Source organism: Brevibacterium sp. Lmc1 (genome assembly GCF_057654315.1).
Genome location: NZ_CM172803.1, coordinates 920,099 through 977,769 on the forward strand (window position 1 = coordinate 920,099; position 57,671 = coordinate 977,769).

The window sequence follows — 57,671 nt, forward strand, 5'->3', positions numbered from 1 at the left end:
CTCGAGGGACGTGATGTGGTCGTCGTCGGTGCCGGCAACTCGGCCATGGACATCGCCGTCGAAGGCTCGCGCCGGGCGAACAACGTCACCCTCTCGATCAGACGCGGCCAATGGGTGATGAAGAAGACGATCATGGGCATGGCGGCCGACCAGATCGTCCTGCCCGGGTGGGCCCCGTGGTGGATGACCTCGGCCCGGCTGCGCCTCGGCGCGATCCTCTCCGGCGGGTTGAAGAAATACGGACTGCCGGTGCCCGGCCACACGCCGGGCCAGTCCCACCCCGTGCAGTCGGATGCCATCCGGGATCGCCTCAAGGCCGGTACCGTGACGGTGCGTCCCGGGATCGAACGCCTCGAGCGCGACCGCGTCGTCTTCACCGACGGAACCTCGGCCCCGGCCGACCTCATCGTCTGGGCCACCGGGTACCGAGTGTCGTTTCCGTTCTTGTCCTCCGACGTCGTCGATGTCGCGAACAACGACCTGCCGCTGTGGAAGCGGATGGTCCACCCCGACCTGCCGGGGCTGTTCTTCATCGGCCTGCTCCAGCCGGTGGGTGCGGTCATGCCGCTGTCCGAAGCCCAGTCGAAGCTGGTGGCGAAGATCCTCACGGGATCCTGCGAACTGCCGAGCAGCCGGGACATGGTCAGACAGATGGCTCGCGATGACCGCCGGAACAAGAAGCAGTTCTACGATTCGCCCCGGCACACGATGGAGGTCGACTTCGACCACTATCTGTGGGAGATCGACCGGGAGATGAAGAAGGGAGCTATCGCCGCATGAAACGCTCCGGCACGACCCGCGGGAAGATCGTCGCCGTCACCGGAGGGGCACGCGGAATCGGCAAGGCGATCGCCGCACAGTTCACCGCGGCCGGCGCTCGAGTCGCCATCGGCGACCGCGACCTCGAAGCGGCCGAGGACACCGCCGCGGAACTGGGAGTGCGCGCCTTCGGCCTCGACGTCACCGACCCGGAATCCTTCGCCGATTTCCTCGAATTCGTCCGCCGCGATCTCGGCCCCGTCGATGTGCTCGTCAACAATGCCGGCATCATGTGGGTCGGTTCCTTCGACGAGGAACCGAACGGAGCGGCTCGCGCTCAGCTCGAGGTCAACCTCCTCGGCGTCATCAACGGAATCAAGACCGCAGCACCTGCCATGCGCGAGGCCGGGCACGGTCACCTCATCACGGTCGCCTCGGCGGCATCGATCCTGCCCACCCCGGGCGAGGCGACATACGCGGCGACCAAACACGGAGTGCTTGGCTACCTCAAGGCTGTGCGCACGGAGATGCGCGGTACCGGGGTGCACTTCACCGCCGTCATGCCCGCCGTCGTCGACACCGTCCTGGCCGCGGGGACCGGCACCGGTGCGGGTCCGCTGCTGCGTCCCGACGATGTCGCGGCCGCCGTCGTCCGTGCGGTCGCCCGGCCCCGTTTCGAGATCACCGTACCCGGCTTCATCGGTCCCGTGACCCGCCTGGCCGATCTCCTGCCGCAGCCGGTCAGGGACCGTATCTTCGGGGCCATGGTGCCCGACCAGGTCGCGCAGGTGAGGGCCGACGCCCGCGCCGGTTACGAGGTCGCGGCGTTCACGACCTCCCGCGCGGGGCGCGGTCAGGGGTGGGCCGCCTCGGCGGAATAGTCCTCCAGATCTATCCGTTGTGCAGAGGTGCGGGCCATCTGAGGCCCGGACATTCTGCGAATGGAGGAAAATTTGACGTCACGGAAGCAGATCCCCGGCACCGACCTGTCCGTCTTCCCGATCAATCTCGGCACGAACACCTTCGGGTGGACGGCCGATGAGGCGCAGTCCCATGCCGTCCTCGACGCCTTCGTGGCAGGCGGCGGCAATTTCCTCGACACCGCCGAGTCCTACCCTGCGTGGGTGCCCGGCAACACCGGCCGCGAATCCGAGACCATCATCGGCACCTGGTTGGACTCGCGGGACAACCGCGATGACGTCGTCATCGCCACGAAGGTCGGCGACCATCCCGAGCACAAGACGCAGGATCCCGAATACATCCGCACCGCCATCGACGCCTCACTGGAGCGTCTGCAGACCGATCACGTCGACCTCTACTACGCCCACCGTGACGATGAGGTGACCCCCATCGCCGAGGTGGCCCGCGCCTTCGATGAGATCGTCCGTTCCGGTAAGGCCAAGCACACCGCGGTGTCGAACTATTCGCCGGCGCGTCTGGCCGGGTGGTTCGCAGCGGCTGAGGACGAAGGGCTGGTCAAGCCGGTCGCGATCCAACCGCAGTACAGCCTCGTCTATCGGCGGGAGTTCGAGACCGATCTGCGCCCAATCGCCGAGCGGCGGGATCTCGCGGTGTTCTCGTACTTCAGCCTTGCCGCCGGCTTCCTCACCGGCAAATACCGCACCGAAGCCGACCTCGAGGGGGCCGATCGGGGTGGCATGGTGCAGGGATATTTCAATGCCGAGGGGCTCAAGGTCGTCGACGATCTCGTCGCGATCGCTGATTCGCACGATGTCGCTCCGACGACTGTGGCGCTGTCCTGGCTGTTGGCGAATGGCGTGACGGCGCCGATCGCCTCGGCCCGCACACCTGAGCAGCTCGAGGCGGTCATGGCCGCGCCCGGGCTCGAGCTCAGCACCGACGAGGTCGACCGTCTCGACCGGGCCTCGACACCGTTCGCTGTAGAAGAACCGTCCTGACTTCCCTCCCAATTACTACCGGACGGCGGCTCAGCAACCTCGCGCGAGGTAGCTGAGCCGCCGTCAGGTAGCTCTAGGGGTGTCTCAGGCGACGATTTCGTCCTTGGGCTCGACGGTGTGGGCAATGGCGGCGCCGATGACCGTGCCGATGGCGATCGTGAAGAACGTGGTCGCAGCCGCCAGCATGCTGCCGGCAACCCCAGCGCCGTCACCGAATTCGATCTGTGAGGCATTGAGGAGCCCGAACGACCCGGGGGCGACGACGAGGAACGCGGGCACGAAGCTGATCCGCCAGATCGGGCCTTTCGGCAGGCGCGAGAGCACGACGGCCACCACCGATGCGGTCAAAGCGCCGGCCAGACCGCCGATGGCCGCACCGAATTCGGCACCGATGCCCAGCTGCGCCAGCGCGGCCGCAGTGATGGTGAGGACGATCGGCACGGTGTGCTCGAGAGGGGTGTGCAGATAGATGATGAGGCCCAGTGTCGCGGCGGCCACGCCCAGGGCGGAGAGCCACCATGTCGAGGCGGTGAGCTGGGAGTTCGCAAGCGCCTCGGCGCCGGTGCCAGTGACGACGGCGGCACCGGCGACTCCGGCGATGAACATCGCCAACTGGACGGTGGCCGAGACGAGCCGGGAACTGCCTGCCGAGAGGGCGCCGGCGGAGATCTCGGTCAGCCCGGTGACCACGGCGCTGCCGGGCAGCAGCAGCGCCAGGGTGGCGACGATCGTGCGCAGGGGACTGTCCAGCCAGTCGAGGCGGAAGCCGATGAGGATGAGCACCGCGACGATGAACGCCGAGGCGACCGGCAGCAGCGGTCCGAGGCTGGGGTGGCGGGCGTTGACGGCGAGCACACCCGCGACGATGAGCGAACCGAGAGCGGCGAAGGCGAGGTTGACCAGTCCCGGTTCGAGCAGCAGGCACAGCCCGACGCCGACGGGCACCGCGCCGAGGCAGGTCACCCATCCGGGCCAGCGCGGGGGAGTGCCGTAGACCTCGGCCTCGATCATGCGGCGAGCGGCGTCGATGCCGAGCCGACGCGACCGCACGGCGTCGACGATGTCGAGCAGCTTCGCTGTCTGGTCGAACCGCAGGTCAGGACCGATGCGTTCGAACCGGGTGGGACTGCCGGGGCCGATGGTGAGGAACAGGCCCTTGGGAAGAGCTGCGACGTTGATGGACTTCAGGCCGACCGCAGGTGCCAGCCCGGTCAGAGCGTCTTCGACATCGACCGAGGAGATCCCACCGGCGAGCAGCCCCGTCCCGATCGTCACCAGCAGCTCCTGTGCGGGGACGGTCTTTTCGCTTGCCTCGTGCACTCCCAATCCCTCTCGTCTGCAGATCGGCCGACGAAGTAGAAGATACCAGCCTCCTACTACCCGACGGGGGCCCAGCAACCTGGCGCCAGGTTGCTGGGCCCCCGTCGGGTAGCAATAAGGGGAATCAGTGGGAGGCGGGAGCGGTGATTCCTTCGGCGGGGGAGCCGACGAGAGCGGCCGCGGCGCGTTCGGCGATCATGATCGTCGGAGCGTTCGTGTTCCCGGTCGGCACGAGCGGCATGATCGACGCATCGGCCAACCGCAGCCGGCTCACGCCCCGGACCTCGAACGTGGCCGGGTCGACGACCGCCTCGGCGTCCGTCCCCATCCGGCAGGTCCCGGCTTGGTGATGATAGGTCACAACCGACCCGCGGACGTAGTCCTCGAGGTCCTCGTCGGCCACCTCGGGGCCCGGGTGAATCTCGGTGGGCTGCCACGATGACAGGGCCTCGGCTCGCCCGATCTCACGGCATTGCCTCACCGAGGCGACGAGAGCATCGACATCGGCCTGTGCCGAGAGCACCTGCGGATCGACGACGAGCGGATCCTGTGGATTCGGCCCGCTGAGCCGCACCTCTCCGCGACTTTCGGGGCGAACCAGGCCGCCCTGCAGAGTGAATGCTCCGCCGGGTCCTGGTCCGGTCTGCCCGGCCGGCGCCGCATCCTGGGCATACATCGGCACGGAGAAGAACAACGGCTGAGTGTCGGGGACCGGCAGATCCGGTCGGGACTTCGCAAAGAAGTGCACCTCGGCGGGCGCCACCTCTCCCATCGACACCTCCCGATCTCCGGTGGAGAAGATGACCGGTGAGAGCCAATGATCCTGGAGATTCTTGCCGACGCCCGGCAGATCGACCACCGAGTCGATGCCGACCTCGGCAAGCTCCTCGGCGGGACCGATGCCCGACCGCAGTAGCAGCTCGGGGGAGGCCAGAGCACCCGCGGAGAGGACGACCTCGTCGGCGGACACGGTGCCGACGCGGCCGCGGAAATCGATCTCGAGACCGGTGATCGCGGTCCCGTCGAGGAGAAGCCGACGGGCGTGCGCGGAGGTGAGAATCGTGAGGTTCTCATCGCCGAGGCGGGGCTTGAGGTAGGCGCGCCATGTGTTGAGTCGTTTGCCGTCGCGTACGTTGAGCTGGATCTTTCCGATGCCTTCGACGGATCCGGAGTTGTAGTCGTCATTGACGGGTATGCCGGTCTGTGCGGCGGCCGTGAACATGTCCTCCTGCAGCGGATTGCGCGCATAGTCGACGCGCACATCCATCGGACCGTCGGTGCCTCGATTCTCAGCGATGTCGCCGTCGAAGTTCTCGATTGCGGCGAAGACCGGCCAGACCTCGTCCCAGGACCATCCCGGACACCCGGATTCGACCCACTGTTCGTAGTCCCAGGCATCGCCGCGGACCCAGATGACGGCGTTGAGGGCATTCGACCCGCCGAGGACCTTGCCGCGGGGGAGGTGGATGCGGCGGTTCATCGCCGCCGGCTGCGGGGGAGTGTAGTAGTCCCAGTCCTGCTGCGAATGCCAGATCAGGCCGAGGTTGTTGAGATGGTCGATGTTCGGATTGGTCTCGTCTCCGCCGGCTTCGACGAGGCAGACTTTCTTTCCGGCATCGAGCAGCCGGCGGGTGAGGACGCACCCGGCCGATCCCGCACCGACGACGATGTAGTCGAATCGCTCGTTCGGGATCTCTGTGGGGAACGTGTCCGGGTGGTCTGAGGTGTTCGAGGCCACGGTGCCTGATTCATGCTCGGTTGTCATGGCCTCAGGCTAGTGATGTCGGTCACCGGTGAGGAATGCCTGCGGACGAGGTGTGCACGATTCGGCAAGCCGTCGGCGACGGTCGTGCGCGCATCGTCAATTCCGGTCCCACCCGACCTCTCCGTGCTACCCGACGGCGGCCCAGCAACCTGGCGCCAGGTTGCTGGGCCGCCGTCGGGTAGCAATTGGGGAGGTTAGGAGTCGCAACAGGGGGAACCGGACTCCGGGGCGGGGACGTCGAGGACGGGGGAGCGGTCGAAGAATCCCTCGGGTCGCAGCTTGAAGCCGACGGTGTCGACGGGCATGATCGGCCAGTCCTCGACCCGTGGGAAGTGGGTGAGGCCGAAGCTGTGCCAGACCACGATGTCCTCCCCGTCGACGCTGCGATCTGCCGCCGTCCACGCCGGCAGCCCCGCGTGACCGGGATGCTGGTTCGGGAAATCCCCGGTCGGGTACCGCTCGTCCTCCTGATACTGCGAGACCCACAGCGACTTCGACGCGAACGTGGCACGGCGATGAATCGACGAATCCTCGGCCGCGAGCAACGTGGGCAGGCCCGTCGGGTGCAGTTTGTACCCGACCGGTTCGCCGAGGCGGTTGGTCGACTCCGGGTTCGTCACCACCCACGTCCGCGCCTTCGACTGATCCGCATCCCGCTGCGCAGTCAGTTCGGTGGCCAGAACGGTCCGGGACCGGCTGAAGGCATTGCCGCGCGGGTTGTCCTGCGAGACCGGCAGACGCACCACGTCCTCCTCCTCGACCCGGCACTTGCCGCCGTCGAGGGCGAAGTCGAGTCGAGCCCCGAAGAGATGCTGGTGGAACGGGGCACCGAGTCCGGGCGCGATCTCCGAGGCGAAATCCGTCGACCCGTTCGGCAGCGCCGAGGTGAAGACGACACCGGTGGCCTTGGCCTCGAACTCGATCGTGCCGTCGAGGTAGAGATACCAGTAGAACCCGTAGTCGTAGTTGCCGACCGTGGTGAAGAACGAGACGACGAAGCGACGGTTGCGCCGGGTGTAGGCGACACCCGACCACAGGTCCGAATGCTTGGCCAGAATCGACGCATCCTCCTCATGCATGCAGATGCCGTTCTTGATCTGCCGAGGTTCGCCGAGGTTGTTCGCCACCCACGGTGACAGATAGGTGATATCGCCGAGGCAGTCACACCCGAGCTCGAGCGAGTTCGCCCATTGCCCGACGAGGTATTCGCCGGTGTCGAAATAGTTCTGCCACGACCGCACCGGTGAGGGGTCACCATAGGGAACGACCATCTCGGCGATCGCCGCCCGATCGAGGATCGTGCGACGGCGCTCACCGTCGTCGAAGGCGATGTTGTGCAGGACGAGGCCTTCGCGCATATCGAAGCCGACATCGAACGACCACTTCTCCCACTCGATGTGGTTGCCCTCGGTGACGGTGAAGCTCGGCCCCTCCGGCTGCGTGATCGAGATCGGCTTCTGCGTGGTCCGCACAGGTCCGGTGAGCTCCGGATCCGTGTAGTTCCCGTGCTCGGCCGGCACCGGAACGTTCTCGAGGTCGAGGACCTGGTCGACGGTTTTGTTCGTGACATCGACATAGGCGACGAGTCCGTCGATCGGGTGCGCCCACGCCGAGTCCGACTCATGCTGCTGATGGAATGCCAGCCCGCGCAGGATCCTCCGTCCCTTCTCCTCCGGGTATTCGAAGACCCCGGCCGACAGCGGCGCCACCCGGACCTCTGCGACGGACAGCCCGCGCCTCTCGAGGCTCGCCCGCCACGTCGGATCGGCGGCGAGGACCTCTTCGACGACCTCGAACTCCTCTTCCATGACGGGGAACTCGCCCTCTTCGGTGGAGTCCACCTCGGCGACGGATTCGACCGTCTCACGGGTGGCCGAGACGACGATATCGCGGGCAGTGCCTGCGGACTTGTCGAGGATGAAGGCACGGAAACGGCGATCCACCTCGGCGATGGCCCGCTCCGTACCGCGCACGGGATCGAGCAGGCCGACGTAGGCCATGCGCGCGGTATCGGGGAAGTGCCCGGCCGCGCGCAGCACCGCGGTGACGGTCGAGATCTCGGCCTCGGTCGGCAGTGTGAAGGGGGTGGCGGTGGTCGCCTCGGCGACGGAGGGGGAGGAATGGCAGGACATTGTGCACCTTTGCAATCTGGGCCTGTGGACTGAGTCACGCTAAAATCTACACTCGTAGGAAATAAAGTCAAGACCCGATCTGCACCGCTGTGGAGGAACCATGCCCAAGATCGTCGACCATGACCAGCGACGACTGGACCTCGTGCAGGCGACGCTGCGCCTGATCGTCCGCCAGGGCCTCAGTGGGGCGACGATGCGCGATATCGCGGCTGAGGCCGGGTTCGCCAATGGGGTCGTCAAAACGTACTTCGGTTCGAAGGCGGACCTGCTCGCGGCCACCTACCTCTACGTCTTCGAGGCCACGAACGCCCGGGTCGCGACCTCGACGACGGGCCTGCGCGGTCTCGACGCTCTGCGCGCCTTTGCGCACGAGGTGCTCCCGGTGACCCCCGCGCTGCACGACGAAGCCCGCGTCGTCCTGTCCTATCTCGCCGAGGTGGCCCAGAACCCCGAACACGCCCGCGCGACCGCAGGGACCATGGAGCTGTGGAGGGCGTGGATCGTCTCCTGGCTCGGCGAGGCCGACGCTGACGGTCATCTGCGTGCCGAGGTCGATATCGAATCCGAGACCGAAGTGCTCCTGACGTATCTGCTCGGGGCGCAGACCGGCGCGATCATCGGAGGGCGCGGATTCGACTTCGCCGGCTTTCGGGCCCAGCTCGACTACGTCATCGCCCGACTCGACTTGCCGAACTGAACCGGTAGGGCCGGGGCGAACCTTGGACGGAGGGAGCCTTGCCGAAGCTAGGTGACCAAATGGTCGGTAATCGGGTTCGGGGTGGTGACTGGCGCGGCGGTTGGGGATAGAGTGACCGGACAACGGGCCTTCGGCGAAGCGGTCGAGGCCGAGTGAACTGAGGACGACGATGTTGCTTGAAGACACCGCGAACGACTTCGACGGCTGGCAGGGCCTGGTCTCGGACTCGTTCGTCCCACTCGATACGGAACCCCAGCGCCGAGGCGGATTCCAAGGTCGCATCAGCGCGCGCGACTACGACTCCGTGGTGATGTCGCAGATCAACGCCAATCCCCATGCCGTCCTGCGCACCCCCGAGCTGATCGCCCGAGCCCGGTCGGAGGCGCACGGCTGCGCGGCCGGCACGAACTACTTCAAGGTCTCTCTGCAGCTCGACGGGCACGGACTGCTCATCCAGGACGGACGTGAGATGGCTCTGGCGCCCGGATCGCTGGCCATCTATGACACGTCACGACCGTATACGCTCAGCTTCGATTCGGACTTCTCGTCCTACGTCATGATGTTCCCGCAGTCACGGGTCAACCTGCCTGCCGGAACCGTCGGCCAACTCACCGCCACCCCGATCGGAGCCGACCACCAACTCGGCGCGGTCGTCGCCCAGGTCATCTCCCAGGCCGGGGCCATGCTGCCGACCCTCAACCGGGCGACCGGTGTGCGGCTGGCCGGCAACGTCGTCGATCTGCTCACCACCGTGATGGCCGACGAGCTCTCTGCCGCGGGCGGCGAGATCGACGAACGGCAGCGACTGTGGGCTGAGATGACCGACTACATCGATGTCCACCTCTCCGACCCGCAGCTCACCCCCTCGACCATCGCCGCCGCCCACTTCATCTCGGTGCGCACCCTGCACCAGATCTTCGAAGGCACCGGGGAGACCGTTGCCGGAGAGATCCGACGACGCCGCATCGAGAAATGTCGAGTCGACCTCGCCGACCCCGGGCAGCGCCAGACCCCGGTGGCCGCCATCGGCGCCCGTTGGGGACTGAGCGATCCCGCACACTTCTCCCGGCTGTTCCGCAGTGCAGTCGGACAGCCGCCCGCCGGGTACCGCCGCAGCATCCACGCCGACTGACGAGGATCGGGCCAACTGATCAGGACCGGATCGGCCGCTTCGGACCGAAGCGCCCCGACGCGGATGCGCGAATCGTCAAGAACTCTGCCTGCAAAGCCAAGACGCGATCTGCAGGCGGCACCCACACTGGCAGTAATCACTTTGACTGTTAGGTGGATCACATGAGCACTCTCAGCTCGGACCCGGCCAAAGGCGGCCTGGGTTCCCCGATCGGCAATGCCGCCGATCGGGCCTCCACGGACGTCGGGCAGGCACCCTCGGCCACGGCCTCACTCGATGCCCGCCGCATCGGAATCCCCGCGCTCGTCTTCATGATCATCGCCGCCTCGGCGCCGTTGACCGTCGTTGCGGGCGGAGTCCCCAGCAATTTCGCTGTCACCGGCCTGGTGGGGATTCCGCTGTCATTCGTCGTCCTCGGGATCATTCTCATCCTCTTCGCCATCGGCTATGCGGCGATGAGCCGCCACGTCCACAACGCCGGGGCCTTCTTCGCCTACATCTCGAAAGGGCTGGGCAAGCCCGCCGGAATGGGAGCGGCGATGACCGCGCTCGTCGCGTACAACGCCATGCAGATCGGCATCGCCGGAATGTTCGGCTTCGTCTTCTCCTCGTTCCTCGACACTCTCTTCGGCATCTCCTGGTCCTGGTGGGTCTGCGCCCTCATCGCCTGGGTCATCGTCGGCATCATGGGAGTGCTGCGCGTCGACTTCTCCGCGAAGGTGCTCGGCATCATCGTCGGCGCGGAGTTCCTCGTCGTCATCGTCTTCGACATCATCGGACTCGCGCACAGCCCCGAGGGCATCACCGGCGACGGGCTCGCTTTCGATCAGCTCTTCGCCCCTGGAGTCGGCGCGGCCCTGGCATTCTCGATCGCGGCTTTCATGGGCTTCGAATCCGGGGCCATCTATAACGAGGAGGTCAAAGATCCTCGTCGCACGGCAGGCCGGGCCACCGTCATCGCCGTGAGCATCATCGCGGTGTTCTACGCGTTTTCAGCTTGGGCGATGGTCGTCGGCGAAGGGGTCTCGAAGGTCATCGGCCGGTCCCAGGAATTCGGGCCCGACCTCATGTTCGTCTTCCTCGGCGAACACGCCCCGGTGTGGTTCGTCGACCTCGGCAACCTGCTGTTCCTCACCTCGCTGCTGGCCGCGCTCGTGGCTTTCCACAACATCGTCGCCCGTTACGTCTTCGCGCTCGGTCGAGACCGGGTTCTGCCGTCGTCGCTGGCCAGGACCTCGCGGCGCACCGGTGCTCCCGTGGCCGGCTCCCTCACCCAGTCGGGACTGGCGCTTGTCATCATCCTCGTCTTCGCCGTGGTCGGCTCCGGCAGCGATGACCCGCTGTTCCCTGTCGTCACGCTCTTCACCTGGCTGACGAACATGGGGGCCTTCGGACTCGTCCTGCTCATGGCGCTGACTGCGCTCGCCGTCGTCGGATTCCTGCGCACGAAGTCGGGGGAGTATTCGCTGTGGACCCGCGCGATCGCCCCGGGCCTGTCAGCCATCGGACTCCTCGTCCTCTTCGTCGCCATCGTCATCAACTTCAACGTTCTCATCGGCGCAGAGGGCACCACGGTCCTGTCCTGGCTGCTGCCGGCCATCGTTCTCGTCCCCGGGCTCATCGGCACGATCTGGGCCATCGTCCTCCGCTCGTCGTCACCGAATCTCTATGCAGGAATCGGTTCGGGTGGTTCCCTGGGATGACGTAGGCGTCCCGACCGCCTGAAACAGCCGTACACACCGCCAGAAAATGACCACACCAACCGCCGCCGACCTACCCGGTCGCCGATCAAAGGAGCACCATGACCGCCGAGGCAACCGCCACCGAAATGACCACCACCGCTGGAATTCTCGCCGCCATCGTCGACCCCTCCGGACGCGAGATCCACGACCCCGCCACCGGTGAGGTCGTCGGCCGCACCCACGAAGGCACACCGGCAGAGATCGACGCTGCGGTGACAGCAGCGCGCCGGGCTCAGCCTGCTTGGGCAGCGCGCAGCTCCCAGGAGCGCAACGACCTGCTCAACCGAGCCGCCGACGCCATCGAAGCCTCCGCCGAGGCGCTGGCTGAGCTGCTCTCACGCGAACAGGGCAAACCCCTCAACGGACCCAACGCCCGCTTCGAAGTCGGTGCCTGCGCGGCCTGGCTGCGTGCGAACGCGTCCTTCGAACTCGAACCCGAGGTCCTCGTCGACGACGGCGAAACGCATGCTGAACTCCATTACAAGCCCGTCGGCGTCGTCGGTGCGGTCGGTCCCTGGAATTGGCCGATGATGATCTCCGTCTGGCAGTTCGCGCCGTCTCTGAAGATGGGAAACACCGTCGTCCTCAAACCCTCGGAGTACACGCCGCTGTCCGTGCAGGCGCTTGTGGCTGTGGTCAACCAGGTGCTGCCGGCCGATGTGCTCTCCGTCGTTCCCGGTGATGGTTCTGTGGGCGCTGCATTGACCAGCCACGAGGATGTCGACAAGATCATGTTCACCGGGTCGACGAAGACCGGACAGGCGATCATGCGCACCGCCGCGGACAACATCGCCCGCATCACCCTCGAGCTCGGCGGCAACGACGCAGGCATCATCCTCGAAGACGCCGATCCGGCCCAGATCGCGGGAGACCTGTTTTGGGGCGCGTTCATCAATACCGGACAGACGTGTGCTGCGATGAAGCGGCTCTATGTCCCCGAATCGCTCTACGATCAGGTCTGCCAGGCCCTCGTCGAGGTGGCCGGACAGTCCCCGATGGGTGTGGGGCTGGAAGAGGAGAACGTGCTGGGGCCGTTGCAGAACAAGCAGCAGTACGACATCGTCGCTCGGCTCGTCGACGCAGCCAAGGACGGGGGAGCGCGCGTGCTCATGGGCGGCGATCCCGTCGCCGAGCAGCCCGGCTACTTCTACCCGACGACCCTCGTCGCCGACATCGACAACGACAACCCGCTGGTGGCCGAGGAGCAGTTCGGGCCGGTCCTGCCGATCATCAAGTACACCGACCTCGACCAGGCCGTCGAATGGGCCAACGAGCTCGAAGTCGGCCTCGGATCCTCGGTGTGGGGCACAGACCTCGACGCCTGCCGACAGGTCGCGGCCCGTCTCGAGGCGGGAACCACGTGGATCAACAAGCACGGCGCGGTCGACCCCCGCGTGCCGTTCGGTGGGGTCAAGAAGTCCGGCTTCGGTCTCGAATTCGGTCTCGAGGGCCTCAAGCACGTGAGCATCCCCCAAGTCATCTCCTGGTAATTGCTACCTGACGGCGGCCCAGCAACCTCGCGCGAGGTTGCTGGGCCGCCGTCAGGTAGTTCTGGGAGGGCTATTCGGGTGGTAATACGTGAATGCCGTCGGGGCCGTCAGCTGTGCGGCGGGTACCTAGGGCCGAATAGACGCTGACCGACCACGGTGAGTCGGAGTCGAATGCGCCGAGGTGCCAGTCTCCATAGCGATGCTCAAGTCTCAGTGATGTTCCGGCCGAGCAGTGATCGAGATCGGCAGGGCCGCCTCGTCGGTGGGTCGTTGTTCCGACAACGAGGCGACCGCCAGGTGCCAGCAGCTCGTCGGCAGTGGCGAATGCCCTTGCGAGCTCCACTCGAGTCAGAAAAGCCGGCACATTGCCTGACATGAGAATGAGATCGAAGCGCTTCGGCAACTGATGATCTGCCATCGTTCCGGCTGACAGGTCTGTCGCTGACAACTGCCGGAACCAAACAGAGTCGAAGAGCTCCCTCGCCACCTGCAGCACCTCGGGATTCGGGTCGATGCCGAATGCCCGGTGTTCGGCTCTGCGCAGTGCCGCGACCGCACTGCCGATGCCGCAGCCGATGTCAAGGACCGTTGATTTGCGAGGCACAATCATGTCGATGAACCGGGCGTCGACTTCGAGGTCGACACCTGAATGAGCCAACCGACGCATCTTTGCGGCGTAGTCCGAAAGATCGGTCGAATGCACCATCCCAATAGTCTCTCACTCATTCCGCACCAACTTCGCGCTCTCAGAACTACCTGACGGGGGCCCGGCAACCTCGCGCCAGGTTGCTAGGCCCCCGTCAGGTAGTAATTGGGGAGGGGAAGAGCTCTCGGACGATGTCGAGGACCCGGGCCAGTGCTTCGGACGGGTTGTTCCGGCGCCAGCCGAGGGCGAGCGTGAACGAATCCCCGCCCTCGGCGAGGCGGACATAGCGCACTCCGTCGATACGGATGTGATCCGAGGACTCGACGACGACGGCCATGCCGACCTGCGCGCCGACGAGCGCCAGAAGACTGTAGGGGTCCGGTGCTTCTTGGACGACCTGCGGCAGGAAACCGGCGTCATCGGCCAGCCGCATCATCACCTCTCTGACCTGCGACCCGTGCGACGGGGCATAGGAGATGAACGGCTGACCGGCGAGCTCACCCATGCTCACCGACTCACGCTCCGCCAGCTCATGCCCCGAGGGCATAGCGATCATCACGCTCTCCTGCCGGATGACGTGGACCTCGACACCGGCCGGCACCGGCGGGCTGATGATCGCGAGATCCGTCTCACCGTCGCGCAGCGCGATCGCGGCCTCCCCGCAGTACATCTGCGGCTGCAGGTCGAGGCTGATGCCAGGGTGCCGTTCGCCGACCTCGCGGGCCAGTCTGGAGAGGATGGAGTAGCCGCTCGTGCCGCCGAATCCGATGCGCACCCGGCCCGCCAGGCCCTGTTGAGCGGCCCGGGCCATGCGCCGGGCACCGTCGACCTGAGTCCCGATTGCCGCAGCGGGTTCGAGCAGCGCCTCACCCGCCGGCGTCAGTCGGACCCGCCGCGTCGTCCGCTCGAACAGATCGACGTCGAGGTCTCGTTCGAGCGCGCGGATCATCTGGCTGAGCGCGGGCTGCGCGATGTGCAGACGTTCCGCAGCTCGCCCGAAATGCAGCTCCTCGGCGACGGCGAGAAACGCAGTGACCTGCCTGAACTCCATGTCATGTCCCCACTGCGCCGATTGATAAGAATATACGCTTAATCACCAAGATATTACCTCTTGGACTCTGAGTAATTCCGATGGCACTGTTGAAGACGAACTCAATGCCCAAGGAGACGCCCATGACTGCCGAAACCACAGACACCACCACCGCCGACCCCTCCGACCTGCTCGACCTCGCCGGACTCCTCACCGACGACGAGCTGGCGCTGCGCGAAAAGGTCCGCAGCTTCGTCGACGAGCGGATCCGCCCGAACATCGCCGAATGGTACGAAGGCGCGATCTTTCCGACCGAGATCGTGCGTGAGATGGGCGAGCTCGGCCTCCTCGGCATGCATCTGCAGGGGTACGGCTGCCCGGGGCGTTCCGCCGTCGAATACGGTCTCGCCGCCCTCGAACTCGAAGCCGGCGACTCCGGACTGCGCACCTTCGTCTCCGTCCAGGGATCGCTGGCGATGTCGGCCATCCACAAGTTCGGCTCCGAGGCGCAGAAGAACCGCTACCTTCCCGGAATGGCCAAAGGTGAGATCATCGGCTGCTTCGGACTGACCGAACCCACCGCCGGGTCCGACCCGGCGTCCATGGCCACCACCGCCACCCAGGGCGCCGACGGATCCTGGACGCTCAACGGTGCCAAACGTTGGATCGGTCTGGCCTCGATCGCCGATATCGCCGTCATCTGGGCCGCCACCGACGACGGCATCCGCGGCTTCCTCGTGCCCACCGACACCCCCGGATTCACCGCCACCCCGATCACGCAGAAGCTGTCGATGCGGGCCTCCATCCAGTGCGATATCAACCTTGCGGACGTGAAATTGCCCGCCGAGGCGGTCCTGCCCGAGGTCACGGGACTGAAGGGGCCGTTCTCCTGCCTCAATGAGGCCCGGTACGGAATCATGTGGGGCGCCATGGGGGCCGCCCGCGACTCCTTCGAAGTCGCCCTCGAGTACGCACAGAATCGCCTCCAGTTCGACAAGCCGCTCACTGCCTACCAGATCACTCAGGAGAAGCTGGTGAACATGGCCCTCGAGATCCAGAAGGGCACCCTCCTGGCCATCCAGACAGGACGACTCAAAGACACCGGGACCCTCGATCCCGTGCAGATCTCCGTCGGCAAGCTGAACAACTGCCGCGAAGCCATCGCCATCTGCCGGGAGGCCCGGACGATGCTCGGCGGCAACGGCATCACCCTCGAATACTCACCGCTGCGGCACGCGAACAACCTCGAATCCGTGCGCACCTACGAAGGCACCGACGAGGTCCACACCCTCATCCTCGGCCGCCACATCACCGGCCAGCAGGCCTTCCGCTGAGCTGATCGGTTCCGCAGTCGGCCGGTACCCCAGGTCAGCTGCTGACCTGCGCCCCGCCGACCCACACCTCGGCGGGGGTGCGCAGACCTTCCAGATCAGCCAGCGGATCGGTCCCGAGGACCAGCAGATCCGCACGGTCGCCTTCGACGATCCGCCCCCGGTCACTCAGCCCGAGCGCATCGGCTGCGCCCGAGGTGGCCGACCGGATCGCCTCGGCGGCAGTCATCCCGGCGTCGATCAGGTAGCCGAGCTCACCGTGCAGCGACGCCCCGTGGGGCACGGGCGCGAACGGCGTCTCGTTCGCATCGGTGCCCGCAATGATCCGCACTCCCGCAGCGTGCAGGGCGCGCACATTCGACAGGGCGAGAGCGAACGCGGAATCGGCATGCTCGCGGAGGCGGGCGTCGGCAATCGCACGCATCATCACCAAGGTGGGGGAGACGATGGTGCCCGTCTCGACGATCCGAGAGATCGTCGCCTCGCTCAGCCGTGCCCCGAAAGGGACATGGGTGAGCACATCGACACCAGCCTCGAGGCCGCGATCGAACGCCCCCGGAGTGACCGCATGGGCGACGGTGAGCAGCCCCCGGCCGCGGGCTCCGTCGACGAGCGCCCGCAGCGTCGGAATATCGAGCGCGGGCACCTCGGTGGCGTCCGGATCCTCGATGATGATCTTGATGAGATCGGCTCCGCCGGCCTCCCGCCAGTCGAGGAACCGCTCGGCATCGTCGGGCCCGGTGACACCGGATCCGACGGGGAATCCCATCAGCTCGATCTGTGAGCTCCCCGGTGCCGAGGCGGCCGATCCGGCGCTGACGATCCCCGGGATTCCGCGGTCGGACCGGAAATCGTCGACAAGCGAGTCCGGATGCGTCCCGAGATCGACGAGCGTCGTCAGCCCCGTGCGAAGAGCACCGACGAGCGGCTCCCGTGATTTCAGGTGCACATGGGTGTCGATGAGCCCGGGCAGGACGAAGCCGTTCGACTCCGCAGACGGGGCCTCGGCAGGACTGATCGTCGTGATCGTATCGGCGAAGTCGATGTCGACGGCATCGCCGATGGCCGCGGTGTCGACATCGATGATGTGCACATTGCGCAGAGTCGTCATGAATCCACCTTAGTCACCGCAGGCATCTGCAATCCTCACAGTTCCGGGAAGCCGACCCCGGTCAGCTCTTCGGACACCGCCCACAGTCGGCGGGCCACCTCGGTGTCGGTGGACTTCGCCGAACGGGATGCGAACCCCGGCTTTCCGCGGATCTCGAACAGGCCGGTCGGGCCGATGTAACTGCCACCGGGCAGATCGGCGACGGCGGCGCAGAGGATCGGCCGTGCCCCGTTCTGCTCGCTCTGAGCGACCACCCGGGTGAACGCACGGCTGACTCGCGCGTCCAAAGAGTTGTCGTCGCTGGAGCCGAAGAGATTCGTCGCCGCCATCCCCGGATGGGCGGCCGTCGCGATCACCGAGCATGTCCGTTCGGACAGCCGGCGCTGGAGTTCATCGGTGAAGAGCAGGTTCGCCAGCTTCGACTGACCATAGGCGGCCATCGGCCGATACGATCGGCCGGTCCACTGGAGATCGTCGAAGTCGATCGTGCCGAACCGGTGGGCGATGGAGGCGACGGTGACGATGCGCTCGCGCACCTGCGGGAGCAGCAGATTCGTCAGGGCGAAATGGCCGAGGTGATTCGTCCCGAACTGCGATTCGAATCCGTCGACGGTCCGGTACAGGGGCGGGATCATGATCCCCGCATTGTTGATGAGGAGATCGACCGGATCGGTGAAGTCCGCAGCGAAGTCGCGCACCGAGGACAGATCGGCGAGGTCGAGGTCGCGCACCTCCGTGCTGCCGGGCATCGTCTTCGCGGCGGCTTCACCCTTCGCGCGGTTGCGGACAGCCAAGATGACGTGGGCACCTCTGCCCGCGAGAACCCGGGCAGTCACCCGGCCGAGTCCGCTGTTCGCGCCGGTGATGAGGGCCGTGCGCCCTGTGAGATCGGGAATGCCGAAGTCGATCGGAGAAGTCATGAGGCCATCCTAGATTTCCGCCCTGGCAGTCAGCTGTCCACCCGAGCCGCCACCGCACCACCGAATTTGTTAGGGTAGCCTTCGTGCCGAAGACCCCTGAAACCGGTGCGCAGATGCTGCGCCGAGCCGCCCGTCGGCGCATCCGTCCCCTGCTCGGCGGAGCTGGTGCCCTGTCGATCTGGCAGGTCTGCGAAGCGCTCGTGCCGGTGGCGATCGGCATCATCGTCGACCGGGCGATCATCCCGCTGTCGATCCCGGCTCTCATCATCTTCATCATCGGACTCGGCCTCCTCTTCACCGTACTCAGCCTCGGCTACCGTTTCGGTGCACGTCTGTGCAACTCCGCCCGCGAGCACGAAGCCCACGCCCTGCGTGCCGAGATCACACACGCGGCGCTGACCGCCCCGAGCCTTCCAGCCGACCGCACCTCGGGCGAGGTTCTGTCCATCGCGTCCGCCGATGCCGACACCGCGGCCACCGCATTTCAACAGGCCGGACGCGGCATCGCCTCGGTGCTGGGCATGATCACCGCCGCGGTCTTCCTCCTCATCGCCGACCCCGTGACCGGACTCGTCGTCCTCATCGCCGTGCCCATCGGCCTGATCGTCGTCGCCCTGCCCGGCCGGTCCGTCTCCGCGCGCGCGACCGCGCAACTCGAAGCCGTCGCCTCCGCCGGACGCTCGGCGTCTGACCTCATGCACGGACTGCGCGTGATCAAAGCGATGGGAGGCGAGCCGTGGGCGGTCCGTCGCTACCGCGCCACCTCCGATGCGGCCGCCGAAGCCGGCGTCGCCACAGGTGAGAAAACCGGACGCCTGGCCGGGCTCGGGGCACTCGTCATGTCCGCGGTGCTGGCGATCGTCCTCATCGTCGCGGGCCTGCGCCTCATCGACGGCCAGATGAGCGTCGGCGCGCTCATCGGCATCCTCGGCATGACCGCCTTCCTCACCGAGCCCATGCGCGCACTCGCCGACATCGTCGGCCTCTTCGCCCAATCCCACGGCGCCGCCGAACGGATCGCCCGCCTGCTGACCAGCATCGATGCTGAATCAGGCACCGGCGATGCGACAGACACCAGCGCCGAGGCGGCCCCCACCACCCGTGATGCCGCCGATATCCGCCCGAGAGTGACCACCACCGAATCCGGAATCACCATCACCGGATGGCCGACGACCGCCGAGTCCCGGGCACTCACCACCGCCGGGGGAGCGCTGACCTGCATCGTCTCCGACGACGCCGAGGATGCAGCCATGCTGCTGGCTGAGCTGACCTCCCACGCCAGGAGCCTCGGCCCCGCCCGGATGCTCGTCGCACCCCACGACGTCGACCTGTTCGAAGGCACCATCGGATCGAACATCACAATGGTCGTCACCGCCGACAGTTCAGACGCCGACGACCGCACTGACGCTGTCGATCACCCGCCGATCTCGGACGAGGTGCTTACCGCCTCGGGCGTCGACGAGCTGCTCGACCTCGTCAATGGGGGACTCGGCTACCGGATCCAGGAACTCGGCGGAAACCTCTCCGGCGGCCAGCGGCAGCGCGTCGCCCTGGCTCGAGCCCTGAACGCCGACCCGCAGATCCTCGTCCTCGCCGAACCCACCACCGCCGTCGACGCGGTCACCGAAGCGAAGATCGCCCACGGGCTCAGCCGACTGCGCCGCAGGAGAGGAGACCAGGCCACGATCATTCTCACCTCATCCCCGGCCTTCCTCGCCGCCGCCGACACCGTCGTCTATCGCCCCACGTCGGGCCCGCTGCTCATCGGCCGCCATGCCGATCTCCTCGAGACGGACACCGACAGTGCCGAGGCCTACAGAGACACGGTGACCCGATGACGCCGCAGACCACCCTGACGATCGCCTCGCGGCGTCGCTCCTTCGCCCACCTGGCCCCGCTGCTGCGGCGCCGCGCCGGCTGGATCGTCCTCCTCGTCGTCGCGGGACTGGCCAATGCCGGGGCAGGCCTCGTCGGGCCGTGGGCGATCGGCCGTCTCGTCGACGAACTCCCCGCCGGAGCAGACCCCGAACTCGTGTGGGTCTGCGCCATCGCCGTCGCGATCGCCGGCATCGTCATGGCCGCCGGCACATGGATCGGCGCCTGGGCGCTCGCCCGCATCGCGATGCCCGTCGTCGCCGAACTGCGCACGGAAGTCGTCGACTCAGCCCTGACACTCGAGTCCCAGCGGATCGAACGCACCGGCACCGGCGACCTCGTCTCCCGCGTCGCCGACGACTCCCGCAAGATCGGCGAGGCCGCCGGCCAAGTGCTGCCGCTCGTCGTCGAATCCCTCCTCGTCGTCGTGGTCTCTGCCTTCGGTCTGGCCGCCATCGATTGGCGTCTCGGCCTCACCGGGCTCGTCGCCGTGCCGATGTACTGGCTCACTCTGCGCTGGTATCTGCCCAGATCAGAACCCATCTACAAAGAAGAACGCGCCGCTTTCGGCAGGCGCGCCGGCCGCCTGCTCGGCGGCCTCACAGGCAGCGCGACCCTGCGCGCCTATCGCGCAGAGGCCGGGGAGATGCGACGCATCGACTCCGCCTCCGCACATGCCCGCGACCTGTCGATCGACGTCTTCCGATTCGTCACCCGCGCCTTCGGCCGCAACAACCGCGCCGAGGCAGTCGTGCTCTCTCTGCTGCTGGCCGCCGGCTTCGTCCTCGTCTGGTTCGGGGAGTCCACCGCCGGCGCCGTGACCACGGCGGCTCTGGTCTTCCACCGCCTCTTCAACCCCATTGGCGCCCTCGTCGGACTCTTCGACCAGGTCCAATCGGCCGGCGCCTCCCTGACCCGGATGGTCGGAGTCATCGACGAAGCCAGAACCGTGCCGAAGCGCTCGGCCCAGGCCGCACCCGCTGCCCCGTGGCTCGTGCTCGAGGACCTGTGGTTCTCCTACGACACCGACCCGGATACGGACAATCACGTGCTGCGCGGGGTGAACCTGAGCATCGCGCCGGGTGAGCACATCGCGGTCGTCGGCACCACCGGTGCCGGGAAGACGACGCTGGCGAAGATTGCCGCGGGACTGTCCGCACCCGGTCACGGACGGGCACAGCTGACGGATGGCGGGGCCGCCTCGGCGAACGGGGTGGACGTGGGATCGATGGACGAATCCGCGCTGCGCCGGCATATCGCCATGGTCGCGCAGGAGGTGCACACCTTCTCCGGCAGCCTGCGCGACAACATCACCCTGCCGCGTCCGGACGCAAGCGACGACGCTGTTCGCAAGGCCGTGGACACGGTCGGCGCCGGGTGGGCGACGTCCCTGCCGAACGGCCTCGACACGCAGATCGGGGAGGGTGGGGTCCGCCTGTCCGCGGTTCAAGAGCAGATGATCGCGCTCGCCCGCCTCGTCCTCGCCGACCCGGACTTCGCGATCCTCGACGAAGCCACCGCCGAGGCGGGATCGGCCGGAGCTCATGTCCTCGAATCTTCCGCCGAGGCGGTCCTTTCCGGCCGTGGTGCGCTCATCGTCGCCCACCGGCTCAGCCAAGCGGAGAAAGCCGACCGGATCCTCGTCATGGAGCACGGACAGGTCATCGAGGAAGGCACCCACCACGACCTCGTCGCTGCAGGCGGCCGCTACGCCGAGCTGTGGGAGGCGTGGTCGGGCTGAGGCCGTCGGACAGGGGGCATCAGCTCAGGCCGAGCACCGTCGTGGCGATCGTGAAGTAGAGGATGAGGCCCGTGGCATCGCAGAACGTGGAGATGAACGGGTTGGAGAACACCGCTGGATCCGCCCCGACCTTCTTCGCGATGATCGGCATCAGCCCTCCCACCGTCGCGGCCATGATGCACACCGACAGCAGCGTCAGCCCGATGACCAGGCCGATCGCCCAACCGTAGACGAGTCCGGCGACGACGAAGCCCAATGTGCCGAGCACGGAACCGAGTACCGCGCCCACGCGCAGCTCTCTCCAGATGACTCGGCCGAGGTCGCGGACGCGCACCTCACCGACGGCCAGGGCTCGGGTGACGGTGGTGGCCGCCTGGTTGCCTGTGTTGCCGCCGGTGCCGGTGAGCAGCGGAATGAAGAGCGCGAGGACGACGACCTGATCGAGTCGGTCCTCATAGACTTCGAGGACCTGGACGGTGAGGATCGCCGATACGGCGAGGACGAGCAGCCACACGATGCGGCTCTTGACCAGACGCATGATCGTCGAGGACAGGTAGGAGCGATCCAGCGGTTCCGTACCGGACCCCCGGGCGAGATCCTCCGCGTCCTCCTCGTCGACGATATCGAGGACGTCGTCCATGGTGAGGATGCCGACGAGCCGCTCCTCCTGATCGGTCACCGGCATCGCGATGAGCCGGTGGGAGAGGAACTCACGCGAGGCTTCCTCACGGTCCGTCAGCGCATGAGTGCTCAGAGAATCACGAACGATGCCCTCGATGATCGTGTCCTCATCGGCGGCAAGCAGATTGCGCAGCGACACCACGCCCCGCAGTACCCGGCCGGGGCCGACGACAGGCAGCAGATAGACGGTCTCGGGTCCGTCGATGCGGGCGCGCACAACCTCCATCGCCTGGGCCGCCGTCCAATCCTCGTGGATGCCGAGGACCTCCGGAGACATGTACCGTCCGATTGCGGACTTCGGGTAGCCGAGCACGGCAGAGGTCATCGATCGCTCGTCCGGGGTCAGCCCCTTCATCAAGCGACTGGCCACGCTGGCGGGCAGTTCGCCGAACAGTTCGGCACGGTCATCGGGGTCGAGGCCCTCGACGATATCGGCGACCTCGGGTTCGCGGAGATTGCCGATGAGCTCGGCCTGGTACGCCGGAGGGAGGTCCTCGAAGACGTCGAGAGCCTCCTCCTTCGTCAGCACGCGGAAGAGCATCGCAGACTGCAGCGGGGTCGAGGTGTGGACGAGGCGTCCGATCTCGGCACGCGGGACCTGTTGGGCCAGACCAGCGATCTCATCGAGCGTACCGGGATCGATTCTGCCGGTGAGTGCGGATTCGAGTCGGTCGGCCGCCTCGGTGCCCTCTGTCGTATCGGCCACGCATGCCCCCTCACCTCGGACGGAAACTTCCGCCCTCAACCTTAGGCCATCTACGAGGCGGCGCCGGGCTCGCCTCGACAGCGCGCAGTCGCGACGTTTCGGGCACCACCGAAACGACACGGGCCTACGATGAGGACATGACGAGGAGATTCCCGGAGTCCGCACCGAACATCGCCGCTCTGGCGTCGGCTATCGCCGACCCGAGGCGCGTGATGATCTGTGCCATCCTCCTCGACGGCCGTGCCTGGACGCTCACTGAGCTCTCCCGCGCTCTGTCGATTCCGATGTCGTCGATGTCCGAACACGCTAACGTCCTCATCGACCACGGCGTCCTCGTCGAGCGACGAGAAGGCCGACACCGCTATGTTCAGATCGCCTCGACCGACGTGGCCGACTGGCTGGAGCACACCGGAGCTCTGGCCGGCGGAGCGATGACCTCAGCACCGACGCTGGCTGCGAAGACCCGTAACCGTCAGCTCATCGAAGCCCGCACCTGCTACCGGCACATCGCAGGCCGGTTCGGCACTCAGCTCTTCTCCGCACTGATGCAGCGAGAATGGATCGATCCGTCTCTCACCATCACCGAATCCGGGAGGGCCGGGCTCGCAGAGGCATTCGGGCTCGAAGTCGGTCAACCGACCGCCTCGTCGCGCCCCCTTGTGCGCCGGTGCCTCGATTGGACGGAACGTCGTTCCCACCTCGGCGGTCGCCTCGGCGACGACATCTGCAGCACGTTCTTCGACCGCGGGTGGATCCTGCGCCGCCCGCACTCGCGAGCTCTGACGATCACCGCGGACGGGCGCGACCGCCTCGACTGGGTGCTCAGCGCACAGAGAGATCATCTCTGACCCCCAACGCACAATCCGACAGCGCACTATCCGACAGCGAACAAAGGAAACCGACGATGACCTCACCCACCGACACCACGCGAGCCTTCCGCGAACTGCACGTTCCCGGCGACCCATTCATCCTGCCCTGCGCCTGGGACGTGGCCAGTGCCCAGTTCTTCGCCGAGGCGGGGCACCGGGCCGTGGGCACGACGAGTCTGGGCGTCGCGGCCGCCATCGGCGCCGCCGATGAGGACCGTGAGACGCTGACCGCCACCGCGGACCTCGTCGCCGCTCTGCGTCGGGCGCTGCCGGAACAGCCGCTGACCTGCGACTTCGAAGACGGGTACGGTGACAGTCCCGAATCCGTCTTCGCGAGCGTGCGCGAGGCTTTCGCTGCCGACCCCGCCGACCCCGCCGGCCGACTCATCATCGACGGCATCAACATCCAGGACTCGCGGCACGCACTGATGAGCGAACCCGTGGTCTTGGCCGCGAAGATGGCGGCCGTCAAGGAAGCGTGTCCGGATCTGTTCGTCAACGCACGGATCGACACATTCTGGCTCGGCCAGGACAGCCTCGGCGAGGTTCTCGAACGCATCGACGCCTATGCGGACGCGGGAGCCGATGGCATCTTCGTCCCCGGCGACCTCGACCTGTCGACGATCGAGACGATCACCGCCCGCAGTCGGGTTCCGGTGAACGTGCTGGCCAGTCCGCGATACTCGCGGACGACGCTCGCCGAGGCGGGGGTGGCCCGGATCAGCACCGGGTCCCTGCTCTACCGTGCGGCGATGTCGGAAGCGCTGCGCTCCCTCGCCGTCCTTGCCGACGACTCCCCGGCGGAGACTGAGAACGTGCTCTCGTACCGGGCTTTCACCGAACTGGGCTGAGTCAGCGTCAGCGCCCGTCCTGCCGGACGGTGAGCACGGGCACGGGGGAGCGGAGGATGAGCCGCTGCGCGACCGACCCGAGGATCATCTTGCCCACGCGCGATCGGGCACGGACACCGAGGACGAGGCGATCGACCTCCGCGTGATCGCTCAGTTCGTCGGTGACGGCGGTGACCGGGTCGCGATCGCCGCGGCCGGACCGATTGATGACGGTGACCTCGAGCCCGGAGGGAATCTCATCCTCGGTGAAGTCATGGAGGGTGAGGTTGATGAGCAGCAGCCCGGTGCCGAGGTTCTGCGCCTCGGCGACGGCCGATTGGAGGGCAAGCCGACCCTCGGGACTGTCGGTGACGGCGACGGCGACTGACATGGAGGCTCCTTATCTGCGTCCGTACTCGGCTTTGAATTCGCGTTCGAACTCCGCGAGGTCCTTGTCCTTCGTCTCCGGCAGCATCAGTGCCAGGAAGACGAAGGCGATCACGGCGAGGCCGGCGAACATGCCGAAGGTCGCCGTCATGCCCAAAGCCTCGATGAGCGGCGGGAAGAACTGGGCGACGATGGCGTTCATGATCCACAGCACGAACACGCAGATGCCCATTGCGAAGCTGCGGATCTTCATCGGGAAGATCTCCGAGAGCATCAGCCAGGTCAGCGGGCCGACCGTTCCCTGCATGGAGAAGACGAAGAGGACGAGGAACGCGAGCACCGTCCACGCCTGTGCCGGTCCGGGAGGAACGATGACCGCGGTCAGGGCGATGAGCGTGTGGAAGACCGCGATGAGGGCGTAGCCGGTGAGGAACATGACCCGGCGCGGCAGCTTATTCAGCAGATACATGCCCAAGGAGATGCCGGCCAGGGAGAACACGCCGTTGGCGATGTTGCCGATGATGGCGACACCGGAATCCAGGCCCGCGCTCGTGAGCAGCTGAGTTCCGTAGTACATGACCGAGTTGATTCCGGTCAGCTGCTGGAAGAAGCCGAGTCCGGCACCGATGATCACCAGTCGCAGCACCCACCGGGTGCCGAGGTCGGAGAGCCCGCCCGTGGCCTCCTTCGCATCCTCGGCTGCGAGGTGGGTGACCTCGTCGATCTCGGCCTCGGCACGTTCGGGGGAGCGGACCTGCTTGAGCACGGCCAGAGCTTCCTCGGTGCGTCCCTGCGAGATCAGCCAGCGCGGGCTCTCGGGTTGGAAGATCATGCCCACGAGGAGGGCGATCGCTGGCACCAGGGCAACGAGCAGCATCCACCGCCAGATCGAGTCGACATGCCCGAAGAAGTTGAAGATCACGGCGTTGATGACGAACGCCGCAAGCTGACCGCCGACGATCATGAGCTCATTGCGGGTGACGTAGCTGCCGCGCTTCTCCGACGGGGCGATCTCACCGAGATAGACGGGCACCGTCGCCGAGGCACCGCCGACTGCGAGTCCGAGGACGAAGCGGGCGCCGATGAGGAACTCCGCCCCGGGCGCGAGCACGCAGCCGAGGGTGCCGATGATGAAGACTCCGGCCAGGAGCAGGATCGTCTTGCGACGGCCCCAGGCATCGGCGACTCGACCGCCGAAGACCGCACCGAAGGCGGCGCCGACCATGAGAGAGGCGACGACGAGGCCTTCGCTCAGCGCGGTCAGGCCGAAGTCCTCGCTTAGGGGTTCGAGGGCTCCGTTGACGACTCCGGTGTCATAGCCGAAGAGCAGCCCGCCGAAGGTGGCGACCGTGGCGATGATGCCGAGGCGGTGGACGGGGCGACCCGTGCCGACGTGGGGGAGTTCGAAGTTCGTGCTGGCGGTGGACGTCGATCGGCGACGCGGGGATCCGGGTGGCATGGGCGGCTCCTTTCCCCTTCAGTCCTAACACATGGGAGCCTGCCGCAAGCGGAGGGGGTGGAGCTCAGTCCTCCTGATACGAGTCGTCGATGACTTCGGGCATCCCGTCGATGACCGAGACCTCTTCGGTTCCGTCGTCGGCCAGGGCATCGACATCGAGGTCGTCGCCATCCAGCTCGGCGACTTCGAATTCGTCATCATCGTCGGAGACCATCTCGTCGCCGACACGATTGCCCTGTTCCGCGGCAGGTGACTGATCGGTGTTGAACTCGTCGGAGAGACCGGGAGCCTCGTTCTCGTCGTCCCAGCCGGCGTCGTCGATGAGAGCATCGTCGGCCCCTTCGATGCCCGTGCCTTCCGGCCCTTCGGCACCGGGCTCGACGGTCGGCTCGGCGGGCTCATCGTCGATGCCGGAGTCGACGTCGACCTGGTCGGCCTCTGCTTCGGCGGCGGTGAGTTCGGGATCATCCAACTCTTCGGCCGTCGGATCGTCGAGTTCGGGATCGTCGAGGATGGGGTCGTCTTCCAGCCGGTCGGCCGCGTCCGAATCGAACTCGCTCATGATCTCTCCTTCGCTCGCAATCAGGTTCGGGCCCTCATTCTTACACGTCGATCCGTCGCAGGCCATGGGGGACAGAATCATTTCCGGTCAAAGCGGTCCTTCCACTCCTGCCAATCCCAGTGCGCCAGAAACTTCTCTCCGGCCATTCGGCCCGACGAGATGAGATCGAGTTTGTCGGCCGTCGTCAAAGCGAAGTCCGTACTGCTGTGGCCGGTCGTGTCGACGAACACCGTCCTTTCGGTCACCGAAGGGTCGTCGATGTGCCGCCGGTCGTGCGCGTTGATCATCGTTGACAACAGGGACTTCGCGTATTGGAAGGTCGTCGCGTTGGGCCGCCATTCCGCGGCCGCCGTCCGCCGGGCCGAGAGCATGACGCCGAAGGTCGGCCACCGTGCTGGCAGCGCATCCTTGCGGTCGAAGACGTCGACGGGGAAGTTCGAGAGCAGTCCGCCGTCGGCACCGAGCACGGAGTCTCCACCGGCCACATTCGGCCGGGCGGGCAGAGCCCGCGGACGGAAGAAGAACGGGCTGGCCGCCGAGGCGCACACCGCCTCGGCGACGGACTGACTGTCCGCATCGACGCCGAGGGCCTCTTCGTAGTCCCAGGGGAGGCGGAGCATGCGGCCGCGGGAGACGTCGGAGACGATGACGACGAGACGATACGATCGCTCCGGCGGAATTGCGCTTCCGGGATCGTCGAGCTTGAGGTCACCCCATGTGCGCACCCCCTGATCAGCCAAAGCCGTGGCGAGGAAATCGTGGAGCGTCTGTCCCGCATACATCCCCTTGTGCAGCAGCAGTCCCTGCACCCGCCCCAACCAGGGGACGAGGCGGAAGGCAGCAGAAAGGTCCTCGAACTCGGTGAAATCCTGTTCGAGGACCTTCTGCTGCAGAGTCTGCGGGCCGATGCCCGCCGCGGTGAGCGCACCGACGATGGCCCCGGCCGAGGTGCCGGCGATCCGGTGGAAGTCGAAGCCGCTGTCGGCGAGAGCTTCGACCGCGCCGACCAGGCCCGGCAGCTTTGCACCGCCGCCCTCGAGAACGAGATCGGTCGTCGTCATGGCGGCTCCTTTCCTTCGCACCCCGATTCCATTGTGGACCAGCGCCGAGGATGTGCCGCCTAGTGACGTGCGACGGTGACCGGCACGTCTCCCTCTGGTGACCGGTGCGTCCGGTTCGGACCGGTGCGACCGGTGAAGTGGTCCATCGTCTGGTTGACGCCGAGGAAGTCCATGACCTTGTCGAAAGCGCGGGTCGGCAGGAGGCGGGCACCCGGAACCAGGCGGACGAGTGAGGGCATGACCAGCTGCTCACGACCGGATTCGACGGAGTCGAGGACCCGCGTGGCCACATCGTTCTCTTCGAGGATCGGGAGCAGGCGGGGGAATTTCGTCTGCACTCCCTTGAACATGCCCGTATTGATATAGAAGGGGCACACGGCAAGCGTATTGACCCGGCTGCCGTCGGCGCGCAGCTCTCCGCGCAGTGACTCGGTGAAGCCCACCGCCGCCCATTTGCTCGCCGAGTAGTCGGTCTGTCGAGCGACTCCGGTCAGGCCGGCAGCGCTGGCGATGGTGACCACCGAACCGCGGTCGCGTTCGATCATTCCGGGTAGGAAGGCCTGGGTCGTCCAGTACAGGGCGAAGGTGTTGACGTCGTAGAGGCGACGGATCGCCGCTTCCTCCATGTCGAGAAGCTTCTTGCCGGAGACGATGCCGGCGCAGTTGACGAGGATGTCGATCTGACCGGTCTGCTCGGCCATGGCGGCAACCTGGTCGGCATCACCGACATTGAGGGTGAAGGATCGGGCCCTGGTTCCAGCGGCCTCCACCTCGGCGCGCACCGCGTCCCCGCGTTCGTCCGAGAGGTCCCAGATGATGACCTCGGCTGCGCCGCGGGCCGCCGCGTCCAGAGCCATGAGTCTGCCGATTCCGCTTCCGGCCCCTGTGATGAGGATGCGGTTGCCGGCGATCTTCGTTCCACGCGTCATGTCTGTGCGTCCTTGCAGTTAGGCGTCAGTGCTGTTCCTCGCGAGCAGAACCCGCCCAAGCGGACCTCACGAGATGTTACTCAACAGTACATCAGTGTGCCGTGGGTCACGCAAGGGCGGGTTAGCCAATCGCCCGTCGCCTGGGAAGGTCAGCTCTCCTTCATGCCTTTCTGGATGAGGTCCATCACCGAGGAGTCCGCGAGGGTCGTGACATCGCCGACCTCGCGATTCTCGGCCACGTCCTTGAGCAGCCGTCGCATGATCTTGCCCGACCGGGTCTTCGGCAGATCGGGCACGATCATGATCGAACGGGGAGTCGCGATCGGTCCGATCGAGGACCGCACATGACTTCGCAGCTCACCCACGACATTGTCCCCGCCGTCGTGCGCGCTCTCCCGGAGGATGACGAAGGCCTCGATCGCCTGCCCTGTCATCTCATCAGCGGCCCCGACCACGGCCGCCTCGGCGACTTTCGGATGAGCGACGAGGGCGGACTCGATCTCCGCGGTCGACATCCGGTGACCGGAGACGTTGAGGACGTCGTCGACGCGGCCGAGGACCCAGAAATCACCGTCGCGGTCGATCTTCGCACCGTCCCCGGCGAAGTACACCTCCGGGTACTGCGACCAGTAGGTCTTCTTGAACCGTTCCTCATCGCCCCATAGGGTGCGCAGCATCGACGGCCACGGCTCCTTGATGACGAGGTAGCCGCCGTTTCCGGGTTCGACGGAATTGCCCTCATCGTCGTAGACGTCGGCGACGATGCCGGGCAGCGGACGCATCGCCGAACCCGGCTTCGTCTCGGTCACGCCCGGCAGAGGGCTGATGAGGATGCTGCCGTTCTCCGTCTGCCACCAGGTGTCGACGACAGGGCAGCGGTTCCCGCCGATGTGCTCGCGGTACCACATCCACGCTTCGGGATTGATCGGCTCACCGACGCTGCCGAGCAGACGCAGGCTGGACAGGTCGTACTGCGCGGGGATGTCGCGGCCCCATTTCATGAACGAGCGGATCGCCGTGGGCGCGCAGTAGAGGATGGAGACCTTGTACTTCTGCACGATCTCCCACCACCGGCCCCGGTGCGGTGTGTCCGGGGTGCCCTCATAGAGCACCGAGGTGGCCCCATTGGCCAGCGGACCGTAGACGATGTACGAATGGCCGGTCACCCAGCCGATGTCTGCGGCCGTCCAGTAGACGTCCGTCTCGGGTTTGATGTCGAAGACCGCCCAATGGGTGAAGGAAGCGCCGACGAGGTAGCCGCCGGTGGTGTGCATGATGCCCTTGGGCTTTCCGGTCGTTCCCGAGGAGTACATGATGTAGAGCGGATGTTCGGAATCGAAGGCGTCTGGAGTGTGCGTCTCCGGCTGCCGATCGACGACCTCGTGCCACCACAGATCACGGTCGCCGTTCCAGTCCACGTCCTGGCCGGTACGGCGGACGACGAGGACATTGCGCACCTCGGGGCAGTCCTCCATCGCCTCATCGACGACGGATTTGAGACCCGAGGGCTTGCCCTTGCGATAGCCGCCGTCTGCGGTGATGACGAATTCGACTCCGCAGTCCTTGACGCGGTCGGCGATCGCCGAAGCGGAGAATCCGCCGAAGATGACGGTGTGCGGGGCACCGAGGCGGGCGCAGGCCAGCATGTCGAACACCGTCTCCGGGATCATCGGCATGTAGATGGCGACGCGGTCGCCGGTCTTGACCCCGAGTTCGGCGAGGGCATTCGCGGTCTTTGAGACCTCGCGCAGAAGATCGGAGTACGTGATGGTGCGGGTATCGCCGGATTCGCCTTCGAAGTAGTAGGCCACACGATCGCCGAGGCCGTTCTCGACATGGCGGTCGACGCAGTTGTAGGAGGCGTTGAGCCTGCCGCCGGTGAACCACTTCGCGAAGGGCTTCTCCGACCAGTCGAGGACCGTGTTGAAGGGAGTCTCCCAGCTGATCCGCTGTGCCTGCTCCTCCCAATAGCCGATGCGGTCGGCGGCCGCCTTCTCGTATTCGACAGCCTGGGCATTGGCTGCGGCGGCGAAGTCCGCTGGGGGTGGGAAAGCCCTGTCCTCGTGGCTGAGTTCCTGAATCGTCGGATTGTTCGTCATCGTGCTCTCCTTTCACCCCGCACCACCACGACGTGGGCGGGTCATCGAACTCACCTTCAACCTACTCCAGTCGGTTGGGATTTCAAGAGGTGCCCGCAGACGCGAAGAAGCCCCGCTTCCCCAGTTTTCACTGGGGAAGCGGGGCTTCCGTGTTGTGGCTCCGACCGGCGTCGATCCGGTGACCTTTCGATTTTCAGTCGAACGCTCTACCAACTGAGCTACAGAGCCGAGTCGCCGACATACTGAAGAAGTATGTCGAGAGAAACAAAGGCTCTTCCGAAGAAGAGCCTTATGCTCCGCGACCCTGACGGGACTCGAACCCGCGACCTCCGCCGTGACAGGGCGGCGCGCTAACCAACTGCGCCACAGGGCCTTGCTGTTGTGATGGAAGACCTTACGATCTTACACCGTACCCCCAACGGGATTCGAACCCGTGTCGCCGCCGTGAAAGGGCGGTGTCCTAGGCCTCTAGACGATGGGGGCCCAGGTTGTCCTCGGATTCCCCGTGGGCAACGACGTTAAGCTTATCCCACCCGATTCGAGGAATGCAAAACGAAAAGGAGTGTCCTCGGTCACACGACGGAAACGGTGTTTGTCGACGTTTCGCAGGGCCGCCTCGGCGAGGGGATCGGAGTCGCTAGAGTGGGAGGCATGGTGGCCCTGAGTGATGAGGAGTTCGACGCGATCCTCGGCGAAGCCCTGGATCTGCTGCCCGCCGGGGTGACCGAACAGCTGGACAATGTCGCCCTGTTCGTCGAGGATCGGCCGGAGAACGGTGATCGACACCTGCTCGGCCTCTATGAGGGCACACCGATCGGGGAGCGGGGAGTCGCCGGGTTCGAGATGCCCGACAATATCTTCATCTATCGTGACAACCTCATCGACTTCGCCGAGGATGTCGATCACCTGCGCGAGGAGATCGTCGTCACCATCGTTCATGAGATCGCCCATTTCTATGGGCTCGATGACGATCGGCTCCACGAACTCGGGTGGGGGTGAGCGTCTCCGGCCGAAGGGGTTGACGGGCTTACCGACGAGTCACTTGACGTCACGGGAATTGGCGTCCGCAAGCCTACTTCGCCTATTGTGGGCGGGTACCTATCAGCACCGATACAACATTCCGTCCGTATCGATGCGGGGACACGGAGCCGTGAAAGCTGCGCCTCCTGGCCCCGCTGACCTGCGGGCAGGAGGCACTACCCCCTTATGACAGTTGCATCCAAGACTTCCAGCGCGGCGACCCCGGCCGTGCGAGTACTCAATCTGGCAGGCATCGACTACAGCCTGCGCAGCTTCGACCACGACCCCGCCACCCGCCGTTACGGTTCGGAGGCCGCCGACAAACTCGGCGTCAGCTCCGACCAGGTGTTCAAGACTCTGATGATCCAGGTCGACGGGCAGCCCGTGACCGCGCTCGTCCCCGTCTCCGGTCAGCTCGACCTCAAGGCGCTGGCCTCCGCGCGCGGAGCGAAGAAGGCCCAGCTGTCCGGCGTCGCCGAGACCGAACGTCGTACTGGCTACCCCGTCGGCGGAGTCTCTCCGTTCGGACAGCGCCATGCCGTGCCGGTCGTCGTCGACCGCACAGCTCTCGACCATTCGACGGTGTTCGTCTCGGCCGGCCGTCGCGGTCTCGAGATCGAGATCCGCCCCGAGGATCTCGTCATGCTCACGAACGCCCAGGTCGCGAAGATCGCCGCGCTCGACTGATCAGCTCTCGCTGATCTGAACGCCGATCCCCGGCCTCACACCCATTCGACCTCACCGACCTCGGGCTCTGCCCGACCGGCGGTGAGGTCGGCGTACATCGCCACGGCGTCGGCCACCTCGGCGAGGGGGACCAGGACATCGAGTCCGACCTCACCGCCGTAGTCGGCCCGCGTCGTCCACCCCCGGTTCCCGGCCGCCCGCTCCAGGGCGTTGGCCTGGGCATAGTCGACGTGTGCGGACACAGGGACACGCTCACGACGGGTGACGATCCTCGCCTCATCCACGGCCGCCGAGGTGGCCTGACCGTAAGCGCGCACGAGCCCGCCCGCGCCCAACAGGGTGCCCCCGAAATACCGGGTGACGACGGCGACGACGAAGGTCAGATCATGACCGGTGACGACATCGAGGATCGGAGCGCCCGCAGTGCCGGCCGGTTCCCCGTCATCGCTGAAGCGCTGAGTGCGCGAATCGGTGTCGAGGACGAACGCCGAACAATGGTGGCGGGCCTTCGGATGCTCGGCGCGCGCCTCGGCGATGACGGACCTGGCCTCGGCCTCATCCGCGGCGGGGGAGAGGCGGGCGAGGAAACGGGATCTCTTGATCTCGATCTCGGCCTCGACGGGGCTGACGATGGTCCGGTAAGACATGCTCGTCACTGTAGTCGAATGTGTTCTACGATGAGCCCACGGGCGCGGATTCCGCGCTCATCCCCGGTACTTCAGTGAAAGGGTGACAATGGTGCACCAACCAGGCGAGATCGGCCTCGCAGCGCTCAAGGACGAATCCGCCCGAGCCCGTGAACTCGACCGCGCGCACGTCTTCCACTCGTGGTCGGCACAGCGACTCATCGACCCGCCGACCGTCGCCCGCGCCCACGGGTCGACAGTCATCGATGGTGAGGGTCGGGAGTTCCTCGACTTCTCCTCGCAGCTGGTGAACACGAACATCGGCCACCAGCATCCGGCCGTCGTGCAGGCGATCAAGGACCAAGCCGATGTGCTGTGCACCATCAGCCCGGCCACCGTCAACGCCGCCCGCTCCGAAGCAGCTCGCCTCATCACCGACCGCACTCCAGCCGGGCTCGATCACGTGTTCTTCACCAACGGCGGAGCGGACGCGAACGAGCACGCCATCCGCATGGCACGTCTGCACACCGGGCGGCGCAAGGTCCTCTCCCGCTACCGGTCCTACCACGGTGGAACCCAGACTGCCGTCAACGTCACCGGTGACCCGCGCCGGTGGGAGAACGAGACCGGAGAATCGGGCGTCGTCCACTTCTTCGGGCCCTTCCTCTACCGTTCGGAGTTCCACGCCACCACGGAGGCTGAAGAGACCGAACGGGCGCTGCAGCACCTGCGTCGGACCATTGAGCTGGAAGGACCGGCGACGATCGCCGCGATCATCCTCGAATCCATTCCCGGCACAGCCGGCATCATGGTACCCAGTCCGGAGTACATGCAGGGTGTGCGGGCGCTGTGCGACGAGCACGGGATCGTGCTCATCGCCGACGAGGTGATGGCAGGGTTCGGACGGTCGGGCAAGTGGTTCGCCTTCGAGCACTTCGACATCGTCCCCGATCTCATCACCTTCGCCAAGGGCGTGAACTCCGGGTACGTGCCTCTGGGCGGAGTCGTCATCAGCGAGGCGATTTTCGAGACCTTCGCCGAACGCGTCTACCCCGGCGGGCTGACCTACTCCGGGCATCCGCTGGCGTGCGCGGCGGCGGTCGCGACGATCAACGCGATGGCCGAGGAGGGCATGATCGAACACGCCGCTCATATCGGGGAGACGGTCATCGGGCCCCGTCTGCGGCAGATCGCTGAGAATTCGAAGCATGTCGGCGAGGTCCGCGGCACCGGAGCGTTCTGGGCGATCGAACTCGTCCGGGACAAGGAGTCCAAGGAACCGCTGGCCCCTTACGGCGGAGGATCACCTGAGGTCGCCTCGGTGGTGGCGGCGCTGAAGGAGCACGGCGTCATCCCGTTCAACAACTACCACCGGCTGCACGTGGTCCCGCCGATCAACATCAGCGAAGAGGACCTCGAACGCGGCCTCGGAGTCTTCGAGAAGGTCCTCACCGACTTAGACTTCCCCCACTAATTACTACCTGACGGCGGCCCAGCAACCTCGCGCGAGGTTGCTGGGCCGCCGTCAGGTAGTAACTAGGGGGTTTGGTGGGTGTAGTTGCCGCCGAGGATTGTCGCGCGGACCGGGATCTGTGCGATCTCGTCGGGGGCCACGTCCCGCGGGTGGGTTTCCAGGGCGACGAAGTCGGCGAGCTTGCCTCGGCTCAGCGTTCCCTTGTCCGCGCCCTGGCCCGAGGCCTTCGCCGCCTCGACCGTGTAGGCCGCGATCGCCTCATCGACGCTCAAGCATTCGGCCGGCGAACCCATGACGTCCCCGTCGCGGGTCTTCCGGGTGACATAGGCTTCGATCCCGCGCAGCACATTCCCGTCGGCGCACGGCCGGTCCGAGCTGCCGGCCATCGGCACACCCGCATCGACGAACGACTTCGCCCGGTAGATCAGGTGCCGGCGGTCCGGCCCGAGCGAAGCGTTCATCCCGTCCCCGATGCCGTCGGCGAACGCCGCCTGCGGGGTGACGACGATACCGTGCTCGGCCAGCGTCGCCAGGTGCTCGTCATGGACCAATGCGGCATGCTCGATCCGGTTCGGCACCGCCCGACGGCCATAGCGCTTCTGCGCCTCGACGATGTTGGCGATCGCAGCATCCACGGCGGCATCACCGATGGCGTGCACTGCCAGCGACCAGCCGGAGGCATAGGTGTCGAGGATCTGCTGACGCAGCACCTCGGCGTCGTCCTGCAGATAGCCGGGGTGATCCTTGCCCGCGTAGTTCTCCCGCAGCGCCGCGGTCTCGCCGGACAGGGCACCGTCCATGAAGAACTTCACAGGCCCGATCGAGATGAGATCATCGCCCAGGCCGGTACGCAGTCCCGCATCCAGACCGATACCGAACCCGTCGGCGGAGTTCGCCGCGATCGGGTGCAGCCCGTCGGCCTGCGGCATGAGCTGCGCTCGCGCCCGCAGCTTCCCCTCCTCCCGAGCCCGCAGATAGCCACTGATCTCAATGGGGGAGTGGCCGATCCAGCCGTAGGCGATACCGCATTCGCCGAAGGACGTGATGCCTTCCTTCGCGTAGTACGCCGTCGCCAGGTCGAGGGCGTCGACGACGGTGTCGAGCGAATACGGGCGGATGAGATCCTGCACCAGAGTCTGCGCGGTCTCTTCGATCAGCCCCGTCGGATGTCCGGCCGCGTCACGCACGACCTTGCCGCCGACCGGCTCCTCGAAGCCGGGGTCCAGAATCCCCGCCCGACGCATCGCCTCGGTGTTGGCGATCGCGGCATGACCGGACGTCTGCCGCATGAACAGCGGCCGGTCCCCGGTGATCTCGTCGAGTCTGGCCAGGTCCGGATACTGCCCGTCGTAGTCACGGTGGGCATACCCCGTGGCTTCGATCCATTCCCCGGACGGAGTCGTCGCCGCGGCCTTCTCGAGTGCGGCATACACATCGGGCAGACCGCCGGGCAGCGCCGTGACATCGACCGAGGCCAGGGTGAGACCGAACCAGGTCGTGTGGCAGTGGACGTCGTTGAAGCCCGGCAGCACAGTCGCCCCGCTCAGGGACTCGACACGATCGGCATCGATGCCGTCGAGCTCCTCGTCGAAGCCGATGATCCGGTTGCCCCACACCCCGATCCTCTGCGCCCGCGGGCGCGCCGGATCAAGGGTGAATGCGTCGAGGTCGGTGAAGATCGCGTCGATTCTCATACCGCCACCTTAGTCAGATTCGTTCGCCATCCGCCCCACCGTTCACGGCAGGCCGCTGCTGAGTTCACGGCAGGCGCGCCCCGCGAACGGTCGGATCCGTGATGCAGTGGACGAGCGAGAGCCCCTTGTGTGCCAGCGCCCGCTCGAACGCGTCGCGGAAGTCTTCGGTCCGCTCGACGCGGATGCCGAGACCGCCGAACGCCGTGGCCATGGCTGCGAAGTCCGGATTCTGCAGTGCGGTGGCCGTGGCCCGGCCCGGATATTCGCGGTCCTGATGACCGCGGATCGTGCCGTAGACCGAATTGTCGTTGAGCACGACGGTGATGTCCGCGCCGTACTGTACGGCCGTGGCCATCTCCTGCCCGTTCATGAGGAAATCCCCGTCGCCGGCGATGCAGAACACCGGCCGTTCCGGATGGACGAGCGCGGCGGCGACCGCAGCAGGCAGGCCGAAACCCATCGATCCGTTGCGCGGACCCAGCGCCGAGGGGAACCCGTGCGTGGGCAGGAACCTGGTCGCCCACCCGGAGAAGTTCCCCGCCCCGTAGGTGATGATCGCGTCGTCCGGCAGCAGGTCCTGCACGTGGACGAATGCTTCGTCCATGTCGACGAATCCCGCCGAGGCGGCCGACCCCGAGTCCGCCACCTGCGGTTTCCGCCACGCCTCGAGCTCGGCCCGGTACTCGGCGACCCAAGCCGGCAGCGGCACGGCGTCCCCTGCCGCTTCGGACAGGGCATCGCCGAGCGGCGGTTCGTCGATCGACCCGTCGGAGGACACCGAATACGTGCGGGTTCCCTCCTCGGTGAACAGGGATTGGGCGAACCGGCCGACCGAGGTGACGATGTGCTGGTCGAGGCGACCGAAATGGCCGTGCGCATCGGCATCGGGGCCGATGACGACAGTGCGCTGGTCGACGCCGTTGCTGAACCCATCGGTGGCCACATCGGTGCGGACACAGCCCAAGAAGATGTGCAGGTCCGCCTCGGCGAGGACCCTCTTCGCCACGGGGGACGCACCGTAGCCCAAGATGCCGAGGAAGTTCGGACTGTCGTGGTCGATGCCGTCATAGGCGCGGAAGGTGCCGAGCACCCCGAGGCCGCGGTCGCGTGACCATTGGGCGATGCGCCGCGAGGTCGACGGCGACCAGTCCTCGCCGCCGATGATGAGCACGGGACGGTCGGCAGCGGTGATGCGGGCACGCAGCTCCGTGACGTCCCCGGCATACGGTGAGGCCGATCCGTGCACGCGAGGGGGCAGCACCGTTCCGGAACTCGAGCGGACGAGGACCTCTTCGGGCAGACCGACGATGACGGGACCGGGCCGCCCGGTCACGGCGGTGTGCATGGCGTCGACGACCACCTCGGCGGCCTTATCGGGATCATCGAGGGTGAGCACCTTCTTCGCGGTCGAAGAGAACCAGCCGTCCAGATCGAACTCCTGGAAGGATTCGCGGCCGCGATGATCGGTGGGGATGAGGCCGACGAAGACGACGAGCGGGGTCGCATCCTGGTAGGCGGTGTGGACTCCGACCTTGACGTTCGCCGCACCGGGACCACGCGTGACCATGGCGATGCCGGGAACCCCGGTCATCCGCCCCTCGGCGACGGCCATGTATGCGGCCCCGCCCTCCTGGCGGCAGACGATCGGGGTGATAGCCGAATCGCGGAGTCCGTCGATGACGTCGAGATACGACTCGCCGGGAACCAGATAAGTGCGAGTGACTCCGTGTGCTTCGAGTTCCTCGACGATGAGATGACCTGCAGAAAGAGACGCGGAGGTGTCCATACCCCATGCTTATCATCATTTCTCCTCCTGTGGGTGTCTCAACTGCCCACCACCCTGCCCATTCGAAACTGTGAGGTCGTATGATCGTGCAACAACGGAATCAGTACGGTCCGCCGACTGAGCCCGTGAGCAGGAATTCCACACCGGACCGGGGTGGGGACTGAGACTGACAGCCAGGAGGCTCTCGCATGACCGGAATCGACTCCGACCAGGCAACGGCGCAGGAGTTTGAGCCCACCGACCTCGGCGGCGGCCGCAGGCACGGTCGCGTCGGAGCCCCCTCGACGCCGCGCCGGGCGCAGCTCGAACGGGATCCGGGAATGCCGGCGAGCACGTGGCGGCTGCGTTCGGACGCGTGGGAGTACCTGAAGTTCGCGATCAAACGCCTGGCCGTCAGCGGCGGGGACTTCTCGATGATCGCCGAAGACGGCGAGGTGTGGCGCTCGCTGCGTTCGCTGAAGACGATCGAGCTCTACTGGGCAGGTTTCGGTCAGCGCTATGTCGAGGAGATCACCGACCTGCTCTCGAACGGCGAATTCGACCGCGCGCACGACATGATCACACGTGCGGTCAATCGGCTCCGGGGCACCACCGTGCCCGACACCGGTGAAGACGACCTCACCGAGGATGAGCGCGCCGAACTCAAGGACCGCCAGGACACCCGTCCCCGATTCGAGGTCCTCATCGTCGATGAGACCACCGAGGGCGGCCGCGATGAGCTGCACACCGACCTGCTCAAACTCCGCAACGCCTCCGACCAGTTCATCTACGACTACGTGATCGTGCCCACCGCCGACGATGCGGTGGCCGCGGCCCTGACGAACCCGAACCTGCTCGCCTGCGTCATCCGCCCCGGATTCACCGACAACACCCGCGAGGTGCTCAGCCGTGACCTGCGCGACTCCATCGAGTTCGCGCACACCTCGACGAAGGAGTCGCCGACGGCGCCGATGAGCCCGCTCAATTCGGTGCGCCGGGTGCTGCGGCTGGCAGACACCCTGGCGAATCTGCGCCCCGAGCTCGACCTCTACCTCATGGCCGGCGCCCATATCGAAAGCCTCGCAGGTGCTCTGACCCACCGGTTCCGTCGCGTCTTCCGCCGCGAGGACCAGTTCGAACTCCACCTGTCCCTGCTGCGCCGCATCCAGCACCTCTACGACACTCCGTTCTTCGACGCGATCCGTGAGCACGCTCGCCGTCCCGCCGGTGTCTTCCACGCACTGCCCGTCTCCCGCGGCGGCTCCGTCGTCGGGTCGAAGTGGATCGGCGACTTCGTCGACTTCTACGGGCTCAACCTGCTGCTCGCCGAATCCAGCGCCACCTCCGGTGAGCTCGATTCCCTGCTCGCGCCGGTGCACACGCTGAAGAAGGCGCAGTCGCTGGCGGCCCGCGCGTACGGCGCCAAGCGCACGTACTTCGTCACGAACGGCACGTCGACGGCGAACAAGATCGTCCACCAGGCAGTCGTCTCACCCGACGAGGTCGTCATGGTCGACCGCAACTGCCACAAGTCTCACCATCATGCGCTCATGCTCACGGGCGCCCGCACCGCCTACCTCGAGGCGTACCCGCTCAACGACGTCGCCTTCTACGGGGCGGTACCGCTGAACAGGATCAAGCAGCTGCTGCTCGACTACCGGGCCGCCGGCCGCCTCGACGAGGTGCGGATGATCACCCTGACCAACTGCACCTTCGACGGAATCGTCTACGACCCCTACAAGGTCATGTCAGAATGCTTGGCGATCAAGCCCGACCTCGTCTTCCTCTGGGACGAAGCCTGGTTCGCCTTCGCCCGGTTCCACCCGGTCACCCGCAAGCGCACCGCAATGGTCGCCGCGGAGACCCTCGAGGAGAACCTCGCCACCAACGCCCATGCCGCGGCGTACCGGGATCAGCAGAAGCGCCTGTTCGATCCCGAGACCGGTGCCCCCGCCCCCGATTCGGTGTGGCTGGAGGAAGACCTGCTGCCGCCGCCGGACGCCACGATCCGCGTGTACGCGACCCAATCAACGCACAAGACGCTGACCGCGCTGCGCCAGGGGTCGATGATCCACGTCTACGATCAGGAATTCTCCACCGGCGCCGAGGAGGCCTTCCACGAGGCGTATATGACCCACACCTCGACGTCGCCGAACTACCAGATCCTCGCGTCCCTCGACCTCGGTCGCAGGCAGGTGGAGATGGAAGGGTTCGCACTCGTGCAGAAGCAGCTCGACCTGGCGATGAGCCTGTCCTCGGCGATCGCGCGTCACCCGCTGCTGAAGAAGACGTTCAAGGTGCTCACCGCCGCCGATCTCATCCCCGAGGAGTACCGGGTCACCGAACGGACGATGCCGCTGCGCGATGGGCTGTCGACGATGTGGGATGCCTGGGTCCGCGACGAATTCGTCGTCGATCCCAGCCGCATCACCGTCGAGATTTCGGGCACGGGAGTCGACGGGGACACGTTCAAGCACGAACACCTCATGGACCGCTACGGCATCCAGGTGAATAAGACGAGCCGGAATACGGTGCTGTTCATGACGAACATCGGCACCTCACGCTCGGCCGTCGCCTACCTCATCGAGGTGCTGGTCAAACTGGCCGGGAAGTTCAACGACCCGCACGAACTCCAGGAACAGGATGCGCTGACCGAACCCGCCGCGGTGATGCCCCCGCTGCCGGACTTCTCGGCCTTCGCCCCCGACTACGCGGCCGAGGTGCCCGCCGACGACCCGTCGAAGCAGCTGCCCGACGGCGACCTACGCACCGCCTACTATGCGGGTCTGCGTCGCCAGAACATCGAACACGTGCTGCCGCATGAGCTGCGACGCCGCGTCGAGAACGGGGAACAGCCGGTCTCGGCCGGATTCGTCACTCCGTATCCGCCCGGATTCCCGGTGCTCGTGCCCGGACAGGTCATCACCGCCGAGGTGCTCGACTTCATGTCCGCGCTCGACACCCGTGAGATCCACGGCTATGACACCCGTCAGGGCTACCGCGTCATCCTCAAAGAGGTCCTGGAGAGCTGAGCGAGATCGGCCGTGCAGACCATCCGTCTCATCCAGACCGTCGAAGCCCACACCGAGGGGCTGCCTGTCCGCGTCGTCACCGGGGGAGTGGGACCATTCCCCGGTGAGTCCATGGCCGAACGCCGGGAGTGGTTCATCGAGAACTCCGACGATCTGCGGACCTTTCTCATGTGTGAACCCCGCGGCCACGGGTGGCTCTCGGGAGCGATCCTGCAGCCGCCGACCCGTGCCGACGCGGACTGGGGAGTGCTCTTCATCGAGGTCACCGGCGTGCTGCCGATGTGCGGGGCCGGCACGATCGCGGTGGCGACCGTGCTCGTCGAGACGGGAATGGTGCCCGTCGTCGAACCCGTGACGACCGTGCGTCTCGACGCCCCGATCGGGCTCATCACCGCCGAGGTGGTCGTCCGGGACGGTCGCGCCGAGTCGGTGACCATCGTCAACGTTCCCTCGTATGCGCATGCCCTCGACCAGACCGTCGAGGTGCCCGGGCGAGGGACGATCGCCTGCGACATCGGCTTCGGCGGGAACTTCTACGCCTTCGTCTCCGCCGCCGACGTCGACATCCCGTTCGAGCGCGACCGGGCTGAGGACTTCATCTCCGCTGGTCGCGAGATCATGGCTGCGGTCAACGAACAGCTCGACCCCGTGCATCCGGTGACCGGATTCCGCGGCTGCGAGCACGTCGTGTTCCTGACGCCGCCGACGGGGCCCGGGCCCGACGGCGAAATCCCGGATGCCCGCCATGTGCTCATCAATTATCCCGGCTGGCTCGATCGGTCGCCCGGCGGCACAGGCACGAGCGCGCTCATGGCCGTCCGGCATGCCCGTGGGCAGTTGGGCCTGAACACGGATTTCGTCAATCAGTGCTTCATCGGCACCTCGTTCACCGGACGGCTGATCGAGGAGACGAGAGTCGGCGAACATGTGGCTGTGGTGCCGACGATCACCGGCAGCGCCTGGCTGACCGCGACCTCGCAGTTCATGCTCGACCCCAGCGACCCATTCCCCGCCGGCTTCACGCTCTGAGCCTGCGGCCCGCGCCTAGCCCAGCTGGCCGGGGTGGAGGACGCGGGAGAGGAAGTCCTTCGTCCGCTGCTCCTGCGGATTGCCGATGACGTCCTTGGCCGGTCCAGCCTCCACGACGACTCCGCCGTCCATGAAGACCACGCGGTCAGCGACCTGCCGGGCGAACTCCATCTCGTGGGTGACGACGACCATCGTCATTCCCGCCTCGGCGAGGTTGCGCATGACCTGGAGGACGTCACCGACGGTCTCCGGGTCCAGCGCCGAAGTCGGCTCGTCGAAGAGCATGACGTCGGGGTCCATGCTCAGTGCACGGGCGATCGCCACACGCTGCTGCTGACCGCCGGAGAGCGAACCGGGCTTGGCCTCCATCTTCTCGGACAGCCCGACCTTCGCGAGGTTCGCCTCGGCGACCTTGTTGGCCTCGGCCTTCGATCGCCTGAGGACCTTCGTCTGCGCGATCGTGAGGTTCTCGCGCACGGTGAGGTGGGCGAAGAGGTTGAAGGACTGGAAGACCATGCCGATGCGGGTGCGGGCGGCATCGATGTCGAGATCGAGGTCGGTCATGTCCATGCCGTCGACGACGATCGAGCCGCCGGTTGGAGTCTCGAGCGTGTTGATGCATCGGAGCATCGTCGACTTGCCTGAGCCCGAGGGGCCGATGACGCAGACGACCTCACCTTTGACGACGTCGAGGTTGATGTCGGTGAGGACCTGGTTCGTGCCGAAGCTCTTCTGGAGGTTGCGGATCGCGATGATCGGCGTCTTTGTCGACGCGTGCGAGGTGGTGGTCATCATTTCACTCCTGAATCGGCGGAACCGTATTTGCGCTCGAGCACCCGCGACAGATACGACAGCGGGATCGTGATGATGAGGTAGCACAGCGCGATGACGATGAACGGGGTGAGGTTCGCGGTGTTGACGATCTCGGCGCGGCCGAGTGCCGCGAGCTCACGGCCGTCGACCGAGGAGCCGAGGATGTAGGCCAGGGACGAGTCCTTCGCGAGCAGGATGAGCTCGTTCGTCAGCGGCGGGAGGATGATGCGCATCGCCTGCGGCAGGACGATCGTGAACATCGCACGTGACGAGGACATGCCGAGTGACCGGGCGGCTTCGATCTGACCTTTCGGCACCGCCTGGATGCCGGCGCGGATCGTCTCGGCCATATACGCCGAGGAGACGAGGCCGAGGGCGATCATGATGATGATGAGCTGCGGCAGATTGAAACCGGGAAAGGCCACAGGCATGCCGAATCCCAAAACGAGGAAGACGACGAGAGCCGGCAGTCCGCGGAAGAACTCGATGTAGATCGTCGCCAGCCAGCGATAGACACCAACGGAGGACAGGCGCATGAGCGCGACGAACAACGCGATGACAAGGCCGAGGGCGAAGCCGAGGAACGTGTAGACCACGGTGTTCTTCAAGGCCATCGTGATGACGTCAGGGAACATGCCCGTGGCGATGTCGATGCGGCCGAAGGAATCGATGAGCGTCGGCCAGTCGGCGAAGACCGCGACGAGGACCGCGATGACGACGAGGATGGCGTATTGGATGCCACGGGAGAGCTTCGCCTTCTGGCGTTTGCTCATCTTGGCCTTCGGAGTGGCGGTGGCGGCCGGGACGGCAGGGCCGGTCTGGCGGCCGTCCTCGCTCGCTGTGGGAACTGACATGGTTGTCCTTCGAAAAGCTGTGGCGGGGGTGTCCGCCGGGGTGCGTGCCGTGAGTGTCGGTTGGGACTCAGGCAGGTTGGTAGAACTCAGCCGAACGGGCGGCCCGCTGCAATGACAGATCGCAGCCGGCCGCCCATTCGCAAGTGGTCACTTCGGTGCGTCGCCGAACCACTTCTTGTAGATCTTGTCGTACTCGCCGTTGCCCTTGATCTCTTTGATCGTGTCGTCCACGGCCTTCTTCATCTCGGTGTTGCCCTTCTTCATCGAGATGCCGTAGTGCTCGTCGGTCTTGATGTCGAAGCCGACCGCGAAGCCCTTGTTCTCGGTGTTGTAGTTGTAGAGCACCCCGTTGTCATTGATCACGGCGTCGACCTGACCGGTCTTGAGCGCTTCAAGTGAGAGCGGCAGATCCTCATAGGTGATGACCTCGGAGTCCTTGAAGTGCTCGGTCGCGTAGTCGAGGCCCGTGGTTCCGGCCTGAGCTGCGATCTTGAAGCCCTTGAGCGCCTTTTCGTCCTTCGCGGTCTTGTCGGCCTTTGTCAGGATCGCCTGGTTTGCATCGAAGTACGGTTCGGAGAAGTCCGTGGCCTCTTCGCGTTCAGGAGTGATCGTCGTTGCCGCTGCCGCGACATCGCACTTGCTTTGGTTGAACTCCGCGCCCGAAGTGATCGTCTCGAACGAGGTGTTGATGATCTCCTGCTCGACGCCGAGCTTCTTCGCCACGGCATCGACGATGTCGACGTCGAAGCCGACGACCTCGCCGTCCTTCTCGAACTGGAACGGCTGGTAGGACAGATGGGTGCAGGTGGTCAGTTTGCCTTCCTTGACCAGGGGGACTCCGCCTTCGGCGGTCGCTGCAGGTTCGGAATCGCCTCCGCCGCCGCAGGCGGACAGGGCGAGCATGGCGCCGGCTGCCACAATGGCCAGGCTCGAGCGTCGTTTCATGGTTCCTCCAGGGGATCGGTGACGGTCTCGTCACGCAAACGGATTGCCCGGACATCCGTGTCTGGGCAATGTCTGAGAGGAATCCTACCGTGAACTGGGTCACACCTATGACGCTTTGATGATCGCCGAGGCGGTTGTGACGAAATCGTAGTCTTGCCGCCTTCGCGGTTGGCTGACCTGCGATGCCGGTGAGTTGTGGTCACAGAGCCGAGGCCCGACCGCCGAAAACGGCGATCGGGCCTCGAATGAGTGACCAGGTTCGGACGGAGGCTCAGCTCAGCTGATCCTCCATATCGAGGTCAGAGGTGTCCTTGGCCAGCCACAGGGCGATGATCGTGACGATGGCTGCGGCGATGATGTAGAGACCGCAGTAGAAGATCGACCCTCCTTCGTGCTGCCACAGAGCGACCATGGCGAATGGTGCGGGACCGGCCCCGATGACGCTGGACATGTTGTAGGAGATCGCCGAACCGGTGTAGCGGACATTGGCGGGGAAGAGCTCGGGCAGGTATGCGGCCATCGGACCGAAGGTCAGCCCCATGAGGATGAAGCCGACGATGAGGCCGATGATGACTCCCGGGGTGCCGGCGTTGAACAGGGCGTTGACGACGAGTCCGTAGGCGGCGATGAGCACGGTCACACCCAGCAGCATCTTCCGGCGTCCCAGCTTCTCTGCCAGGGGGCCGGAGACGACGGTGAAGATGCCGAAGAAGACGACTCCGATGATGAGGTAGGTGAGGAATTCGTTCTTCGTGTAACCCAGCCCCGCGACGAAGCCTGCGGGATCGAAGGACTTCCCGGCCGCCTCGGCGGCGGTTTGGGCCTGCTCCGGGGTGGCCGGGGACGTGCCGTAGGTGAGGGTGAACGCGGTCATGAAGTAGAAGATCACGTAGGTCGCGAGCATGATGAACGTGCCCAGGATGAGCGGCTTCCAGCTCGTGGCGAAGACCCGCCCGAGCGGGGCTTTCGAGATCTGCTGCTTCTGAGCGACGAGCTGGAACGCCGGGGTCTCCATGAGCGACATGCGGACATAGAGGCCGACGGCGACGAGCAGGGCCGATAGCAGGAACGGAATGCGCCAGCCCCAGGCGAGGAACGCCTCGGGGGAGGTCCAGGTGCCGAGGGCGACGAAGAGCAGGTTCGCGATGATGAAGCCGACTGGCGCGCCGAGCTGTGGGAAAGTGCCCCAGATGGCGCGTTTGCCCTTCGGGGCATTCTCGGTGGCCAGCAGTGCCGCGCCCGACCATTCGCCGCCGAGGCCGACGCCCTGGCAGAAGCGCAGAAGAACGAGGAACAGCGGGGCGAGGACGACCCAGCCCGGCGTGCTGGCTGTCGGCAGCAGGCCGATGAGGAAGGTGCCGATGCCCATGATGAGCAGAGAGGCGATGAGCGTCTTCTTCCGGCCGATGCGGTCACCGAAGTGGCCGAAGATGATCGAGCCGAGGGGGCGGGCGACGAAGGCGACGCCGAAGATCGCGAACGAGCTCAGCAGCTGAGTCGTCGACGTCTGGTTGGGGAAGAAGAGGGCCGGGAAGACCAGCGAGGAGGCCGTGGCGTAGGCGTAGAAATCGAAGAATTCGATCGTGGTGCCGACCATCGAGGCGGTCAGGACCTTGCCGCGGGTGTTGTTCTTCCGAGTCGCTGCGATTGCGTCGTCGTCGACTCCGGGTGCCGAAGAGGGATTCTCCGGCTGTGTTTCGGTGGACATGGTGGTGGTGCTCCGCTGTTTCGTGAGTGCAGGCACGGGCGGGTGGTCCGTGCCAATGGAAAAGGCCGTCGGCGCTGTGTCTGGCACAGCGTCGACGGCGACGAATCGAGATTACGCTCGTCTCACAAAACGTGATTTCCGAGTCTCACCGAATGAGATTACTAGGTGGTCGAAGTGTTCTGGACAACTCGGACGGGCGGTCAGTCCGCGGTGGTGACCTCGGTGATCGTCACCTTCTCCTTGGGTGCGCCGTCGCCGGCGCCGGAGTCTGTGCCCTTGGCAGCGAGATCCGCGACGGTCTTCGTGCTCTTCTCATCCAACTGTCCGAACACGGTGTAGTCGGGCGGCAGCGAGCTGTCGTCGTAGACGACGAAGAACTGGGAGCCGTTCGTATCCGGGCCGGAGTTCGCCATGGCCAGAGTGCCGGCCGGGTAGGTCTCGGAGCCGTCGAGCTCATCGGCGAACGAGTAGCCTGGGCCGCCCGACCCGGTGCCCGTGGGATCGCCGCACTGGAGGACGAAGATGCCCTCGGTGGTCAGGCGGTGGCATTCGGTGTCGTCGAAGTACTTCTGCGCGGCCAGCGACAGGAAGCTGTTGACGGTGCACGGGGCGCGGTCGGCATCAAGAGTCACCGCGAGGTCCCCGGCGCTCGTCGCCACGGTGGTGTCGACGCTGCCTTTTGCCTGCGGCTTCTCTTCAGGAGCGTCGACTTCCTTCGCGCCCGGCTGCGAGTCAGCAGGGTAGGAGCAGGTTCCCGCAGCGGCCGAGGAGTCCGAGCTTCCGGAGGACTCGCCGGAGTCCCCTTCGGAATCAGATGATCCGCATCCGCTCAGCAGCAGAAGGGCGAGGACGGCGAAAGCAGCGAGGGTCAGCAGAAGGGCCGATTTCGGGCGACGGTTCGATTCATCAGAGTGGCGGGTCAGGGCATGAGAGCGACTGGGCGCAGGGTGATCCATGCGTTCATCGTATCGGCACTTTCACCGAGAAACGGGCTGAGCGTCGAGACACGGGCGTGCACACCCGTTTCTCGACACGCAGCCCGTTTCTCGGCGGAACTCAGGTCTCGACGGAGGTGCGGGTGCTCGGGTCGGGGGAGCCGCCTCGGCGAAGGAAGATCGCAACGGAGATGACGATGAGCCCGGACACGCACAGGCCCACGCCCACCCACGCCGGTGCACGGTAGCCGAGGCCGGCGGTGATGACGATTCCGCCGAGCCACGCGCCGAGCGCATTGGCGAGGTTGAAGGCGGCATGGTTCATGGCCGCGGACAGGCTCGGGGCGTCATGGGATTCGCGGAACAGACGCATCTGCAGGGCCGTGGTGATCATCGAGCCGGAGATGCCGATGAGGAAGAGGGCGATGATGGCGATGGCCGCAATGTGGGTGAAGGCGCCGAAGGCGGCGAGCACGAGAGCCGAGAGGACCATGCCGCCGGTCGCCGAGCGCTCGATGGACTTGTCGACCAGGGGTCCGGCGATCAGCGATCCGGCGGTCATGCCCAGGCCGTAGACGGCGAGCACCCACGGGATCGCGACGCTGGGGACACCGGCAACGTCGGTCATCGTCGGGGTGATGTAGGTGTAGACAGCGAACATTCCGCCGAAGCCCACGGAACCGGCGACGAGGGTGAGGATGATCTGAACCCGGCCGAGTGCCTTGATCTCACCACGGGCCGAGGGCACCGCGCCGAGCTTCACGCGCGGAACGCCGACGGCGACCATGATGACGGTGAGCACGCCGAGCGCGGCGACGAGGGCGTAGGCGCTGCGCCATCCGAACATATTGCCGAGTGCCGCAGCGAAGGGAACGCCGAAGATGTTCGCGATCGTCAGGCCGAGCATCACTCGTGACATGGCTCGGCCTCGGCGGTTGGCCGGGACGAGGGAGGCGGCGACGACGGCTCCGATGCCCAGGTAGGCTCCGTGCGGCAGACCGGAGACGAAGCGCGCGATGTTGAACAGCCCGGCCGTCGGGGCGAGCATCGAGGCGAGATTGCCCAGAGCGAAGAGACCCATCATGCACAGGAGCAGCAGCTTGCGATCCATATGCGCGGCGATGGTCGTGATCAGTGGTGCGCCGACGACGACGCCGATCGCATAGAACGACACCGCATGCCCGGCCTGGGGGACCGTGATGCCCAGCTCCTCGGCGATCATCGGCAACAGGCCCATAGTCGCGAATTCGGTCACCCCGATGGCGAAGGCGCCGATCGCCAAGGCGAAGACAGCGAACTTGTAGACTCCGCGGGAGACCGGGGCATCACTCATGGGGCTCCTTCAAGGAAACGCGGGATCGGGGAGGCAACCGCACCAGCCTATTGCCCGCAGCGGTTCCTCGGAACCCCTCGAGCGCCCAATGTGACGATTCGAACAGCCTCAGTCGGCGTTCGCTTCCTCAGCGTCGTATTCGGCCAGAGCCTGCGAGGCGACGGAGAAGGCGGTGTTGGCGCTCGGCACGGAGCAGTAGATGGCCGACTGGAGGAGGACCTCCTTGATCTCATCGCGGGTGAGCCCGTTGCGCAGCGCAGCCTTGACGTGCATCGCCAGTTCGGCCTCGTGGCCACCTGCGATCATTGCCGTGAGCGTGATCGCCGAGCGCATCCGCCGCTCGAGTCCCGGACGGGTCCAGATCTCTCCCCAGGCGTAGCGGGTGATGAGGTCCTGGAAGTCGCTCGTGAAGTCGTCGACCTTCGCATTTGCGCGGTCGACATGGGCGTCGGAGAGCACCTGCCGCCGCACGGTCATTCCGGCCTCGCGCACGTCGTCGCGGCTGGCCTCCCGCGGCCCCGAGGCTGTCGGCAGCTCGGGACCGGCTTCCGGGGAAGCGGTTCCGCCGGCCCCTGCGCCGGGTCCCTTGCCCTGCAGGAAGTCAGCGAGCAGACTCGCGGTCACGACCGGAGCCTCGGCTGGCACGAGATGAGCGGCGCCGTCGATGACCTCGAGCAGCGCCCCGGGAACTCCGTTTGCGATCTCGGCGAGCTTCGTCGCCGGAGTCGGCTGATCCTGTGAACCCGCGACTGCGAGCAGGGGACGCGTGATTTCGGGCAGTCGCGCGCGGACATCGAAGTCAGCCAGTGCATAGCAGAGGGAAGCATAGGAGAAGCGGTCGGCGTCCTGCAGCGAATGAAGAAGCGCGGCCGAGGCCTCCGGTTCCCGGTCCATGAACCCTTCCCCGAACCAGCGCTGTGCCGAACCGATGACCTGAGTCGGGGTGCCCGAGGTCGCCACCGTCTGGGCGCGTTCCTCCCAGGCCGAGGCCTCACCGATCTTCGCGCCCGTGCAGAACACGGCGATGCGGCCGAAACGGTCGCCGTGATCGAGCGCCAGCTGCAGGGCCGTTGCTCCGCCGATCGAATCGCCGGCGAGGTCGACGGGAGCGCCGGGGGCGGCCACATCGGGAAGGACCCGATCGAGGGTGCCCAGGACCGCCTCGGCGAGGTCGGACATCGTCACCCGCGGAGTCATGGACGTCCCCGCGGGGACGTCGACCGGTGCCGAACGGCCGTGACCGGGCAGGTCGATGCCGATGACCGTCGTCTCCGGACTGAGTGCGGTCAGTTCGGTGGCGGCCTGCTGCCACAGAGCTGCTACGGAGGTGCCCAGCGAAGGCAGGACGACGAGCACTCGGGCATCGGCAGCGGGGGAAGCTGGTGCGGAAAGAACGGATGCGGTGAGGTCCATGGGTGTCACTTTCTTCGGTTGGTTCTCAAGTCGGGCTGCAGGTCTCAGTCGAAGGATGGCAGGTCGATCTCCTGCGGCCCGGAGCTGTCGATGGTCGCCAGGATGGTGCGGCGAATGTCCTCGGCCTCACCGAGGTAGGACTCGGGGGTGAAGAATTCCTTGATTCCATCCTCGTCGCCGATCTCGGCGCGCAGTGCTGCGACCGGGTCGGAGCCGGGGGCGATGATGGCTGCGCGGGTGTCTTTGTCGATCCGGTCGCCGAAGACGATGCCGAGCTTCTCCCCATAGATCCCGGGGGAGGCGGCGTCGAGGTTCGCGCGCATGGCCTCGGCGTTGACCTGCAGGCCCGCGATCATCTCGTCGAGGATGATGAGCGAGGAGATCGCCAGGGTCATGAGCTCGGACAGGGCCGGCCACTCGGCATGCCAGGCACCGTCGGAGCGTTCTTCGATGGCTTCGGCGGCGGCCGTGGTCAGGGTGGACAGTGATCCGGGGACGCGCATTCCGTTGCGGTGGAGCAGCACCGCCGAGGTGGGATTCGACTTGTGCGGCATCGTCGAGGATCCGCCGGTGGAGGCCAGGGACAGCTCACCGATCTCGGGGCGCACGCCGATGAGGACATCGCGGGCGATGGAGGCCCCGACGGTGACGCATTGGGCGAGGTGGGAGCCCCAAGACAGGATGCGAACGCGATCGGTGTGCCAAGGGACGGGGATCTGGGTGAGTGCCGCGTCGGGACCGACCATCTGCACGTGGAATTCGCGGAGCAGGGATTCGGTAGAATCGCCGGCGAACCAGCGGATCGCGGCGCGGGTGCCGGCGGCCCCGCCGACCTGCACATAGTCGACGTAGGGTGCCTGGCCTTGGACTTCATTGACCTCGGCGGCCCAGGCGGCGGCCTTGAGGCCGAAGGTCGTCGGCAGGGCCGGTTGGGTGAGGGTGCGGGCCAGGCACAAGGTCTTCGCGTGGGCGTCGGAGAGTTCGACGAGGGAGGCACCGATGACTTCGAGCCTGGCCTGCATCTGCCGCACGACGCGGGAGACGAGCAGGCCGATCGCCGTGTCGATGACGTCTTGGCTGGTCAGCCCCCGGTGCAGGCATCGTGAGGCTTCGGGGGAGAGCCGGGAGCGGACGCGGGCGAGAAACGGGATGAGCGGGTTGCCGCCGGATTCGGCGGCCTCACCCAGGGATTCGAGTTCGGTGTGATCGTCCGTGAGCGTGCGGATCGTGGCATCGATGGCGGCGGCCACCTCGGCGCGGATCTCCGACGACACCAGCCCCACCCGTCCCTGTGCGACGATCCATGCGGTCTCGACTTGGCCGATCGCGGTGATGAACGCGGCGTCGTCGATGGCTTCGGATCCGCGCAGATCGCCGGGGGCGAAGAGAAACCGGGTGTGGGCGGTGTCGGTCATGTCGCTTCAGTCCTCGTGGCTGGGGAATCGGAGGAAGGGAGTTTCCTCCTCACCCTGCAACCGTATGTCGAAGTGCAGCGATCCGTCAGCCCCTCGAGTGGCGATGAGGCGGGTGCGCTCGTCTTCGTCGAGCGAGGACAGGAGCGGGTCGGCGGCCAGTGCCGCGGTGTCCTCAGGCAGATAGATGCGGGTGAACAGCCGGTTGAGCAGCCCTCGGGCGAAGATGACGACGCTGATGAAGGGTGCCTTGCCCGCCTCGGTGGGGCCGGGATCGACCGTGGAGAAGCTGAACTCGCCTTCCGGGTCGACGGCGGCGCGGCCGAAGCCGGTGAAGGTGAAGCCGTTGCGGCGCAGCGATCCCGTCTCGCGGGGGACAGCGCCGTGCTCATCGGGCTGCCAGATCTCGAGAATGGCATCGGGGACCGGGGCACCGGCCCCGTCGAAGACGGTTCCCGTCAGCTGCACGGCGCGAGCCGAGCCTGGCGGGACGAGCTCATTATCGTGCTCGAAGGGCAGCGCGTAGCCGTAGAACGGGCCGACGGTCTGGCCCGGGGTCGGCGTGAGATCAGGGGTCGTGGGGGTGTCAGTCATCGTCCTCTTCTTCCATCCAGGTCCGGTTGGCGCCGGTGAGCACGATGTCCCAGTTGTAGCCCATGAGGAATTCGTGCTCGGTGATGTTGTGGTCATAGGTCGCCACGAGGCGGTCGCGCGCCTTTTGATCGGTGATCGACTGGTAGATCGGGTCGAGGGCGAAGAGCGGATCCCCGGGGAAGTACATCTGGGTGATCATCCGCTGAGTGAACTCGGACCCGAAGAGCGAGAAGTGGATGTGGGCCGGTCGCCAGGCGTTGTGGTGGTTCTTCCACGGGTACGGACCCGGTTTGATCGTTGTGAACGAGTAGGAGCCGTCGTCGCCGGTCAGGGTGCGGCCGACGCCGGTGAAGTTCGGGTCGATCGGGGCCGGGTGCTGGTCGCGCTTGTGGATATAGCGTCCGGCCGAGTTCGCCTGCCAGATCTCGACCAGCTGGTTGCGCACGGGGCGGCCTTCCCCGTCGATGACCCGACCGGTGACGCGGATGCGCTCGCCGATGGGTTCGCCGTCGGCCTGGATCGTCAGGTCGGATTCGAGGGTGCCGATGTCCCGGTGTCCGAAGGCGGGGGAGAAGAGCTCGATCGTCTCGGGGTCGGTGTGGCGGGGGTCCTTCGTCGGGTGACGCAGGATCGATGACCGGTAGGGCCGGTAATCCAGCCGCGGCTGGGTCTCGGGCTTCTTGCCGCCGGCGACATCTTGCTTGTACTGCGCTTCGATGCCGTCGATCTCGGCGGACAGAGTCGCCTGCGATTCGGCTGCGTCGTCGGGGCCTTTCACGGTTTGATCTTCGTTCTCCGAGGACTGGTGCTGACTCATCGTCGAACCTCTCTTCGTCTCTTCGTCGGTTGACATCGTGGTGGGGTCGGTGGGGGAGCGGCTCAGCCGTGCGGCCAGCCGGTGTAGCACTCGGCCAGGTAGCGGCGACCGTGGTCGGATTCGAGGATGGACCGGAGTTCGCCGAGGCTGCGCTTCGTTTCGAAGGCATCCTGAGTCGGGTCGGTGTGGAGCATCCGTGTCATCTGGTAGGAGAAGTTCTGGGCCTTCCAGACGCGTTTGGTCGCGGTCTGCGAGTAGCCGGCCAGCGCCTCGGCGTCGGAGTCCTTGAGTGCCGAGATGAGGGCGGGGGCGAGCACGGCGACGTCGGCGAAGGCGAGGTTGAGGCCTTTCGCACCGGTCGGTGGGACGGTGTGGGCGCTGTCGCCGGCGAGGAACATCGAGCCGTGCTGCATCGGCTCGGTCACCGCCGAGCGGAAGGGGAGCACGGTCTTGTCGAAGATTGGCCCGGTCTTGAGTTCGAACCCGTCGGGGCCGTCGACGCGGGCCTGGAGTTCGGTCCAGATCCGATCGTCGGACCAGTCGGCGACGTCGGTGTCGGGGGAGGCCTGGAAGTACATGCGCTGGACATTGTCGGAGCGCTGGGAGATGAGTGCGAAGCCGCGTTCGGAGCGGGAGTAGATGAGGACTTCGTGGCTGGGCGGGGCCTCGCAGAGGATGCCGAACCAGGCGAATGGGTACTCGTGGAAGAAGCGCTGCCGGGTGCCGTCGGGGATCATCGAGCGGCATGGTCCGCGAGAGCCGTCGGCGCCGACGACGTAGCGGGCGTCGATGCGCAGTTCGTCGCCGTCCTCAGTGGTGGCGGTGACCCAGGGACGTTCGGTCTCGATATCGCCGAGGCGGGTGTCCGTGACCGAGTAATAGGTGGGGCGGCCGGTCCGTTCGCGGGCGGCGGAGAGGTCGACGAAGATTTCGTTCTGCGGATAGAGCCAAACGGATTCGCTGACGAGTTCGGGGAAATCGAAGTGGTTCGAAGAGCCGTTGACTCGAATATCGATTCCGTCGTGTCGGTGCCCGTCCGTGTGGACGCGCGATTCGACGCCTGCGGCCTCGAGCATGCGCACCGATCCTGCTTCGAGGATGCCGGCGCGGTGGGTGTGGGCGATGTCGTCGCGGCTGCGGTTGTCGATGACGACGGATTCGATGCCTGCATTGTGCAGCAGGTGCGCGAGCATGAGCCCCGCGGGTCCGGCTCCGACGATCGCGACGTCTGTCTGAAGTTGTGCCACCTTGGCCTCCTTGCCTGTCTCTTCTCAACAGTGTGCGCCCAGTCACGGACGCGAGGCGATGATGTTCTCAATGAATGGGAGGAGGGGGTTGGGGTGGGCGGAGGGGCCAACGGGATTATCGGTGTGGCGCTTTTGGGCATTACTTCCCAAAGTCACTTTTCGATAACAGATTACAGAAGTGATGGAAAAAAGTTCTACGAAAGTAATTCATAAGTCATCATGAAGTCATTCCCCACAATATTTCATCGTGACAAGGCGCTGGAGCGCCCGACAATGAGGAGTCCCCAGTGACCACAAAGACCACGCGTTCGCGCAAATTCAAAGCCATCCTCGCCGGCGGCATCGTCCTCGGCGTCGGCGCTGCCGTGACGCTGGCGGCCTGGACCGACGACGAATGGGCCGAAGGCGTCTTCGGCGCAGGTTCATTCAACGTCCAGGGCAGCACCGACGGAACGACATTCGCTGACCATGAGAGCAGTGACGGTGCCGCGGCGCTGACTTTCGACCTCGACGGTGGGGACAATATGTCGCCCGGCGATACCGTGGCGGCGCCTTTCGTGCTGCGCCTCGACGGACCGACGAGCTACGACGCGACTGTCTCTCTCGAGTCGGCGGCAGGAGGCGGGGACAACGCTGCGGCGCTGACCTACGCGATCGTTCAGGTCGCCTCGGCGGGTGACTGCTCGGCCACCGCAGAGGGCACTTCGATTGTGCCCGAGGGGACGGCGCTGGACTCGACTACGGGCGCTGCGGAATTCAATCTCACCGCGGGCGCAGACACTGCGACCGGCGACCCGGTCACGCTGTGCTTCCAGGTCACTGCCGGTGACTCGCTGGAGCAGGGGCAGAACACAACCGCTCAGTGGCAGTTCACCGCCACCTCGGCCGAATGACGACTCTGAGCTGATCGATGAGGTCGCTTCTGCCGACGCTGCATAGATTCTTCTCGTCCCGGCGGGCGCCTGATGACGCCCGCCCGGTCAGTCGACGGCAGCTGCGTCAGCGACAGCAGCTGCGAGGCCGCCGCATCAAGGCGATTCTCGCTGGCGGCCTCGTACTCGGCGTGGGCGCAACGGCCACGGTCGCCGCGTGGACGGACTCGGAAGAGGCCTCCGGCTCTTTCGAAGCCGGACGGTTCAACATCGAGCTCCGGGTCGGCGGCGAATGGAACGGCACGAATGAGATGACCTTCAATGCGGGCAACATGTACCCGGGGCAGAAGGTCTACGCGCCAGTGTCAGTGCGCACCACGTCGAATACGTCGATTGACGGCAAGCTCACGGTCTCAGCACGCGGAATCTCCAATCCGAATAGCTTCGCCTCTGCACTCTCATACCGAGTCGTGGCCCGATCGACGTCGGGTGTCGCCTGTAACGCGGGCAATTTTCCTGGTCCGGGCGCCTTCGTCTTCGGCAGCGCTGCTGCTGCAATCCCGCTGAGCTCCACGACCACAGCCGACTCCACCCAGACCCTCAAAGCCGCCTCAGCGTCGGTCCAGGACTATTGCTTCGAGGTGACACTGGCAAGCAACGCTCCGAGCTCTGCTCAGGGTCTGCAGGCGGGCCACACCTGGACGTTCACAGCCGAGTCCACCGCGCCGGGGAATTGACCATGCCAGGCTCTATGACACGCAAGAGGAACGTGGGTGCATGGCTCGGAGGAGCCGTGCTCAACATCCTCGCCGTCCTCGGCGTAGTCTGCATCGTGCTTGTCGTCCTCAGCTTCGTGTTCAACGTGTCGATCATCATGTTCAAAACCGGGTCGATGAGTCCGACGATCCCGGCCGGATCGGCCTCGCTCGTCCGTGAGATCCCCGCAAAGGACATGAAGATCGGCGACATCGTCACCGTCGATCGCGGGGATAAGGTCCTACCGGTGACCCACCGCATCACCGAGATCCAGCACATTGACGAGTCCACCGGTGCCGTGACTTTCGAGATGAAGGGTGACGCGAACGCCGAGAAAGACCCTGACCCCTACACCGCCGAGACGGTCCGAACGGTGATGTTCTCCGTTCCCGGGGTTGCTCCGATCCTCCAGCAGTGGCGCAACCCGTTCCTGCTCGGCGGCATCACGATCGTGGCGAGCCTCCTCGTCGTGTGGGCATTCTGGCCACGGCGAGATGAGGATGACGAAGACAATCTCGCTGAGGTGGCTCGCCCCCGGGCACGGTCACCGCGGCATGCGATTGCACTGCCAATGGTGTTGGCCATGGCCGTTGGAGGGCAGGTTATTCCTGGGCCATGGTTCGCCGAGGATGCTCTGTCCGTAGACGCGGATCATTCCCTGTCCGCGTCGTCAGGAGCGGCAGATGACATCCTGCGTATGCGCGACTTCGGTGATGCCGAGAAGATGCGCAACCTCAGTCCCGGAAGCTCGGCCACATGGTCGGTTGACGTCTGGGCCGACGCGCCCGAACCTGGAGACATAACGGTCTCAATCGCGTCGGGGGCAGGGGCGGAGGCGCTGGCGGATTCGCTGTCGATCGATGTGCGGGAATGCGCGATGACTGAAGCGGAGGCCCCGTGTCCAAGTGGTTCGAAAATGTTGATTCGCGGAATGCTGCTCAGCGAATTGGAGCCAGCTGTTGACGACGGTCTCAACCTGCTGGAAATGGACAGTTATGACTCTCGCCGAATCGAGATAACGGCGACTCTCGCTGGCGACGCTGATGTTCGCGCGGTAGCTGGTGCCACCGCGGGTGTGCGCGTGCTGGTGGAAGGACTCGGCGACAAGGTTTCGACAGGTCCAGGAGATCCTGGGGACCCAGGTGATCCTGGCGCGCCGGGCGATTCTGGCACTGACTCTGACGGCACTGTCGAGGGCGCGGCCGATGGCGGCAGTTCCGGCGAGCTGCCGTGGACCGGAATCGACGGCTGGCAGTGGATTCTGCTCGCAGCATTCTTGCTCGTTGTCACCGGCTCAGCGATCGTGTCGCGAACCAGGAAGGCGAGGACGTCATGACGGGCAGGAACTCGCCGCGACAATCTTGGAGACGAGCTCGTCTGCTGCTCGCGGTCGTCGCCTTGCTCGCCCTCGTCGCGGGTCCAGCTGCAGTGAATGGCACGCTGGCCGGGTGG

The 57,671-nt window shown here is 66.0% G+C and carries 48 protein-coding genes and 3 tRNA genes (1 of these 51 cut by a window edge); 20 read left to right on the forward strand and 31 right to left on the reverse strand.

From position 1 onward, the window contains the following. The 3 genes in view from AC239G_RS03910 to AC239G_RS03920 are tightly spaced (at most 60 nt apart) and all read left to right on the forward strand, a layout consistent with a single transcriptional unit that may run on beyond the window. Window positions 1-780, forward strand: the 3' portion of a protein-coding gene (locus AC239G_RS03910) for a flavin-containing monooxygenase (protein ID WP_181272260.1). 597 nt of this gene lie to the left of the window's left edge; only the last 780 of its 1,377 coding nucleotides appear in the window; its start codon lies beyond the left edge, outside the window; its stop codon occupies window positions 778-780. Continuing rightward, window positions 777-1,640, forward strand: a complete 864-nt coding sequence (locus tag AC239G_RS03915) for an SDR family oxidoreductase (RefSeq protein WP_487489854.1) — start codon at window positions 777-779, stop codon at window positions 1,638-1,640. Before AC239G_RS03910 ends, AC239G_RS03915 begins: the two co-directional genes overlap by 4 nt. Before the next feature lie 60 nt (window positions 1,641-1,700). Continuing rightward, a complete protein-coding gene (locus AC239G_RS03920; RefSeq protein ID WP_181272258.1) occupies window positions 1,701-2,678 on the forward strand; it encodes an aldo/keto reductase in 978 nt (325 codons plus the stop codon). A gap of 84 nt (window positions 2,679-2,762) precedes the next feature. Here the strand turns inward: AC239G_RS03920 and AC239G_RS03925 are convergent, their stop codons facing one another. The 3 genes from AC239G_RS03925 to AC239G_RS03935 all read right to left on the reverse strand — a co-directional run bounded on the left by AC239G_RS03925 (window position 2,763) and on the right by AC239G_RS03935 (window position 7,895). Then, window positions 2,763-3,998: a threonine/serine exporter family protein gene (locus AC239G_RS03925; protein WP_482401451.1), complete on the reverse strand. Its 1,236-nt coding sequence runs from the start codon at window positions 3,996-3,998 to the stop codon at window positions 2,763-2,765. A 124-nt stretch (window positions 3,999-4,122) separates the two neighbouring features. Continuing rightward, a complete protein-coding gene (locus AC239G_RS03930; RefSeq protein WP_181272256.1) occupies window positions 4,123-5,763 on the reverse strand; it encodes a GMC family oxidoreductase in 1,641 nt (546 codons plus the stop codon). A 194-nt stretch (window positions 5,764-5,957) separates the two neighbouring features. After that, window positions 5,958-7,895 carry a primary-amine oxidase gene (locus AC239G_RS03935; protein WP_487489855.1) on the reverse strand — a complete coding sequence of 646 codons (1,938 nt, stop codon included), beginning with the start codon at window positions 7,893-7,895 and terminating at the stop codon, window positions 5,958-5,960. 100 nt (window positions 7,896-7,995) lie between these two features. Here AC239G_RS03935 and AC239G_RS03940 point away from each other — a divergent pair, with 100 nt between their 5' ends. The 4 genes from AC239G_RS03940 to AC239G_RS03955 all read left to right on the forward strand — a co-directional run bounded on the left by AC239G_RS03940 (window position 7,996) and on the right by AC239G_RS03955 (window position 12,956). Next, window positions 7,996-8,592, forward strand: a complete 597-nt coding sequence (locus tag AC239G_RS03940) for a TetR/AcrR family transcriptional regulator (protein WP_487489856.1) — start codon at window positions 7,996-7,998, stop codon at window positions 8,590-8,592. A gap of 169 nt (window positions 8,593-8,761) precedes the next feature. Then, window positions 8,762-9,724 carry an AraC-like ligand-binding domain-containing protein gene (locus tag AC239G_RS03945; RefSeq protein WP_487489857.1) on the forward strand — a complete coding sequence of 321 codons (963 nt, stop codon included), beginning with the start codon at window positions 8,762-8,764 and terminating at the stop codon, window positions 9,722-9,724. Between the two features lie 311 nt (window positions 9,725-10,035). After that, entirely contained in the window at window positions 10,036-11,427 is a 1,392-nt protein-coding gene (locus tag AC239G_RS03950) for an APC family permease (protein ID WP_434595340.1), read from the forward strand. 125 nt (window positions 11,428-11,552) lie between these two features. Next, window positions 11,553-12,956, forward strand: coding sequence for an aldehyde dehydrogenase family protein (locus AC239G_RS03955; protein WP_434595343.1), 1,404 nt, complete (start codon window positions 11,553-11,555; stop codon window positions 12,954-12,956). Between the two features lie 70 nt (window positions 12,957-13,026). Here the strand turns inward: AC239G_RS03955 and AC239G_RS03960 are convergent, their stop codons facing one another. After that, on the reverse strand, window positions 13,027-13,662 hold the full coding sequence (locus AC239G_RS03960) for a class I SAM-dependent methyltransferase (RefSeq protein WP_139469168.1): 636 nt from the start codon (window positions 13,660-13,662) through the stop codon (window positions 13,027-13,029). Window positions 13,663-13,756: 94 nt separating this feature from the next. After that, window positions 13,757-14,653, reverse strand: coding sequence for a LysR family transcriptional regulator (locus AC239G_RS03965; RefSeq protein WP_139469170.1), 897 nt, complete (start codon window positions 14,651-14,653; stop codon window positions 13,757-13,759). Window positions 14,654-14,775: 122 nt separating this feature from the next. Here AC239G_RS03965 and AC239G_RS03970 point away from each other — a divergent pair, with 122 nt between their 5' ends. Then, window positions 14,776-15,966, forward strand: a complete 1,191-nt coding sequence (locus tag AC239G_RS03970; RefSeq protein ID WP_487489858.1) for an acyl-CoA dehydrogenase family protein — start codon at window positions 14,776-14,778, stop codon at window positions 15,964-15,966. A 34-nt stretch (window positions 15,967-16,000) separates the two neighbouring features. Here AC239G_RS03970 and AC239G_RS03975 read toward each other — a convergent pair whose 3' ends face one another. Continuing rightward, on the reverse strand, window positions 16,001-17,074 hold the full coding sequence (locus tag AC239G_RS03975) for an amidohydrolase family protein (RefSeq protein WP_434593860.1): 1,074 nt from the start codon (window positions 17,072-17,074) through the stop codon (window positions 16,001-16,003). A 35-nt stretch (window positions 17,075-17,109) separates the two neighbouring features. Next, complete coding sequence (locus AC239G_RS03980; RefSeq protein WP_487489859.1) at window positions 17,110-17,994, reverse strand: oxidoreductase; 885 nt, start codon at window positions 17,992-17,994, stop codon at window positions 17,110-17,112. Window positions 17,995-18,077: 83 nt separating this feature from the next. Between AC239G_RS03980 and AC239G_RS03985 the strand changes: the two genes are divergently transcribed. Both AC239G_RS03985 and AC239G_RS03990 read left to right on the forward strand, forming a co-directional pair. Next, window positions 18,078-19,832 (forward strand): ABC transporter transmembrane domain-containing protein, encoded by a 1,755-nt coding sequence (locus tag AC239G_RS03985; protein WP_487489860.1) that lies wholly within the window; start codon window positions 18,078-18,080, stop codon window positions 19,830-19,832. Beyond that, complete coding sequence (locus AC239G_RS03990; RefSeq protein WP_181271031.1) at window positions 19,829-21,610, forward strand: ABC transporter ATP-binding protein; 1,782 nt, start codon at window positions 19,829-19,831, stop codon at window positions 21,608-21,610. Before AC239G_RS03985 ends, AC239G_RS03990 begins: the two co-directional genes overlap by 4 nt. A gap of 19 nt (window positions 21,611-21,629) precedes the next feature. On the opposite strand, the gene mgtE is transcribed toward AC239G_RS03990, so the two are convergent. Further along, window positions 21,630-22,997 (reverse strand): magnesium transporter, encoded by a 1,368-nt coding sequence (gene mgtE, locus AC239G_RS03995; protein WP_487489861.1) that lies wholly within the window; start codon window positions 22,995-22,997, stop codon window positions 21,630-21,632. A 137-nt stretch (window positions 22,998-23,134) separates the two neighbouring features. On the opposite strand from mgtE, the gene AC239G_RS04000 reads away from it, so the two are divergent. Together AC239G_RS04000 and AC239G_RS04005 are read left to right on the forward strand one after the other, a co-directional pair. Beyond that, complete coding sequence (locus tag AC239G_RS04000) at window positions 23,135-23,845, forward strand: ArsR/SmtB family transcription factor (RefSeq protein WP_487489862.1); 711 nt, start codon at window positions 23,135-23,137, stop codon at window positions 23,843-23,845. A 56-nt stretch (window positions 23,846-23,901) separates the two neighbouring features. Further along, a complete protein-coding gene (locus AC239G_RS04005; RefSeq protein WP_180345641.1) occupies window positions 23,902-24,717 on the forward strand; it encodes an isocitrate lyase/PEP mutase family protein in 816 nt (271 codons plus the stop codon). A gap of 7 nt (window positions 24,718-24,724) precedes the next feature. Here AC239G_RS04005 and AC239G_RS04010 read toward each other — a convergent pair whose 3' ends face one another. The 9 genes from AC239G_RS04010 to AC239G_RS04050 form a co-directional block, all read right to left on the reverse strand. After that, window positions 24,725-25,087 carry a universal stress protein gene (locus AC239G_RS04010; protein WP_487489863.1) on the reverse strand — a complete coding sequence of 121 codons (363 nt, stop codon included), beginning with the start codon at window positions 25,085-25,087 and terminating at the stop codon, window positions 24,725-24,727. A 9-nt stretch (window positions 25,088-25,096) separates the two neighbouring features. Beyond that, the gene (locus AC239G_RS04015; protein WP_139469184.1) at window positions 25,097-26,542 is read right to left on the reverse strand and encodes a sugar porter family MFS transporter; all 1,446 of its coding nucleotides are present in this window, start codon (window positions 26,540-26,542) and stop codon (window positions 25,097-25,099) included. Window positions 26,543-26,606: 64 nt separating this feature from the next. After that, the gene (locus tag AC239G_RS04020; RefSeq protein ID WP_139469186.1) at window positions 26,607-27,104 is read right to left on the reverse strand and encodes a hypothetical protein; all 498 of its coding nucleotides are present in this window, start codon (window positions 27,102-27,104) and stop codon (window positions 26,607-26,609) included. A gap of 77 nt (window positions 27,105-27,181) precedes the next feature. Continuing rightward, window positions 27,182-28,165, reverse strand: coding sequence for a patatin-like phospholipase family protein (locus AC239G_RS04025; RefSeq protein ID WP_487489864.1), 984 nt, complete (start codon window positions 28,163-28,165; stop codon window positions 27,182-27,184). A gap of 59 nt (window positions 28,166-28,224) precedes the next feature. Then, window positions 28,225-29,094 carry an SDR family oxidoreductase gene (locus AC239G_RS04030; RefSeq protein ID WP_139907048.1) on the reverse strand — a complete coding sequence of 290 codons (870 nt, stop codon included), beginning with the start codon at window positions 29,092-29,094 and terminating at the stop codon, window positions 28,225-28,227. 149 nt (window positions 29,095-29,243) lie between these two features. Further along, window positions 29,244-31,193, reverse strand: coding sequence for an acetate--CoA ligase (gene acs, locus AC239G_RS04035; protein WP_487489865.1), 1,950 nt, complete (start codon window positions 31,191-31,193; stop codon window positions 29,244-29,246). A 155-nt stretch (window positions 31,194-31,348) separates the two neighbouring features. Then, window positions 31,349-31,421, reverse strand: a tRNA-Phe gene (locus tag AC239G_RS04040). Between the two features lie 71 nt (window positions 31,422-31,492). Beyond that, window positions 31,493-31,566: transfer RNA gene (locus AC239G_RS04045), tRNA-Asp, on the reverse strand. Between the two features lie 37 nt (window positions 31,567-31,603). Further along, window positions 31,604-31,676: transfer RNA gene (locus AC239G_RS04050), tRNA-Glu, on the reverse strand. Between the two features lie 168 nt (window positions 31,677-31,844). On the opposite strand from AC239G_RS04050, the gene AC239G_RS04055 reads away from it, so the two are divergent. Continuing rightward, window positions 31,845-32,192 carry a metallopeptidase family protein gene (locus tag AC239G_RS04055; protein ID WP_139469193.1) on the forward strand — a complete coding sequence of 116 codons (348 nt, stop codon included), beginning with the start codon at window positions 31,845-31,847 and terminating at the stop codon, window positions 32,190-32,192. Between the two features lie 207 nt (window positions 32,193-32,399). Next, window positions 32,400-32,900 carry a Cys-tRNA(Pro) deacylase gene (gene ybaK, locus AC239G_RS04060; RefSeq protein ID WP_101546357.1) on the forward strand — a complete coding sequence of 167 codons (501 nt, stop codon included), beginning with the start codon at window positions 32,400-32,402 and terminating at the stop codon, window positions 32,898-32,900. 35 nt (window positions 32,901-32,935) lie between these two features. On the opposite strand, the gene AC239G_RS04065 is transcribed toward ybaK, so the two are convergent. Then, a complete protein-coding gene (locus tag AC239G_RS04065) occupies window positions 32,936-33,547 on the reverse strand; it encodes a YigZ family protein (RefSeq protein WP_139907055.1) in 612 nt (203 codons plus the stop codon). An 88-nt stretch (window positions 33,548-33,635) separates the two neighbouring features. Here AC239G_RS04065 and AC239G_RS04070 point away from each other — a divergent pair, with 88 nt between their 5' ends. Next, the gene (locus AC239G_RS04070) at window positions 33,636-35,000 is read left to right on the forward strand and encodes an aminotransferase class III-fold pyridoxal phosphate-dependent enzyme (RefSeq protein ID WP_487489866.1); all 1,365 of its coding nucleotides are present in this window, start codon (window positions 33,636-33,638) and stop codon (window positions 34,998-35,000) included. Between the two features lie 62 nt (window positions 35,001-35,062). On the opposite strand, the gene AC239G_RS04075 is transcribed toward AC239G_RS04070, so the two are convergent. Both AC239G_RS04075 and AC239G_RS04080 read right to left on the reverse strand, forming a co-directional pair. Next, window positions 35,063-36,694: an amidohydrolase gene (locus AC239G_RS04075; protein WP_139469198.1), complete on the reverse strand. Its 1,632-nt coding sequence runs from the start codon at window positions 36,692-36,694 to the stop codon at window positions 35,063-35,065. Window positions 36,695-36,758: 64 nt separating this feature from the next. Then, window positions 36,759-38,480 (reverse strand): thiamine pyrophosphate-dependent enzyme, encoded by a 1,722-nt coding sequence (locus AC239G_RS04080; RefSeq protein ID WP_487489867.1) that lies wholly within the window; start codon window positions 38,478-38,480, stop codon window positions 36,759-36,761. 188 nt (window positions 38,481-38,668) lie between these two features. Between AC239G_RS04080 and AC239G_RS04085 the strand changes: the two genes are divergently transcribed. Both AC239G_RS04085 and AC239G_RS04090 read left to right on the forward strand, forming a co-directional pair. Next, window positions 38,669-41,491, forward strand: coding sequence for an aminotransferase class I/II-fold pyridoxal phosphate-dependent enzyme (locus AC239G_RS04085; protein WP_181271024.1), 2,823 nt, complete (start codon window positions 38,669-38,671; stop codon window positions 41,489-41,491). A 12-nt stretch (window positions 41,492-41,503) separates the two neighbouring features. Beyond that, the gene (locus AC239G_RS04090; protein WP_487489868.1) at window positions 41,504-42,520 is read left to right on the forward strand and encodes a proline racemase family protein; all 1,017 of its coding nucleotides are present in this window, start codon (window positions 41,504-41,506) and stop codon (window positions 42,518-42,520) included. A 15-nt stretch (window positions 42,521-42,535) separates the two neighbouring features. Here AC239G_RS04090 and AC239G_RS04095 read toward each other — a convergent pair whose 3' ends face one another. The 11 genes from AC239G_RS04095 to AC239G_RS04145 form a co-directional block, all read right to left on the reverse strand. After that, entirely contained in the window at window positions 42,536-43,315 is a 780-nt protein-coding gene (locus AC239G_RS04095) for an amino acid ABC transporter ATP-binding protein (protein ID WP_301539230.1), read from the reverse strand. Next, window positions 43,312-44,106, reverse strand: a complete 795-nt coding sequence (locus tag AC239G_RS04100) for an amino acid ABC transporter permease (RefSeq protein ID WP_139469379.1) — start codon at window positions 44,104-44,106, stop codon at window positions 43,312-43,314. Before AC239G_RS04100 ends, AC239G_RS04095 begins: the two co-directional genes overlap by 4 nt. 228 nt (window positions 44,107-44,334) lie before the next feature. Beyond that, a complete protein-coding gene (locus AC239G_RS04105) occupies window positions 44,335-45,132 on the reverse strand; it encodes a transporter substrate-binding domain-containing protein (protein ID WP_180987813.1) in 798 nt (265 codons plus the stop codon). Between the two features lie 271 nt (window positions 45,133-45,403). Next, entirely contained in the window at window positions 45,404-46,840 is a 1,437-nt protein-coding gene (locus AC239G_RS04110) for an MFS transporter (RefSeq protein WP_139469205.1), read from the reverse strand. 200 nt (window positions 46,841-47,040) lie between these two features. Further along, window positions 47,041-47,796, reverse strand: coding sequence for a peptidylprolyl isomerase (locus AC239G_RS04115; protein WP_181271022.1), 756 nt, complete (start codon window positions 47,794-47,796; stop codon window positions 47,041-47,043). Between the two features lie 100 nt (window positions 47,797-47,896). Beyond that, complete coding sequence (locus AC239G_RS04120) at window positions 47,897-49,108, reverse strand: MFS transporter (protein WP_181271021.1); 1,212 nt, start codon at window positions 49,106-49,108, stop codon at window positions 47,897-47,899. Window positions 49,109-49,216: 108 nt separating this feature from the next. Beyond that, window positions 49,217-50,521, reverse strand: coding sequence for a bifunctional 3-oxoadipate enol-lactonase/4-carboxymuconolactone decarboxylase PcaDC (gene pcaDC, locus AC239G_RS04125; protein ID WP_487489869.1), 1,305 nt, complete (start codon window positions 50,519-50,521; stop codon window positions 49,217-49,219). Window positions 50,522-50,565: 44 nt separating this feature from the next. Beyond that, a complete protein-coding gene (locus AC239G_RS04130) occupies window positions 50,566-51,936 on the reverse strand; it encodes a lyase family protein (RefSeq protein ID WP_487489870.1) in 1,371 nt (456 codons plus the stop codon). A gap of 6 nt (window positions 51,937-51,942) precedes the next feature. After that, window positions 51,943-52,527, reverse strand: a complete 585-nt coding sequence (pcaG, locus tag AC239G_RS04135; RefSeq protein WP_139907066.1) for a protocatechuate 3,4-dioxygenase subunit alpha — start codon at window positions 52,525-52,527, stop codon at window positions 51,943-51,945. Then, the gene (gene pcaH / locus AC239G_RS04140; RefSeq protein ID WP_181271018.1) at window positions 52,520-53,344 is read right to left on the reverse strand and encodes a protocatechuate 3,4-dioxygenase subunit beta; all 825 of its coding nucleotides are present in this window, start codon (window positions 53,342-53,344) and stop codon (window positions 52,520-52,522) included. Before pcaH ends, pcaG begins: the two co-directional genes overlap by 8 nt. A 62-nt stretch (window positions 53,345-53,406) precedes the next feature. Further along, window positions 53,407-54,591, reverse strand: a complete 1,185-nt coding sequence (locus AC239G_RS04145) for a 4-hydroxybenzoate 3-monooxygenase (RefSeq protein ID WP_487489871.1) — start codon at window positions 54,589-54,591, stop codon at window positions 53,407-53,409. 287 nt (window positions 54,592-54,878) lie between these two features. Here AC239G_RS04145 and AC239G_RS04150 point away from each other — a divergent pair, with 287 nt between their 5' ends. Genes AC239G_RS04150 through AC239G_RS04160 form a run of 3 tightly spaced genes read left to right on the forward strand, consistent with a single transcriptional unit; the run spans window position 54,879 to window position 57,555 of the window. After that, a complete protein-coding gene (locus tag AC239G_RS04150; RefSeq protein ID WP_139469219.1) occupies window positions 54,879-55,484 on the forward strand; it encodes a SipW-dependent-type signal peptide-containing protein in 606 nt (201 codons plus the stop codon). A gap of 17 nt (window positions 55,485-55,501) precedes the next feature. Beyond that, window positions 55,502-56,200, forward strand: coding sequence for a SipW-dependent-type signal peptide-containing protein (locus AC239G_RS04155; RefSeq protein WP_139469221.1), 699 nt, complete (start codon window positions 55,502-55,504; stop codon window positions 56,198-56,200). Between the two features lie 32 nt (window positions 56,201-56,232). After that, entirely contained in the window at window positions 56,233-57,555 is a 1,323-nt protein-coding gene (locus AC239G_RS04160; RefSeq protein ID WP_181271015.1) for a signal peptidase I, read from the forward strand. Window positions 57,556-57,671: the final 116 nt, after the last annotated feature.

Bases quoted from the DNA above. Each gene is read 5' to 3' on its own strand.
- AC239G_RS04130 (WP_487489870.1), bottom strand. From the start codon at position 51,936: ATGACCGACACCGCCCACACCCGGTTTCTCTTCGCCCCCGGCGATCTG.
- AC239G_RS04005 (WP_180345641.1), top strand. From the start codon at position 23,902: ATGACCTCACCCACCGACACCACGCGAGCCTTCCGCGAACTGCACGTT.
- AC239G_RS03980 (WP_487489859.1), bottom strand. From the start codon at position 17,994: ATGACTTCTCCGATCGACTTCGGCATTCCCGATCTCACAGGGCGCACG.
- pcaDC (WP_487489869.1), bottom strand. From the start codon at position 50,521: ATGGACCTCACCGCATCCGTTCTTTCCGCACCAGCTTCCCCCGCTGCC.
- AC239G_RS03950 (WP_434595340.1), top strand. From the start codon at position 10,036: ATGATCATCGCCGCCTCGGCGCCGTTGACCGTCGTTGCGGGCGGAGTC.
- AC239G_RS03945 (WP_487489857.1), top strand. From the start codon at position 8,762: ATGTTGCTTGAAGACACCGCGAACGACTTCGACGGCTGGCAGGGCCTG.
- AC239G_RS04025 (WP_487489864.1), bottom strand. From the start codon at position 28,165: ATGACGACGACCGATCTCGTTCTCGAGGGCGGCGGTGCAAAGCTGCCG.
- AC239G_RS04105 (WP_180987813.1), bottom strand. From the start codon at position 45,132: ATGAAACGACGCTCGAGCCTGGCCATTGTGGCAGCCGGCGCCATGCTC.
- AC239G_RS03965 (WP_139469170.1), bottom strand. From the start codon at position 14,653: ATGGAGTTCAGGCAGGTCACTGCGTTTCTCGCCGTCGCCGAGGAGCTG.
- AC239G_RS04010 (WP_487489863.1), bottom strand. From the start codon at position 25,087: ATGTCAGTCGCCGTCGCCGTCACCGACAGTCCCGAGGGTCGGCTTGCC.
- AC239G_RS04020 (WP_139469186.1), bottom strand. From the start codon at position 27,104: ATGAGCGAGTTCGATTCGGACGCGGCCGACCGGCTGGAAGACGACCCC.
- AC239G_RS04155 (WP_139469221.1), top strand. From the start codon at position 55,502: ATGAGGTCGCTTCTGCCGACGCTGCATAGATTCTTCTCGTCCCGGCGG.
- AC239G_RS04095 (WP_301539230.1), bottom strand. From the start codon at position 43,315: ATGATGACCACCACCTCGCACGCGTCGACAAAGACGCCGATCATCGCG.
- AC239G_RS03935 (WP_487489855.1), bottom strand. From the start codon at position 7,895: ATGTCCTGCCATTCCTCCCCCTCCGTCGCCGAGGCGACCACCGCCACC.
- AC239G_RS04110 (WP_139469205.1), bottom strand. From the start codon at position 46,840: ATGTCCACCGAAACACAGCCGGAGAATCCCTCTTCGGCACCCGGAGTC.
- AC239G_RS04085 (WP_181271024.1), top strand. From the start codon at position 38,669: ATGACCGGAATCGACTCCGACCAGGCAACGGCGCAGGAGTTTGAGCCC.
- AC239G_RS04120 (WP_181271021.1), bottom strand. From the start codon at position 49,108: ATGAGTGATGCCCCGGTCTCCCGCGGAGTCTACAAGTTCGCTGTCTTC.
- acs (WP_487489865.1), bottom strand. From the start codon at position 31,193: ATGACGAACAATCCGACGATTCAGGAACTCAGCCACGAGGACAGGGCT.
- AC239G_RS03915 (WP_487489854.1), top strand. From the start codon at position 777: ATGAAACGCTCCGGCACGACCCGCGGGAAGATCGTCGCCGTCACCGGA.
- AC239G_RS04015 (WP_139469184.1), bottom strand. From the start codon at position 26,542: ATGCCACCCGGATCCCCGCGTCGCCGATCGACGTCCACCGCCAGCACG.
- AC239G_RS04070 (WP_487489866.1), top strand. From the start codon at position 33,636: ATGGTGCACCAACCAGGCGAGATCGGCCTCGCAGCGCTCAAGGACGAA.
- AC239G_RS03920 (WP_181272258.1), top strand. From the start codon at position 1,701: ATGGAGGAAAATTTGACGTCACGGAAGCAGATCCCCGGCACCGACCTG.
- AC239G_RS04055 (WP_139469193.1), top strand. From the start codon at position 31,845: ATGGTGGCCCTGAGTGATGAGGAGTTCGACGCGATCCTCGGCGAAGCC.
- AC239G_RS04080 (WP_487489867.1), bottom strand. From the start codon at position 38,480: ATGGACACCTCCGCGTCTCTTTCTGCAGGTCATCTCATCGTCGAGGAA.
- AC239G_RS04075 (WP_139469198.1), bottom strand. From the start codon at position 36,694: ATGAGAATCGACGCGATCTTCACCGACCTCGACGCATTCACCCTTGAT.
- AC239G_RS03990 (WP_181271031.1), top strand. From the start codon at position 19,829: ATGACGCCGCAGACCACCCTGACGATCGCCTCGCGGCGTCGCTCCTTC.
- AC239G_RS03970 (WP_487489858.1), top strand. From the start codon at position 14,776: ATGACTGCCGAAACCACAGACACCACCACCGCCGACCCCTCCGACCTG.
- AC239G_RS04000 (WP_487489862.1), top strand. From the start codon at position 23,135: ATGACGAGGAGATTCCCGGAGTCCGCACCGAACATCGCCGCTCTGGCG.
- AC239G_RS03955 (WP_434595343.1), top strand. From the start codon at position 11,553: ATGACCACCACCGCTGGAATTCTCGCCGCCATCGTCGACCCCTCCGGA.
- AC239G_RS03930 (WP_181272256.1), bottom strand. From the start codon at position 5,763: ATGACAACCGAGCATGAATCAGGCACCGTGGCCTCGAACACCTCAGAC.
- AC239G_RS03960 (WP_139469168.1), bottom strand. From the start codon at position 13,662: ATGGTGCATTCGACCGATCTTTCGGACTACGCCGCAAAGATGCGTCGG.
- AC239G_RS04065 (WP_139907055.1), bottom strand. From the start codon at position 33,547: ATGTCTTACCGGACCATCGTCAGCCCCGTCGAGGCCGAGATCGAGATC.
- AC239G_RS04030 (WP_139907048.1), bottom strand. From the start codon at position 29,094: ATGACGCGTGGAACGAAGATCGCCGGCAACCGCATCCTCATCACAGGG.
- AC239G_RS03940 (WP_487489856.1), top strand. From the start codon at position 7,996: ATGCCCAAGATCGTCGACCATGACCAGCGACGACTGGACCTCGTGCAG.
- pcaH (WP_181271018.1), bottom strand. From the start codon at position 53,344: ATGAGTCAGCACCAGTCCTCGGAGAACGAAGATCAAACCGTGAAAGGC.
- AC239G_RS04115 (WP_181271022.1), bottom strand. From the start codon at position 47,796: ATGGATCACCCTGCGCCCAGTCGCTCTCATGCCCTGACCCGCCACTCT.
- ybaK (WP_101546357.1), top strand. From the start codon at position 32,400: ATGACAGTTGCATCCAAGACTTCCAGCGCGGCGACCCCGGCCGTGCGA.
- AC239G_RS04100 (WP_139469379.1), bottom strand. From the start codon at position 44,106: ATGAGCAAACGCCAGAAGGCGAAGCTCTCCCGTGGCATCCAATACGCC.
- AC239G_RS03975 (WP_434593860.1), bottom strand. From the start codon at position 17,074: ATGACGACTCTGCGCAATGTGCACATCATCGATGTCGACACCGCGGCC.
- pcaG (WP_139907066.1), bottom strand. From the start codon at position 52,527: ATGACTGACACCCCCACGACCCCTGATCTCACGCCGACCCCGGGCCAG.